Here is a 56,866-nt window from a genome sequence, read left to right on the forward strand (position 1 = left end):
GTTGCGCGCGAAGTCGACGCTGACGGGAATGGTTGGGGAGAACGCCGACGTGACGGCCGGCATCTCGATCGTGCTCAGGGCGCTAGAAGCCCCGATCCGGCAGATCGCCGAGAATGCCGGGTTCGAGGGCTCGATCATCGTTGGAAGACTCGCCGGCAGCAATGATCACAATCAGGGCTTCGACGCACAGACCGAGACCTATGTCGATATGGTCGAAGCCGGCATCGTCGATCCTGCCAAGGTCGTGCGCACTGCTCTGCAGGACGCCGGTTCGATCGCGGCGCTGTTGATCACTGCCGAGGTGATGATCGCCGACATTCCAGCAAGAAATTCTGCCCCTGCAGTCGGAAATAGCGGCATGGGCGATATGGGATACTGAAAGCAGCCTGAACCGATCCGGCGTCGCCGGATGGCAAACCCGAAGTAAACAAGGAGAATTCCAATGTCCGTGCAGAGCAGCAGCAAGACATCAATCAGCCAGCGTTTCGACAGTTACCAGCCATCCAAGACGCTTCTCGTCTGGGCCTGCGTCGTCACGGCAATCGCCACGATCGTCATCGGGTTCAGCTGGGGAGGTTGGGTAACAGGTGGCACATCGAGCAAAGCGGCAGCAGCCGCCGGTGACATTGCACGCGGAGAACTGGCGTCCGCCATTTGCGTCGAGCGGTTTAATGCGGCGCCGGATGCCAGCGCTAAACTGATCGAGTTCAAGGCGATGACCGAAGGCTACAAGCAGCGTCAGTTCATTGAAGCCGGCGGTTGGGCGACCATGCCCGGGCAGACGTCTGCCGACAGCCGAAGTGTTCAAGGCTGCACCACGGCGCTTGCCGTCGGGACCTGACCAATGATTCGTTTCGTGAAGAAGAGCGACCCGCAGCCGCCGGCAGAAGAAGCTGGCGGCGACGGCTTCAAGGAAATTCACGCGGCGGCCGACGGCAAAGCAACCAACGACCGCCCGCGTCGCCGGAAAGCGGCGCCGGAAGATGACCGCCGGCTGATCTGAGGTCGCCTTTGCGAGCAAGGATCTCTGGCGCGCGCATTGCTACTGCAGCTGCGGCTTTTTCAGAAAGCTGTTGCGGTCGGCGGATTTGATCCGCAGCCAGGCTTCCCGGCCGTTGCGCAGAATTCGCATCGGAATCTCGGCGCCGGCCGGGCCGCTGCTCCAGAGCTTGCGGTAGAAATCAGCCAAGCCATCGACCTCTTCGTCGCGGATTTCCGAAATGATATCGCCCTGACGCAGGCCGGCCTCGGCGGCCGGGCCGCCTTCAGCGACGCTCATCACCACCACGCCGCCACTGCTCTCGGCGGAGAATGCGCCGAGCCAGGGCCGCGGCGGCTTGTTGACCTGGCCGCGGTTCAGGAGATCGTCGAGGATCGGCGGCAAAAGATCGATCGGAACGACCATATTGATATCGGCGACCTCGCCGTCCTGGCTCATTTGCAGACGAAGCGAACCGATGCCGAGAAGCTTGCCGTCCGCGCCGATCAGGGCCGCGCCGCCCCATGCGGGATGAGCCGGCGCGGTAAAAATCGCCTCGTCCAGCAGATATTCCCAATAACCGGCGAATTCCTGCCGGGCAACGATATTTGCCCGGACATATTCGCCGTCGCCGTCGGCAAGCACGACTGGATCACCGGGCTTGGCCGCAGCCGCATCGCCGAAATCCACCGCCGGAGCGTTCAGAACGCCGAGCGCCTGCAGCAGCCCGAAACCGCTCTCCTGATCATAGGCAAGCGGATGGGCGGGAACCACCCGGCCGTCAAGGGTCGTCAGCCAGACTTCCTCGGCCTCGGTGATGAGATAACCGATGGTCAGCACCAGCCCATTGTCGCGAATGACCACGCCGCTGCCCTCGCGGACGGTACCCAGCGTCTCCGCCGTGAAGGCATCTTCCGGAATGGTGGAACGGACGGCCACGACTGACCGCAAGATCGGATCGATATTCATGCTTTCATCCTGATGAGTGCCGCCGCGCAACGCCGAAAGCCGGCACTTCTCCTTCCATAGGTAAGGAGATGAAGGGGCGGCGGCAAGGTTGGAGCGGCGGGAATTTCCGCAACCGCATCTGCTGGCGTGAAGGAATACCGGAATATGCGGGGGTGGTGGGGCGCTGCGCAACAATATACAGTCAATCCAGGAATCAGACGTGCACGGATCACGACATGAAGGACTGGCATCCCGATCTCAGCCGCAGCAGCAGCCCGCGTTACATGGCGATCGCCGATCTGATCGAAATGGATCTGCGCAGCGGTCACCTGGCGGCAGGTGACCGGCTGCCGCCGCAGCGCGAACTCGCCAAACGGCTGAACGTCGATTTCACCACTGTGGCGAGGGGTTATGTCGAGGCGCAGAAGCGCGGCCTGGTGGATTCCCATGTTGGCCGAGGCACCTTCGTCACCGGCGCTGCGGTCAGGCAGCGCCAGGATTTGAGCGCCGATGCCGCGCCCGATCCCCGCCGTGGGTCGGTTGTCGACTTCTCGATGAACCTGCCGCCGGAACCGGACGATCCGGAATTGATCGCCCGCATGCGTGAGGGCATGTCGGCGGTGGCGGCGAGCCTGATCCCGCTTCTGCGTTATCAAGGCTTCGGCGGCGCCGGCATGGACAAGGAGGCCGCCGCCGCCTGGCTCGGCCGCCGCGGTCTCACCCCTTCGCAGGAGCGGATCTTCGTCACGCCGGGCGCCCATCCGGCCCTGCTGGCGATCTTCGGCCTGCTGGCAAAGCCCGGCGACACCGTGCTTTCGGAAATCGTCACCTATCCCGGCATGCGCTCGATCGCCGCCCAGTTGCGGCTTAATCTTGCCGGCCTGCCGATGGATGGGGACGGAATCCGGCCGGATGCTTTGGCCAGTGCCTGCGAGCGGTTGAAGCCGAAGGCGCTCTACCTTAATCCGACGCTGCAGAACCCGACGACGCTGACGATTTCGTCTGGTCGCCGCGAGGAAATCGCAGCCGTCGCTCGCAAATATCATCTGCCGATCGTCGAGGACGATGCCTACGGCTTCATCCCGCAGGAAGGGCCCGCGCCGCTTGCGGCAACGGCGCCCGATCTGACTTGGCATATTGGCGGCCTGGCGAAATGCCTCGGCGCCGGCCTGCGCCTTGCTTATGTGGTGGCTCCCGACACCCGGGCAGTGTGGCCCTTCGTCAGCGCCATGCGCGCCAACACCGTCATGGCCTCTCCGTTGAATATGGCGCTCGCCACCCGCTGGATCGAGGACGGCACGGCCGATGCGATCCTGCGCTTCATCCGCGCCGAGGCCGGCGCCCGCCAGCAGATGGTCGCCGCCATCCTGCCCGCCGGCAGCTACCGCGCCGATCCGATCAGCTTCAATATCTGGCTGCCGCTGAGCAACGGCTGGACCCGTTCCACCTTCGGCAGCCATATGCATGCCTCCGGCATCGGCGTGGTGGCAAGCGATGCCTTCACGGTCGAGGGCGCCGCACCCGAGGCAGTCCGGGTCTGCCTCGGCGGCCCGATCGCACGGGCGAAGTTGCAGGGCGCATTGGAGTTCATGGCCCATGCGCTCGAGGGTCCGCCGGAAATGGCGAGTTCGTTCTTCTGATCCGCCGCCGTCGCGGCTGGGCCTGCCAGGCGGGACCGTCCTCGAATGGATTTGCGACATCTGCGACCGGTCCTTGACCAGCGGACCTCTGCGGCAATCTGACAGATTGATTGGCGCCTCCCATGCAATGTATCTATATTGCATGCATACATTGTGCGGCATTGAATGAGCCGCAAGATAGGACGACATCGTCATGGACACCGAATATCCCCCGCTTCCTCCGATGCATACCGGCATCAGGGGACGCTGCCCGCGCTGCGGCCAAGGCCATATGTTCAAAGGCTTCCTGACGCTGCAGCCGCAATGCGAGGCCTGCGGCCTCGATTATTCCTTCGCTGACCCGGCTGACGGCCCGGCCTTCTTCGTCATCTGCTTCGCCTGCATCCCGAGCGTGTTGCTCGGCGTCTGGCTGGAGGTGGCATTCTCGGCGCCGATTTGGGTGCAGCTTCTCGTCACCGGCCCCTTCATGCTCGCGACCTGCATTCCGCCGCTCAGGCCGCTGAAAGGATGGCTGGTCGCCAGCCAGTATTTCTACAAGGCGGAAGAGGGCAGGCTTGCCTGACGCTATTTCAGCGTTGCGCGCAGGCGCGGGGTTGCGAAATCGATGAGGGCGCGCAGTTTCAGCGGCACCAGCCCCTGCGAGGGATAGACGAGATGCACCGGCGCCGGTTGCGGTTCGAAATCAGCAAGCAGCGGCGCCAGCAGGCCTGCCTTCTCGGCGCGGGCGGCCTGATAGGAGAGCACGCGGGTGATGCCGAGGCCAGCGACGGCGGCATCTACGGCCGCCTCGGCGGTGTTGACGGCAAGCCGTGAGCGGATCGGCACGACGAGGTCGCGTTTGCCCTCGACGAATGTCCAGCTTCGCGTCGAGGCCATGCCCTCGAAGGTGATGCAGTCATGTTCGGAAAGATCGCTGGGGTGACGGATTGCGCTTTGGGCGATATAATCCGGGCTTGCATAGACCGTGCGGCGGATGGCGCCGAGCCTTGTGGCGATCAGGTTGCTGTCGGCCAGATTGCCGATCCTGAGCGCCAGGTCGATATGATCCTCGACGAGGTTTGCCAGCCGGTCGCCGAGCATCAGCCGCAGATTGATATCGGGATAGGCCTTCAGGAAGTCCACCACGACGGGCAGGACATGTAGCCTCCCGAAGACGATCGGCGCCGTCATCGTCAGCTCGCCCTTCGGCGCGCTGTATTCGCCGGCCGCCGCCCGTTCCGCCTCTTCCACGCGGTCGAGAATCTCCCGCGCCGCTTCGACATAGGAGCGGCCGGCCTCTGTCAGCGCGATCTTCCGGTTGCTGCGTTGCAAAAGCCGGGCGCCGAGATGTGCTTCGAGTTCCGAAACCTTGCGGCTGATGGTGGCAAGCGGCGAGTGCAGATGCCGTGAGGCGGCCGACAGGCTGCCTTGTTCGACGACGGTGAGAAGCACGGTCATGGCTTCGAGGCGGTCCATCTTATCCTTCCATAAACTGGAACTCTGTCTTTCAGATTAGCATTCTACTGCGTCTCAGTGGAAGGCTGTAGATTCACTCCGATGGTTCCAAGCAGCCATCGCCAATCGCCTTCGTTCGCAGAGGAGCCATCATGAAACTCTACCATCACCCGCTGTCCGGCCATTCACATCGCGCCCATCTTTTCCTGTCGCTGCTTGGTGTGCCCTATGAACTGGTCGAGGTCGACTTGGCGGCGGGCGCCCACAAGGCGCCGGATTTCCTCAAGCTCAATCCCTTCGGCCAGGTGCCGGTTCTCGACGATGACGGCACGGTCATTGCCGATTCCTCCGCCATCCTCGTCTATCTCTCGCGCAAATACGGCCGCACCGATTGGCTGCCGGAGGACGCGGTTGCGGCGGCGCGGATACAGAAATGGCTGTCGGTCGCCGCGGGCGAGATCGCCTATGGGCCGTGTGCGGCCCGCCTGATCACCGTCTTCGGCGCCGATTTCCGCACGGAGGAGGTGATCGCCCGGGCACACCGCATCCTTGCACTGGTCGAGGCGGAGCTCGGCGCCCGCAGCTTCCTGCTCGGCGACAGGCCGACGATCGCCGATATCGCGCTCTACAGCTACATCGCCAATGCGCCGGAGGGCAATGTCGATACCTCGGCCTATCCGAGTGTCCGCGTATGGCTTGCGCGTGTCGAGGCGCTGCCGGGTTTCGTCGGCTTTCGCAAGACGAAGATCGGCCTTGCCGCATGATGAGCCGCCGGGGCGGAGCACCGTCCCGGCCTCCCGATGATCATAAGGAGGCCATGATGCTGAACGAGACAGGACAGGATACCGCATCGCCTTGGCATGAGGGCGAACTTGCCATGCAGCGCAGTATCGGCGTCGTCGAACGCATGGACGGGCCGGGACGCAATTTCATCCGCAAGGCCATGCCCGAACAGCACCGCGCCTTCTTCCCGATGCTGCCTTTCGTCGTGCTCGGCGCGGTCGACGCCAAGGGCGATGTCTGGGCGACGATGCGGGCGGGACGGCCGGGATTCATGTCCTCGCCGGTGCCGGAGGCTCTCGACGTCGATCTGCGGCGCGATCCGGACGATCCTGCCGATGCCGGCATGGAAGATGGAGACGCGATTGCGCTGCTCGGCATCCAGCTCGAGACCCGCAGGCGCAATCGGCTGAACGGCGTCATCCGCAGGACGGATGCCGAGGCTTTCCGCCTGCGGGTCGGCCAGAGCTTCGGCAACTGCCCGCAATATATCCAGCCGCGCGCGGCCGCCTTTGTCCGCGATCCCGATAAACCGACCGCGATGCGGCCGGTTCACTCCGTCATCCTCGACGACCAGGCGAGGCGCGTGGCCGAGGGCGCCGATACGTTTTTCGTTGCCTCCTATGTCGATCGTGATAATGGCGAGCGGCAGGTCGATGTCTCTCATCGCGGCGGCAATGCCGGCTTCGTGCGGCTCGGCGCCGATGGCGTGCTGACCATCCCCGATTTTCCCGGCAACCGGTTCTTCAACACGCTCGGCAATCTTCTCGTCAATCCGAAGGCCGGGCTGGTCTTCGTCGATTTCGAAACCGGCGACATGCTGCAGATGACCGGAAGAGCTGAAATATTGCTGTCTTCGCCTGAGATCGCCAGCTTTGAAAGGGCCGAAAGACTCTGGCGTTTTACCCCTGAAAACACAGTGTTTCGCCCTGATGCCCTGCCGTTGCGCTGGAGCCGCAATCTCGACCGCTGAGAAAACGCCTCATCAGACCGCTTGCAAACTAATATACCGATCGGTACAGTGGAGACGGATCAGTACAGGAGAAGACCATGTCCAGCCTCGTCCCGCCGTTCACTCTCGAGACTGCCACCCGGAAGGTTCGGCTTGCCGAGGACGGCTGGAACAGCCGTGACCCTGAGCGCGTCTCGCTCGTCTATACGCCGGACAGCCGCTGGCGCAACCGCGCCGAATTCATCACCGGCCGCAGCGAGATCGTCGCTTTCCTCACCCGCAAATGGGCCAAGGAACTGGATTACCGGCTGATCAAGGAGATCTGGGCCTTTACCGATAATCGCATCGCCGTGCGCTTTGCCTATGAATGGCACGATGACAGCGGCAACTGGTTCCGCTCCTACGGCAATGAGAATTGGGAATTCGACGCCACCGGCTTGATGCAGCGTCGCTTCGCCTGCATCAACGATCTGCCGATCCGGGAAACGGAACGCAAATACCACTGGCCGCTCGGCCGGCGGCCGGATGACCATCCCGGCCTGACCGAGCTCGGCCTCTAGAATAGGATGAACTTGGACCGGTGAAGACCGTCTACGAACGCGCCGACATCGTACCGCTGCTCGCGGAAACCTTCCGCGAACTCGGCTATGAGGGCGCCACGCTCAGCCGCATCACCGAACGCACCGGCATCGGCAAGGGCAGCCTTTATCACTTCTTCCCCGGCGGCAAGGAGGAGATGGCCGGCGCCGTGCTCGCCGATATCGATGCCTGGTTCGAACAGGCGATCTATCGGCCGCTGAGAAATGACGACGCCCGTCAGGCGATTGCGGCGATGTGGGTCAATGTCAATGACTACTTCCGTGCCGGCGGCCGCATCTGCCTTGTCGGCGCCTTCGCGCTCGACGACACCCGCGCGCGGTTTTCGTCGGAGATCGCCGATTATTTCATCCGCTGGATCGAGGCGTTGAGTTCGGCGCTGATGCGGGCTGGCTGTGCTGAGACGGAGGCGCAGACGCTCGCTGAGGAAGGCGTCTGCGGCATTCAAGGCGCGTTGGTACTGTCGCGCGCACTCAGAGATGGAAAGGTCTTCACCCGGTCGCTCGAAGCGCTGGGGAACCGGCTTGAGGCTGCAACACGATGAGGTCAGGCCTTACATCCGCGCCGCCTTGCCTGTATCTATCAGCGCTGCTGTTGAGGCTGCCGGTGCCGGGCGGGTATTCTCGCGCTCAAGGCGAATCTGGCGCCACTCATTTTCCATCTGGTCGACGACATGCTGGGGAATGGTGGTCTGCGTGTTGGCGGGCGTCTGCATCGGAAGTCTCCTCTTGTGGTGGTAAGGCTTCAGGGCGTGAAAAATGCATTGCACAAGACAAAAGGCGTGTAAATCAGGGGCTTAGACACTTCAAACGATTAAGTTTATTTTAATCGATTAAGACCGTTTTAACCACAAGGCTTACGGGAAGCGCGGAATGGTTGTTCACATGAACCGGTTATTCTTTTTTGACGCTGTACGGCGCGAGCTCTTCAGGGGAGAGCTGACTCATCCCCAGGTAGTGGGGATGACGGCGATTCTCGACGCCTGGGAAAAGCGGTCTGCGCCGACCGACCGCCGATGGCTGGCCTATATCCTCGCAACCGCCTATCATGAGACCGCCTATACGATGCAGCCGGTGCGCGAGACACTGGCTGAGAGCGATGCGCGCGCGGTCGAGATCCTGGAGGCAGCCTTTGCCGCAGGCCGGCTCTCCTGGGTGAAGACGCCCTACTGGCGGCCGGACGAGGATGGCCGCTGCTGGCTTGGGCGCGGACTGGTACAGCTCACACATAAGCGGAATTACGATGCAATGAGCGCGCTGACGGGCATCGATCTGGTTGCCGATCCGGATCGGGCGATGGAGATGGAGGCGGCGGTGACGATCCTGATCGAAGGCATGCTGCAGGGCAGCTTTACCGGCCACAAACTCGCCGATCACCTGAATGCGATGACCGAGGACTGGGTCAATGCGCGGCGCATCGTCAACGGCACCGACCGGGCCGAGAAGCTTGCGGGTTACGCCAAGGCCTTCCATGCGGCACTGCGTCCGGATGCCGCGCAGGGCAGGCCGCGCGGTTGAAGGCCCACGGCGCGCGTGTTATCGCGCGGGCCAACCCTCTGGAATCTGACAGGAGCTTCCGCGTGATCCGCCATATCGTCTTCTTCACCGTGCAGGAGGAACATCTGGAGGAGGTGAGGGCGGGACTTTCGATCCTGACCGCCATTCCATACGCGCGCCTGCTGGAAATCGGCTCCAATGTGAAGACCGATCAGCTGGGCACCGAGATCGATCTCGTGGTCTATGGCGAATTCGACGATGAGGCGGCTCTCGCTGCTTATAAGGCGCACCCCGATTACCAGCGTTCGATCGAGCGCGTGCGCCCGCTTCGGGAAAAGCGCATCGCCGCCGATTACGACAGCCGCACGGCCGTGACGCGGCCGCTCTGACGCCGGCCTTCCTCCGGTAGCCGCGCTTGGGGCAATGGTGGAAAATCGCCATTTTTTCGGAGAGACGAGCGATTTTTCGGATTTAGGTCGTTGCGACACGGGCCGACCTTCTGAGACACCGGAATCACTTTTCGAGAAACCCGCCGCAAGGGACTCAAAAGACTCGCCGATCACGACGGATCATGGCTCGTCGGAACAGCTGCAGCGGCCTGAAGATGCTGATCGAGAGATATTCGGAACCGCTGACGTCCAGGCCCGAGCCTCACGAAACGACCGGGCTCGGCTCCGGTGCCCCGGCGTCCCGCACCAGCGCCATCAGCATCAGCACGAGAGTGAGCGCCAATGCTGAGAGAACAGCGCAGGCGAGCAGCGCCGGACCGGTGCCGGCGCGATCTAGAATGGCGGTGAAGACGACGGGAGCGATGGCATTGGCGAGGTTCTGCGGCAGTGACAGCCGGGCCGAATGCAGGCCGAATTCGCTCGGCGAGAACAGCGCCAGCGGTAGCAGGGCCCGGGCGACGGCCATCACGCCCGAGCCGAAGCCGTAGAGCAGGATGAAGGTGACGAGGACCGGCGTCGATGGGCCGGCTGTCAGCATGATCAGAAAGCTGATTAGCGTCAGGCTGATGCCCATGACGGCGCTGAGGATGGGGTTGCCGCGGCGGCCGACCAGCATGTCGAGGAAACGGGCCGAGATGCCGAGGACGCCGCGCGCCGAGCCGAGCTGGAGCGCGAGCGCCGGTGAAGCCCCGGACTGGCGGAAGATTTCGAGCAGCGATGGGGCGATGCCGAAGGTGACGAAGGTCGAGATCGTTGTCACCGCGGCAATCAGCAGGAAAGCCTTGCGCCGAGCCGGCTTCGACAATGGCACCGGCGGAATCTCCGCCGCGCTGCTCTCGGCATGCGTCACGATCGGCTTCGGCAGAGCGAAAAGATGCAGCGGCAGGCAGACGAAGAATTGCAGCGCCGCGCAGAAAACAAAGGTGAGCCGCCAGCCGACCGCCTCGTTGAGCAGGCTGAGGATCGGCCAGAAGATGGTGCTCGATAGCCCGGTGAACAGCATGAGGATGGCGATGACGCGTTTGCCGTTTATCCCTTCGCGTTCGACGACGGCGGTATAGGCCGGTGCCGAGAGACCCAATGCGCCGCCGATGCCGATGACGAGCCAGGCGGCGGCGTAGAGCAGAATGCCGTTTGCCACCGCCAGCAGAGAGAGGCCGAGCGCCAAGATCAGCGAGGCGGCCGAAAGCACCCGGGCGGCGCCATAGCGGCCGAGCCAACGGCCGGTCGTCGGGCCGGCAATGGCGCTGACCACCATCATGATCGTCAGGCCGGCAAAGATAACCTCGTTCGCCACGCCGAGAGCCGGTGCCACGGCGCGGCCCATGACGCCGAGCATGTCGAACGTCGTGCCCCAGCCGATCAGCTGGGTAGCGGCAAGCACGGTGACCGTCTGCGCCGAACGGAAGCGGAAGGAATTTGGCATTGGGACTGAAAGGGCTCTGAAATGCGAGGCCAGCAAGGGATAGCAGTTTCAACCAGCCGGCGAAAGCCGCGATCGGCAATTCCGCTATGCCTGACGCCTGCGTTTTTTCTCGAACGGATGAAAAGATGAGCGAACGACATGAGAGAGCGGTACAATTTGAGGACGACCCCCTGCGCCCTGATGTGTGCCGCTGTCGGCCGGCCTGGCGTAATTGCTGTTCGGCGCGAATCAGAACGACGCGGCCGGTTCGGAAACGATGACCGCGGTGGGATCACCCCGGATTTGCATGCTTGCCGGAGGAGCTGGCCAGCATCCGGATTCCAGCGACGGGGCGCCTTGTTTCCAGGCGCCAGGCGGACCGCCGGCACTTGTGACAGCCGCCGATTCCAAGGGCTGAAATCGATTGCCCCAAACAGTCGAGAACGGTTCTAAATGCCCTGTATTACAGCGCATTCATTTGCCATTCAGGTGGCTTGAGTACATATTCGCAGCAAGTTGAATTACCTTGAAAGCGTAAGACATGGCCTTTCCTCTGAGCGTCGCAGTAGTGGCCGCCGGACTGGTGGCATCGGCGCCCTCACCGGATGGCGCAGGCACCCTCGTCCTGCGCGTGGCTGGCGATTGCAGCGCCGCCGCAGCCCAGGTCGTCGAACAGACGGGCGGCCAGCTCCTGTCCGTGCAACCGGTGGGCGATAGCTGCATCATTACCGTTCTCGTGTCGGGCAATGGCCAGCGTCCACGCAAGGTAACAGTAAAGGTTCCGATGTAAGCGGAATCGGTCTATTCAAACACGATCGATTTAAAGCGGACGAAGGCGGACCGATGCGCATCCTGGTAATCGAAGATGACGTCAACCTGAACCGGCAGCTGACCGACACGCTGAAGGAGGCGGGTTATGTCGTCGACCAGGCGTTCGACGGCGAAGAAGGCCATTTCCTCGGCGATACCGAGCCCTATGACGCCATCATCCTCGATATCGGCCTGCCGGAGATGGACGGTGTCACCGTGTTGGAAAAATGGCGCGGCGCCGGCCGCGCTATGCCGGTTTTGATCCTGACGGCGCGCGACCGCTGGAGCGACAAGGTTGCCGGCATCGACGCCGGAGCCGACGATTACGTCACCAAGCCTTTTCATGTCGAGGAAGTGCTGGCGCGCATCCGGGCGCTGATCCGGCGCGCCGCCGGGCATGCATCTTCGGAGATCGTCTGCGGGCCTGTCCGGCTCGATACCAAATCCTCGAAGGCGACGGTCAACGGCACGGCGCTGAAGCTGACCTCGCACGAATATCGGCTGCTTTCCTACCTCATGCATCACATGGGCGAGGTCGTCTCGCGCACCGAACTGGTCGAGCACATGTACGATCAGGATTTCGACCGCGACTCCAACACGATCGAGGTCTTCGTCGGCCGCCTGCGCAAGAAGATGGGCGTCGACCTGATCGAAACGGTGCGCGGTCTCGGCTACCGCATCCAAGCGCCGAAACATGCGAATTAAGTCGCTCACCGCACGCGTGTTGCTGCTGACCACGGTCTGGTCGACGGTGGCGCTGGTGGTGATCGGCTTGCTGATCTCCACGCTCTACCGCAAGAGCGCCGAACGTGGTTTCCAGGATCTGCTGCGGGCCCAGCTCTATAATGTCATCAATTCCGTGACGATCGGCGATCAGGGGGCATTGAGCGGGAGTCCGCAGCTCGGCGATCTGCGCTTTGCTCAGCCGAAGACCGGCTGGTATTGGGTGGTGGAGCCGCTCGGCACCTATACGACTGCGCCGCTGGTCTCCCCCTCGCTCGGCTCGGCGCTCATTCCGGTACCCTCCGTCGTCGAGGCGCCTTTCGACAAGAATTACGAGCGTTATTATCAGGTGACGGACGCCTCCGGGAACCGCGTGCAGGTGGCTGAAACCGAAGTGGTGCTCGACACCGACGGGCGTGCGGCGCGCTTCCGCGTCACCGGCAATGTCGATGTCGTCGAGGACGATGTCCGCACCTTTTCCCACAGCCTCTATCTGGCGCTCGCCGGTTTCGGCGTCGGCAGCCTGATCGTCAATGCGCTGGCGATCCTCTATGGCCTGAAGCCGCTCGACAAGGCGCGCGCCGCCCTGGAGCGCATCCGCGCCGGCGAGAGCGAGCAACTGAAGGGCGACTTCCCGCGCGAAATCCTGCCGCTCGCCAACGAGGTGAACGCGCTGATCGACAGCAACCGCCGCATCGTCGAGCGGGCGCGCATGCAGGTCGGCAACCTGGCGCATTCGCTGAAAACGCCGATCGCCGTTCTGCTCAACGAGGCGCGGGTGCTGGAAAAATCCCATGGCGAACTGGTGCGCAGCCAGGCGGAATCGATGCAAGGGCAGGTGCAATCCTATCTCAACCGGGCCCGCATCGCCGCCCAGCGCGAATCCGTGCTGGCCCGCACCGATGCCGAACCGGCGCTGGAGCGGCTGGTGCGCGTCATGCGCCGGCTGAACGTTGATACCGAATTCGATCTTATCGTCTCGCCGCCGCATCTTGCCGTCGCCATGGAACAGCAGGATCTCGAGGAAACCGTCGGCAATCTCCTGGAAAATGCGGCGCGCTTCGCTAAGAGCAGGGTGCGGCTTTCGGCCATCGAGGCTGGCGAGGACGTGAAAGGGGCGGAGGCGAGCGCCCGCCGGCGCTGGGTGGAGCTTGCCGTCGAGGATGACGGGCCCGGCCTTGAGCCCGACCAGATCCGCGAGGCGCTGAAGCGTGGCCGCAGGCTCGATGAAAGCAAGCCGGGAACCGGGCTCGGCCTTTCGATCGTCACCGAGATTTCCAACGAATATCAGGGAAGGCTTGAGCTCTCCCGCGGCGAATGGGGCGGCCTGAAGGCGAAGCTTATCCTGCCAGGCGTCACAAAGGATGTTGCATGACCAACTGCTTGATGTCACAAGGATAGTGGCAAACGTATAGCATGCTTTGCCATAATGCTGACACGGGGACGCTGCACTTCGATCGGCTTGAATTTGACCTCTGATCGCGGTTCGACGCAATGATTCTACGCTCGCAAGGCATGATGGTTTCCATCCTTCTTATCGCCGTCGCGCTCACCGGCTGCACGACGACGAAGGGTGCCGCTTCGCGCGGCATTTTTTCGAGCAAACCCTCCGCGTCGGCGGCGTTCATCACCGCGCTCCAGGGCGGCATCGTCGGCCGCAGCGGCGTGAGCTTGAGCGACAGCAACAAGCAGCGGGCCCTTGAGGCGGAATATCGGGCGCTGGAAGGAGCGGCGGTCGGCCAGCCGGTAGTCTGGAGCGGCAAGGACGTCACAGGCAAGGTCGTGGCGGCCGCGCCCTATCAGGTCGGATCGCAGAATTGCCGGCAATATACCCATACGCTGACCGTCGATGGCAAGGAAACCGTGGCGCGGGGTGCAGCCTGCCGCAACGAAGACGGCAGTTGGTCGCCGCTCGGCTGAGAAATCCGGCTCTAGATTGCGGCGAATAGCCTCAAATCTTCGTCATTCCGGCTTTGGCAGTTGGAATAGGCGTATGCTTCACGTATTTGGGCCGATATGCTGTTCTGGATTCTCGTTGCCGTTTTGACGGCAGCCGTCGCCGTCATCCTGCTCTACCCCCTTCTGCGTGGTGCGAAGGCGGCGCAGAACAGCCGCGCCGGCGAGGCGGCAGTCTATCGCGACCAGTTGCGCGAACTCGACCGCGATCTTGCTGGCGGGCTGATCACGCCTGAGGAGGCTGATTACGCCAGAGCCGAAATCGGCCGACGACTGATCGCCGTCTCTGCCGGAGAGGCGGAGATGACGCAGAAACCCGCACGGCATCATCGCCTTGCCGAAGTCTTCGTCCTCTTGATCCTGCCGACGCTCGGGCTCTGTCTTTATCTGACGACAGGCAGGCCGGATCTGCCGTCGCAGCCGCTGGAAGCGCGGCTGGAAAATCCCGGTGACGACGTGGCGGTGCTGATCGCCAAGGCGGAACGGCATCTGGCTCAAAATCCCGACGACGGCAAGGGCTGGGACGTGCTGGCGCCGATCTATTTCCGCACGATGCGGGTGGCCGATGCTGAGGTGGCCTACCGCAACGCGATCCGGCTTCTTGGCCCGAGCCCGATCCGGCTCGACGGTCTTGCCGAGACGTTGATGGCGGTCTCCGACGGCGTCGTGACGGAGGAGGCCCGCCAGGCGCTGGAACAGTCGCTGACGCTGGAGCCCGATAATCCTCGTGCCCGCTTCTACATTGCGCTCAGCATGGAACAGGCGGGACGGGCCGACGAGGCCCGCCGGGCCTTCGAGGCGCTGGCGCAGCAATCGCCGGCCGATGCGCCCTGGCTGCCGCTGGTCAATGAACATATCGCCAAGAACGGCGGCGCGGTCGCCCCGCCGGCGACGCCCGGTGGACCGACGTCGGAAGATGTGGCGGCGGCTGAAAACATGAATGCCGGCGATCGTCAGCAGATGATCCGCGGCATGGTCGAAAGGCTCGATGCCAAGCTCAGCGAGGATCCCAACAATTTCGAGGGATGGATGCGGCTCGTCCGCTCTTACGCCGTATTGAACGATAAGAATCGCGCAGCCGACGCCCTGAAGCGCGGGCTTGCCGCCTTTCCGCCGTCCGGCGAGCAGGGTCGGCAATTGCTGGCGCTTGCCAGGGAACTTGGCATTGCCACGGAGGGAATGACGCAATGACGCGCAAGCAGAAGCGCCTTGCGGTGATTGCTGGCGGGATGAGTTTCATCCTTGCGGCGGTGTTGTTGGTGATGTTCGCCTTCAGCCAGTCGGTGGCCTATTTCTACATGCCGGCCGATCTGGCCAAGACGCCGGTGGCGCCGGAGACCCGCATCCGGCTCGGCGGCCTGGTCGGGGCCGGCAGCGTCGTGCGCGGCGCCGGTTCGACGGTGGAATTTACCGTTACCGACGGCAGCGCCAATGCGGTGAAGGTCAGATATACCGGCATCCTTCCCGATCTGTTCCGCGAAGGGCAGGGCGTCGTCACCGAAGGCATGTTTGCCGCCGGAACGAACGTCTTTACAGCCGACACGGTGCTCGCCAAGCATGACGAGACCTATATGCCGAAGGAGGTGGCCGACAAGCTGAAGCAGCAGGGGCTGTGGCAGGAAGGCCAAGGGCAGGGGCAGGGCCAGAGCCAACAAAATCCGGGGCAGGGGCAGGAGGCGAAAGCGACGCCATGATCATCGAGATCGGCCATTACGCTCTGGTGCTGGCGCTGGCGACGGCGCTGATCGTCTCGATCGTGCCTGTCATCGGCGCCCGCCGCCATGATCGGGCGATGATGGATGTGGCGAGCGTCGGTTCGCTTGTCATGTTTGCGCTCGTCGCCTTCTCCTTCGCCGTTTTGACCTATGCCCATGTCGTCTCCGACTTCTCGGTCGAGAACGTCTGGGAGAATTCGCATTCGCTGGTGCCGCTGATCTACAAATATTCCGGCGTCTGGGGCAATCACGAGGGCTCGATGATGCTCTGGCTGTTGATCTTGGCGCTGTTCAGCGCCCTGGTCGCGATCTTCGGCGCCAATCTGCCGGAGACGCTGAAGGCCAATGTGCTTGCCGTCCAGGCCTGGATCTCGCTCGCCTTCACCCTGTTCATTCTCTTGACCTCCAATCCCTTCCTGCGGCTCGATCCGGCCCCGGCCGAGGGACGCGACCTCAATCCGGTGCTGCAGGATATCGGGCTCGCCATCCACCCGCCGCTGCTCTATCTCGGTTATGTCGGCTTTTCCGTCTGCTTCTCCTTTGCCGTGGCGGCTCTCCTGGAAGGGCGCATCGACGCCGCCTGGGCCCGCTGGGTCAGGCCCTGGACGCTGGCCGCCTGGACCTGCCTGACGCTCGGCATCGCCATGGGCTCCTACTGGGCCTATTACGAGCTCGGCTGGGGCGGCTGGTGGTTCTGGGATCCGGTGGAGAACGCCTCCTTCATGCCGTGGCTGGCCGGCACCGCGCTGCTGCATTCGGCCCTCGTCATGGAAAAGCGCGAGGCGCTGAAGATCTGGACGGTGCTGCTCGCCATCCTGACCTTCTCGCTGTCGCTGATGGGCACCTTCCTGGTGCGCTCCGGCGTGCTGACCTCGGTGCATGCCTTTGCCAGCGATCCCACCCGCGGCGTCTTCATCCTGTCGATCCTCTTGATCTTCATCGGCGGGGCGCTGTCGCTGTTTGCCCTGCGGGCGCCGAAGCTTGCGGCCGGCGGGCTGTTTGCGCCGATCTCGCGCGAGGGGGCGCTGGTTCTCAACAATCTGATCCTGACGGTCGCCTGCGGCACGGTGCTGACCGGCACGCTCTATCCGCTGCTCTTGGAGACGCTGACCGGCGACAAGATCTCCGTCGGGCCGCCCTTCTTCAACCTGACCTTCGGCCTGCTGATGGCGCCGCTGCTCGTCATCGTGCCGTTCGGGCCGCTGCTGGCGTGGAAGCGCGGCGATCTGCTCGGCGCCCTGCAGCGGCTCTACCTTGTCGCGGCCCTCGCCTTCGCCGCCGCTCTGGTCTTCTTCTATCTCCAACATGGCGGGCCGGTGCTCTCCGTGCTCGGGCTGGCGGCCGGGCTGTTCCTGATCCTCGGCGCCGCAGCAGATCTCTGGTACCGCGCCGGCATCGGCAAGGTGGCGGGCTCTGTCGCCTGGCGCCGCCTGTCGGGCCTGCCGCGCTCGGCTTTCGGCACGGCGCTTGCCCATGCCGGGCTGGGCGTCAGTGTGCTCGGCATCGTCGCCGTCACCACCTTCCAGAGCGAACATGTCGTCGAGATGAAGCCGGGACAGACGGCCGAAGCCGGCGGCTACAGCCTTCAGTTCGACGGCATGCGGGCGGGCAGGGGGCCGAACTACACCGAGGAGCGCGGCCACTTCACCATCCGCCGCGCCGGTGTCGCGGTTGCCGACACCTGGTCGGCCAAGCGGCTCTATACCGCCCGGCAGATGCCGACGACGGAGGCTGGCATCCTGACCTTCGGCCTCAGCCAGCTCTATGTCTCGCTCGGCGACGCCACCAAGGACGGCGGCATCGTCGTGCGCATCTGGTGGAAGCCGTTCATTCTCTGCATCTGGGGCGGCGCGCTGATCATGGCCGCCGGCGGCTGTGTCTCGCTCTCCGACCGGCGCCTGCGCGTCGGCGCCCCGCGGAGAAAGGCTAAGGCAAAACCGACGACGCCTGCGATGGAGCCTGCGGAATGATGCGGCGTCTGCTCCTGGTTCTGGCTCTGATGCTTTCGGCCGTCCCGGCCTTCGCCGTCAATCCCGACGAGGTGCTGGCCGATCCGGCGCTGGAGGCCCGCGCGCGCGCGCTTTCGGCCGAACTGCGCTGCATGGTTTGTCAGAACCAATCGATTGATGATTCCAATGCCGAACTCGCGAAGGACCTGCGCCTGCTGGTGCGCGAGCGCATCAGCAATGGCGACAGCGATGAGGCGGTGCTCAACTATATCGTCTCACGCTACGGCGAGTTCGTGCTTCTGAAGCCGCGATTCAGCATGAGAACGGTGTTACTCTGGGGCGCGCCCGTGCTGCTGGTCCTTGCCGGCGGCGTGTCGCTGCTCGTCTTTGCGCGCAAGAGGACCGGCAGGCCGACCGGAAGCAAGCTCACTCCGGAAGAGCAGGCGAAGCTCAGCGAGCTTCTGGAAAAGTAGCCGCATGCCGCGACCTAAACATTCGAAACATTACAAACTTTTCATAGACCGGACAGTTCGCAGTAAGGTGCGCCATCCTATATCTTAAGTCATCGACTGATCCGGCGCTGCCGGTCTGAAGATCCAAGAACAAGAGAAGGTGCTCCAATGCTGAACAATTTCAACGGACGTCCGTCCCTCGCCACTGTGCTCAAGGCTTCTACCGTCGCCGGTATCGCAGCCGCTGTGCTCGCGACCGGCGTTCCGCTCGAAATTACCCGGTCTTATGCCGAAGCCGTCAAGGTTCAGGCCCCCGCCGTCCCGAGCTTCGCGAATGTCGTCGATGCCGTTTCGCCCGCCGTTGTTTCCGTTCGCGTCGAAAACCGCGTCAATCCCGTTGCCGACAACAATGACGGCTTCTCCTTCGATTTCAATGGCCGCGGCTTCGACGATCTGCCCGACGATCACCCGCTGAAGCGCTTCTTCAAGCAGTTCGGTCAGGATCCGAACGACCAGCAGGGCCACCAGCGGCGCTTCGGCCAGAATGGCCCCGGTGGCCCGGGCGGCCCGAATGGTCCCGGCAAGGGCCGTCTGCGTCCGGTCGCTCAGGGTTCCGGCTTCTTCATCTCCGAGGACGGCTACATCGTCACCAACAACCACGTGGTTTCGGATGGCCAGGCCTTCGTCGCCGTGATGAATGACGGCACCGAACTCGATGCCAAGTTGATCGGCAAGGATCCGCGCACCGATCTCGCCGTCCTCAAAGTCGACGGCAAGGGCAAGAAGTTCACCTATGTCAACTGGGCCGACGACAACAATGTCCGTGTCGGCGACTGGGTCGTCGCCGTCGGCAATCCCTTCGGTCTCGGCGGCACCGTCACCGCCGGCATCATCTCGGCCCGCGGCCGCGATATCGGTTCCGGTCCCTATGATGATTACCTCCAGGTGGACGCGGCCGTGAACCGCGGCAACTCCGGCGGTCCGACCTTCAACCTCAACGGCGAAGTCGTCGGTATTAATACCGCGATCTTCTCGCCCTCGGGCGGCAGCGTCGGTATCGCCTTCGCCATTCCGGCCTCAACCGCCAAGGATGTCGTCGCCGACCTGATGAAGGACGGCCAGGTATCCCGTGGCTGGCTGGGCGTCCAGATCCAGCCGGTGACCAAGGATATCGCCGAATCGATCGGCCTTTCCGAGCCGAGCGGTGCCCTCGTTGTCGCCCCGCAGCCCGGATCGCCGGGTGACAAGGCCGGCATGAAGGCCGGTGACGTCGTCACCGCGCTGAATGGCGAGACCATTAAGGATGCGCGTGACCTCAGCCGCCGCATCGGTGCGATGCAGCCGGGCAGCAAGGCCGAGCTTTCGGTCTGGCGCGCCGGCAAGGCCCAGTCGCTCACGGTCGAACTCGGCACGCTGCCGGCCGATCAGAAGGATGCCAATGCCGATGACAACAGCAATCAGCCGCAGCAGCCTGAAGCGCCGGCTTCCGAAAAGGCGCTCGCCGATCTCGGCCTGACGGTCGGCCCTTCCGATGACGGCAAGGGCCTGGCGATCACCGGTATCGACCCTGACTCCGACGCCGCCGACAAGGGCATCAAGGAAGGCGAGAAGATCACCTCGGTCAACAACCAGGAGGTCTCCACCGCTGCCGATGTCGTCAAGGTGCTGAATCAGGCCAAGAAGGACGGCCGCACCCGCGCGCTGTTCCAGATCCAGTCCAGCGAAGGAAGCCGTTTCGTCGCGCTTCCGATCAACGGCCAGGGCTGATCCGCAAAGAAAATCGGAGCCGTGCGGACCAAGGTCCGCGCGGCTCGTTTCTTCTGACCTTTCAAGGATGATCGCGATGAGCGCCGCCCCGCAGCAAGATGCTTTAAGCCTTGCCGAAACGCAGCCGGTGGGTAATGTCGGCCGCATGAAGATTCTCATCATCGAAGATGATCTCGAAGCCGCGGCCTATCTCACGAAAGCCTTTCGCGAGGCGGGCATCGTCGCCGATCACGCCAGCGACGGCGAGGCCGGCCTGTTCATGGGGTCGGAGAACGCCTATGACGTCATCGTCATCGACCGCATGCTGCCGCGCCGGGACGGACTTTCCGTCATCAGCGAGTTGCGCCGTAAGGGCATCCACACGCCGGTCCTCATCCTCTCCGCCCTCGGCCAGGTCGATGACCGCGTGACCGGCCTTCGTGCCGGCGGCGACGATTACCTGCCGAAGCCTTATGCCTTCAGCGAATTGCTGGCGCGTGTCGAGGTGCTCGGCCGCCGCAAGGGCACGCCGGAGCAGGATGTCGTCTATCGTGTCGGTGATCTCGAACTTGACCGACTCTCCCACGAGGTCCGCCGCGGCGGCAAGGAAATCCCGCTGCAGCCGCGTGAATTCCGCCTGCTCGAATATCTCATGAAGAACGCCGGGCAGGTGGTCACCCGCACCATGCTGCTCGAAAACGTCTGGGACTATCATTTCGACCCGCAGACCAACGTCATCGACGTCCATGTCTCGCGCCTGCGCTCGAAGATCGAGAAGGACTTCAGCCAGCCGCTCCTGAAAACCATCCGGGGCGCGGGGTACATGATCAAGGACGAGGGATGAGCCGCTTCAGGGTTCTCTTCAAGTCCACCGCAGTCCGCCTTTCGGCACTCTACATTCTGCTATTCGCCATCTGCGCCGCGACGCTCGTCTTCTATGTGACGGCGATGTCGGAACGGCTGCTGACAGGCCAGATCCGCGACGCCGTCCGGCAGGAAGTGGAGCAGGTGCAGCGCGCCTATGACACCGGCGGCATGAACCTTCTGCTGCGCACGATGGAGCGGCGTGCCCGCCAGCCGGGCGCCAATCTCTACATCATCGCCGGTCCCTCGGGGGATATTCTCGCCGGCAATGTCGCTTCGGTGCAGCCTGGTGTCTTCGAGGAGGTCGGCTGGACCTCGGCTCCCTTCGCCTATCAGCGTTATACAGACGGTGGTGGCGTCGAGCGCCGGCACAAGGCGATCGCCAACATTTTCGTGCTCGACAACGGCTTGAGAATTCTGGTCGGCCGAGACCTCGGCGACCCCGAGCGTTTCCGCCTTCTGGTGCGCCAGGCGCTGATGGTGGCTTTGGCGATCATGGGGCTCGGCGCGATCATCATCTGGTTCGGCATCGGCCGCAACGCGCTGAAACGCATCGACCGCATGTCGGATGCGAGCAAGAAGATCATGGCGGGCGATCTGTCGCAGCGCCTGCCGGTCGGCGGGTCCGGCGATGAATTCGATCGGCTATCTATGTCGCTGAACACCATGCTGGAACGCATAGAGAAGCTCAATGAAGGCCTGCGGCAGGTCTCCGATAACATCGCCCACGATCTCAAGACTCCGCTGACGCGGCTGCGCAATAAGGCCGCCGACGCTCTCGATATGGCCGATGGCGAAACGCGACGAACGGCGCTCGAGGGCATCATTTCCGAATCGGATCAGCTGATCCGCACCTTCAACGCCCTGTTGATGATCTCCCGCGTCGAGGCCGGATCGGTCGCGGCGGAGATGTCGCCGGTCGAGCTTTCGGCCATCGTTTCCGACAGCGCCGAGCTTTACGAACCGGCGGCTGAAGAAGCGGGTCTCGGTCTCAGTGCCAGCGTCGAGCCGGGCATCGAGGTGCAGGGCAATCGCGAGCTGATCGGCCAGGCTATCTTCAACCTGCTCGACAATGCGATCAAATATTCCTCCGATACGGAAGGGGCGGGCGAAGTGTCGCTCAAGCTTGCCCGCCATCCGGACGGCATCTGCCTGTCGGTGGCGGACCATGGCCGCGGCATTCCGGCCGACAGGCGCGACGATGTGGTGAAGCGCTTCGTTCGCCTCGATGAAAGCCGTTCGAAGCCGGGCACCGGGCTTGGACTCTCGCTGGTCGAAGCAGTGATGGAGCTGCATAACGGCCGACTGGAGCTCTCCGACACCAATCCCGACAAAGCCGAACAGCGCGGACTGACCGTCAGCATGATCTTCCCGGCCAAGGCTGCCTGAAGGTCTTGTCCGAGTTGCGATAGGCTGAATCGCGTATTGGCGGTTTTCCGCCTAGACCCTAAGTTAATTCGGAACGGAGGCGGCGAGCGCGATTCCAGGTAATCGTCACTTCTTTTGCAGAGCCAGGGAGAGCGCATGCTGACGAAATCGACGCATGGCCTGAAGGATGTCGCAGAAGGGCTGCTGCGTCCGCTGAGCCAGACGGAGTTGAAGCTGGCGCTGGCCGATCTTCAAGAGGCCGGCAAAAGCGAGCCGTCGGTCGCGGCGATGCTGAAGACGGGAGGGCGGCTGCGCGATTTCATCGCCGCCGTGCTGTCGCTGTCGCCCTACCTGCGCGAAATCGTCAGTCTTGATCCCGCCATCCTCGCTGGCGCCATCAATGAACCGCTGGAGCCGCAGATCGAGGCGCTGATCGCCGAGGCGCGCGGCTGCTGGCGGCCGGACGGCGAGGGAGCCGCACCAGCGGAATCTGTGGTGATGAGCAGGCTGCGCATCATCAAGCGCAAGGCTGCTTTCCTCGTTGCCGTTGCCGATCTCTCGCGCATCTTCGACGGACGTGCGACGACGGCCTGGCTCAGCCGGCTTGCCGAAGCGTCGGTTGCGGCCGCGATCGACCATCTGCTGCTTTCGGCGCATGAGGGTGGGAAGCTCAGGCTGCGCGATCCGGCGCAGCCAAGCGAGGGCTCGGGCCTGATCGTGCTCGGCATGGGCAAGCTCGGCGCGTCCGAACTCAACTATTCCTCCGATATCGATCTCGTTGTCTTCTTCGACGAGGAGGCCGGCATCGTGCCCGACCCGGATGACGCGATCGAGATTTTCCCCAGGCTGATGCGCCGGCTGGTGCGCATCCTGCAGGAGCGCACGGCGGACGGTTACGTCTTCCGCACCGATCTCAGATTGCGTCCCGATCCCGGCTCGACGCCGCTGGCGATCCCGGTTGACGCGGCGATGATCTATTATGAGGGCAGGGGCCAGAACTGGGAGCGGGCGGCTTTCATCAAGGCGCGCGCCGTGGCCGGAGACCTTGCGGCCGGTGGCGAGTTCCTGCGCGGGCTCGGCCCTTTCGTCTTCCGCAAATATCTCGATTACGCGGCAATCGCCGATATCCACTCGATCAAGCGGCAGATCCACGCGCACAAGGGCCATGGTGCGATCGCCGTCAAAGGCCATAATGTCAAGCTCGGCCGCGGCGGCATCCGCGAGATCGAATTCTTCGTCCAGACGCAGCAGCTGATCGCCGGCGGCCGCATGCCGGCGCTGCGCGGCCGGGCGACGGAGGAGACGCTCGGCGAACTCACCAAGGCGAAATGGATCGATACGCAGACGCGGGACGAACTGACGGAGGCCTATTGGTTCCTGCGTGATGTCGAACATCGCATCCAGATGGTGCGCGACGAGCAGACTCACCTTCTGCCGGAGACCGATGCCGACCTGAAGCGCATTGCCTTCATGATGGGCTTTTCCGACACGCCGAGCTTTTCCGAAAGGCTGGTCGGCGTACTGAAGACGGTGGAGCGGCGGTATGCCCGCCTTTTCGAACAGGAGACCAGGCTTTCCACTGAAACCGGCAACCTCGTCTTCACCGGCCAGGGCGACGACCCGGACACGCTGGAGACGCTGAAGAAGCTTGGCTTCACCAGGCCATCCGACATTTCCCGCATCATCCGCACCTGGCACTATGGCCGCTATCGCGCCACGCAATCGGTAGAGGCGCGCGAAAGGCTGACGGAGCTGACGCCCGAGTTGCTGCGTGTCTTCGGCGAAAGCAAGCGCGCCGATGAGGCGCTGCTGCGCTTCGACAGCTTCATCTCCGGCCTTCCCGCCGGCATCCAGCTCTTCTCGCTGCTCGGCAGCAATCCGGCGCTCCTGTCGCTGATCGTCAACATCATGTCCTCCGCACCCCGGCTTGCCGAGGTGATCGCCGCCAGGCCGCATGTCTTCGACGGCATGCTCGACCCCGGCCTGATGGCCGAGCTGCCGACGCGCGACTATCTCGGCGAGCGCCTGAAGGGCTCGCTTGCTCAGGCGCGCCATTATGAGGAAGTGCTCGACCGGCTGCGCATCTTTGCCGCCGAGCAGCGCTTCCTGATCGGCATCCGCCTGCTCACCGGCGCAATCAATGGCGCAATGGCCGCCCGCGCCTTCACCCATCTCGCCGATCTCATCATCGCAGCCGCACTCGGTGCCGTGACGAGCGAGATGCGGGCCGCACACGGCGATTATCCCGGTGGTCGCATCGCCATCTCAGGCATGGGCAAGCTCGGCAGCTTCGAGCTGACGGCAGGTTCCGACATCGATCTGATCCTGCTCTATGATTATGACGACGCAGCTTCCGAATCCGACGGGCCGAAGCCGCTCGATGCGACGCGTTATTTCACCCGTATCACCCAGCGACTGATCGCCGCCTTATCTGCGCCGACCGCCGAGGGCGTGCTTTATGAGGTCGACATGCGGCTGCGCCCTTCAGGCAATAAGGGCCCCGTCGCCACACGCATCAATGCCTTCGGCAAGTACCAGCGCGAGGAGGCCTGGACCTGGGAGCACATGGCGCTCAGCCGCGCCCGGTTGATTTCGGGCGATGAAAGCCTGATCGCCGAGGCGGAGCATATTATCCGCGAGGTTCTGACTTCAGATCGCGACATCGCCAAGGTAGCGCATGACGTTGCCGAGATGCGCGAACTGATCGACAAGGAAAAGCCGCCATCCAGTCTATGGGACTTGAAGCAGATCCCCGGCGGCGTCATCGATCTCGAATTCATTGCCCAATATCTGGCGTTGATCGCGCCAACGAGGGACGTCGGCATTGCCGTGAACGGCAAGAGCACCGGCGAGGCTCTCAAGCTGCTCGGCGACCGACTGATGCCGGCGGCCGACCTCGACACCTGCCTCGAAGCCTTTGCGCTCTACACCAGTCTTTCGCAGCTGATCCGGCTCTGCATCGAGAGCGAGTTCGACCCGAACGATGCGCCGGCCGGCCTCATCGAGCTCGTCTGCCGTGCCGGCGACTGCCCTGACATCAGGACCCTGGAAGGAGAGGTGAAGCGGCTATCGAAGGCGGTGAGGAAAATATTCGTCAATACCGTGAAAGCTTAGACATCATCCGGAATGCGCAGCGAGATTACCGTGCCCACCGCCTCGCGGGAGCGGATCTTCATGCGGCCGCCATGCAGCGAGGTCAGCGAGCGCGAGATGGCAAGTCCGAGGCCGGAGCCGCCCTTGCTTTTGGCGTACTGGCTCTGCACCTGTTCGAACGGCTGGCCGATTTTCGAGAGCGCCGAGCGGGGAATGCCGATGCCGGTGTCGGCGATGGTGACGAAGACGGCGCCGTCGACGCGGCGCGTGCGCACCGCGATGCGGCCGCCATTGTCGGTGAATTTCACCGCATTGGAGAGCAGGTTGAGCAGCACCTGTTTCATCGCCCGGCGGTCGGCCGTCAGCGTCAGGCCCGACGAGATGCGCTGTTCGATGACGATGTTCTTTTCGGCGGCCGGAATGGCGGTGAAACGCAGGCTTTCCTCGATCAGCGGCACGAGGTCGATGCGCTCGCGGTGCAACTTCAGGTGGCCGGCCTCGATCTTCGACATGTCTAGAATGTCACTGATGACGTTGAGCAGATGTTTGCCGCTGTCATGGATATCGCGGGCATATTCGTCGTATTTCAGCGAGCCGAGCGGCCCGAACATCTGGTTCTGCAGGATCTCGGAGAAACCGAGGATGGCATTGAGCGGGGTGCGCAGCTCATGCGACATGTTGGCGAGGAATTCCGACTTCGCCTTGTTGGCGGCCTCGGCGCGCTCCTTCTCTGCCTGATAGTTGGCGTTCGCCGTCGAAAGCTCGGCCTTCTGCAGCTCCAGCGTCTGGCGCGAGGCGGAGAGGTCGCCGATCGTCGCCATCAGCCGGCGTTCGGATTCGCGCAGCCGCTCCTGATGACGTTTCATCAGCGTGATATCGGTGCCGACCGAAACGCGGCCGCCGTCGCGTGTGCGCCGCTCGTTGATCTGCAGCCAGCGCTCGTCGGCAAGCTGCACCTCCGTCGTGCGCCCCGAGCCGTCGGCATCGGCGACCCGCCGCTCGATGACCGGGCGGGCGGCAGCGGCATTGACGATCGAGCGTTCGGTGCCGGGCACCAGCACGCTATCCGGCAGGCCGTAGGCTTCCTGGAAATGCGTGTTGCACATGACGAGCCGGTCGTTCTTGTCCCAGAGTACAAAGGCTTCGGAGGTGCATTCGATGGCGTCGGCGAGCCGCTGGTCGGCTTCGGCATAGCGCTGAGCGAGCCGGTGCTGTTCGGTGACGTCCATGGCGATGCCGATCAGGTGCATGCGGCCGGAATTGCTGCGGATCACCTGGGCGCGGGCGCGCATCCACACATAGTGGCCGCCGGCATGGCGCATGCGGAAGATCTGGTCGACCTGGCCGGAATGGCCGTTGGCGATGGCGCGCGCGATTTCGTAGAGACCGCCGTCATCCGGATGCATCAGCCGCGCGGCCTCGCCGAACCCCAGTGTCTTGTCCGAACCCGGCAGGCCGAGCATGTCGTACATCGAGCGCGACCAGAAGAATTCGCGGTTCTCGAAATCGAAATCCCAAAGGCCGCAACGGCCGCGCGACAGCGCCGTCTCGACGCGCAGGTTCGATTCCAGGAAGATATCGTCGGCGTCGCGGGCGCGTTTCACCTGGGTGTAATAGGCGTAGAGGATGACGAGCAGGATCGAGGATATGCCTGCAAACAGAGTGACGTTGAGCGCCAGCTCCTCGCGCCAGACCTGACTGATCTCCTCAAGCGAGGTGGCGGCGACGATATAGCCGCCGGCATTGCCCATCAAGGTGATCTCGGCATAGTGCGGCACGCCGCCGATCGTGGTTTCGATCACCCCGGCACGATCGCCGAAACGCCGGATCGCCGAGACCTCCGGGAAGAAATCGCCGACATTGCTGCCGACATGCGAAAGCCCGGCGGTCGTTGCGGCGAAAACCTTGCCGCTGGCCTGCACCAGCAGCACGAAAGCGCCACTGTCCAGCCGGTCCTGCGGCAGGTATTTGGCGAGGCGGGTCTGCGCCTGGCCGATATCGCCGTTGTCGAAGATCTGGGACGCATCGGCAAACACCGCCGAGGCAGTCGCCGCCGAGAGCGCTGTGGCATGGCGGGCGGAAGCCTCCAGCCGGGCATATTCATTCATCATGCCGAAGAAATGCGAGGCGGCGACGACGGAGAGGAAGGCAACGATCAGCGCCGGAATGGTGCGCTTCAAGATGAGTTCCGCCTTCGGCAGATGACGAAGGAGCGGTTCCGATGCCGGATGACCGGAAAGGCTGTTTCGCCAAGCTTTCAGCCCGCCAAAATCGACACGCAGCCGTCCTCCGGCCACGGTTGCCCGTCGCACGTCCATCATCTCTTCGCCTTGTCCCTCGTGTGATTCGCGCGCCGCTCGCTCGAACCTGACCTAGAGAATCACGGGTGATTCGCCTTGTCCAGAGGCAAAGGTAAAAATCCGTTAACTATTTAAATTTCTGTATTTTTTGCGCTATTCGAATCAGCGGTCCGGCCGGCCGTCACGTCCTGCGCGGCGGCCGGTTCGGCAAATCACCCTTTAAGCGTGCGCTCGACGATATCGAGGACGTCGGTGGAAAGGTTGGGCGCCTGTTCGATCCTGCTCAATGCGGCGCGGGCGTGATCGGCGCGCGTCGGCTCCAGCGAGCGCCAGGAGCGCATCGAGGTCAGAATGCGGGCGGCAAGCTGCGGGTTGCGCTCGTCGATTTCGAGAATTTCGCCCGCGAGGAAACGATAGCCTTCGCCGTCGGCACGGCCGAAACCGGTCGGATTGGCAAAGGCGAAGGTGCCAACCAACGCCCGCATTCTGTTCGGATTGGTCCGCTTGAAAAGCGAATTCTCCATGAGGGCGCGCACCCGCTCCAGGGTCTTGGCGCCTGGAATGCCGGCCTGGATCGAGAACCATTTGTCGATGACGAGCGCGTTTTCTGCGAAGCGGTCGCGGAAAGCGGCCAGCGCCTCACCCGTCTCTGCACTCTCGGGGAAATGGTGGACGAGAAGCGTCAGCGCATGGCTGAGATCGGTCATATTGTTGGCCGCGTCGAAGGCGGCCTTGGCGCGAACCGGTGTCTGCTCGGCATAGGAGAGGTAGGTGAGGGCGCTATTGCGCAACGCGCGCAAGCCGGCGCTTTTGGCATCCGGGCTGAAATCGCCTGAGGTCGTCATCGATGCGTAGAGGCCGGCAAAGATACTCTTTCCGGCATCGGCGATTTGTTTCAGAATCGCCTGCCGGCCAGCATGGATGGCGTCGGGATCGTTATTGCCGCCGAGTTCGCGGGCAATATCGGATTCGCTCGGCAGAGCCAGCGCCTGGGCGCGAAAGGCAGGCTCGAGGCTCTCGTCGGCGGCAGCCGCCACCAGGGTCTCGACGAAGGTCGCCTCGCAGGCAACCGGCTTGCCCTCACGCGCGTCACGGGCGGCTTTGAGAAGGTTCGGCAGCGCCAGATCGGTCAGCGCCTGCCAGCGGGCGAAATGATCCGTCTCATGACGGGCGAGATGGGCGAGATCGGCCGGGCTCTGATCGAAATGCAGGTTGATCGGCGCCGAGAAGCTGCGGTTGATCGAGACAACCGGCCTCGAGCCGATGCCGTGGAATACCGCCGTCTGTGCGCGGCTGGTCAGGTGCAGCACCTCGCCGGAATATTCCGCGCCGCTGACCGCGCTCGGCTCGATCTTGCCGCCGTTTTCGCCGAAGAGCGCGAGGCTGAGCGGAATATGCATCGGTTCCTTGCTCGATTGGCCTGGAGTAGCAGGGATCATCTGTTCGAGCGACAGGGTGAAGGTGCCGGCTGCCGCATCATAGGCGCCTGATGCGGTGACGAGCGGCGTGCCGGCCTGATGGTACCAGAGCGAGAATTGCGTGAGGTCGCGCCCGCTCGCATCCTCAAAGCATTTGACGAAATCCTCGATCGTCACCGCCTGGCCGTCATGGCGGTCGAAATAGAGATCCATGCCCTTCTTGAAGCCATCTCTGCCGAGCAGCGTCGCGATCATCCGCGTGACTTCGCTGCCCTTCTCGTAGACGGTCCGCGTGTAGAAATTGTTGATCTCGCGGTATGTCGTCGGCCGCACCGGGTGGGCGAGCGGGCCGCCATCCTCCGGAAACTGCTCGGATTTCAGGTGGCGCACATCGGCGATGCGCTTGACCGGGCGCGAGCGCTGGTCGGAGGAAAATTCCTGGTCGCGATAGACCGTCAGGCCTTCCTTGAGGCACAGCTGGAACCAGTCGCGGCAGGTGATGCGGTTGCCGGTCCAATTGTGGAAATATTCATGGGCGATGACCGCTTCGATATTGGCGTAGTCGGCATCGGTCGCGGTCTCGGGATCGGCAAGGACATATCTGTCGTTGAAGACGTTGAGGCCCTTGTTTTCCATCGCCCCCATGTTGAAGTCGGAGACGGCGACGATCATGAAGATGTCGAGATCATATTCGCGCCCGAACCGCTCTTCGTCCCACTTCATTGAGCGCTTCAGCGCATCCATCGCATAGGCTGCGCGGGGCTCCTTGCCGTGTTCGACATAGATCTTCAGCACCACTTCCCGGCCGGACATGGTGGTGAAGGTGTCTTCGACGACGCCGAGATCGCCGGCGACGAGGGCGAAGAGATAGCTTGGCTTCGGATGCGGGTCGAACCAGGCGGCGAAATGCTTGCCGGGGCCATAGCCGGCGCCGCCGAGGAAGTTGCCGTTCGACAGCAGCAGCGGGTTGGCGTCCTTGTCGGCGATGATATTGACCGTGAACGGCGCAAGCACGTCGGGCCGGTCGGGGAAATAGGTGATGCGGCGGAAGCCTTCCGCCTCGCACTGGGTGCAGTAGATGCCGCCGGTGCGGTAAAGGCCCATCAGTTGGGTATTGGCTTCAGGATTGATGATCGTGGTGATCGTCAGCTCGAAGGGAGCGCTCTCCGGCAGGTCGCGCACCGTCAGGCTTTCCGGCGTTGCGTCATAACGTGAAGGGTCAAGCTCAACCTGGTCGAACAGCAGCCCCGCCAGCGTCAGCTCGTCGCCGTCGAGCACGATCGGCGCCGCAATGTCGGCGCCCGGACGGCGATGAAAGATGAGCCGCGCTTCGACCTTCGTCTCCGTCGGATCAAGTTCGAATGTCAGGTCCACGCGTTCCAGCACGAAGTCGGTGGGACGGTAATCTGCCAGATGAATGACCTGGCCGGTATCTGTTCGCATGGTGTTTCCTGAAGACCGTTATGTGACAACCGCGGAATACAGAGGCGGGCGCGCTCTGCCTAGTTGCCGGGCATGATTACATTAAAATCTGAACTAAAGTTAAAGCAAATCGTCGGGGAACGCGATTGAGCGCTGCCTTGCTCGCCCTCGGTTACGCGACGCTGTACAGGCGAGGCGTCGTAAGCAGCGGCACGCCGCCTGTGCGGCTGCGGAGGAAAGCGGTTTCGCGATTATCCCGCCTTGTGGCGGTTTTTTCGCCCATCTCGATTTTCTTTCGCTACGATGACAGACGTCACTCGCCGCGTCCCCGAGTCGGGCGCGTCTCCCCGTTCCTGTTAAGTCAGCATCAGAGCCAGGATCATGCACTCGGTTCTCAGAAACCCGATGAGAGGCATTGCGCTGAAAGTCTCGTCGGTCGTGGTCTTCCTGGCCATGCAGACCTTCATCAAGCTGGCCGGCCCGGATATCCCGCCGGGCCAGGTCACCTTCTGCAGGTCCTTCTTCGCGCTATTCCCGATCATGGCCTACCTCGCTTATATCGGCCAGCTCAGCGCAGCCTTCCGCACCGCCAACCCGGTCGGGCACCTGAAGCGCGGCACGATCGGCATCCTGTCGATGGCCTTCGGCTTTTACGGACTGCTGCATCTGCCGCTGCCGGAGGCGATCGCGCTCGGCTACGCCTTGCCGCTCGTCGCCGTTATCTTCGCCGCGGTTTTTCTTGGCGAGACCGTGCGCATCTATCGCTGGAGCGCCGTTCTGGTCGGCATCGTCGGCGTCGCTATCGTCTCCTGGCCGAAACTGACGCTGTTGCGTGACGGCGGCATGGAAGCAGAACAGGCCCTCGGCGCGCTTTGCGTGCTGCTCTCGGCCGTTCTCGGCGGCATGGCGATGATCCAGGTGCGGCGTCTTGTCGAGGAGGAGAAGACGGCGACGATCGTGCTGTATTTCTCGCTCACCGCATCGGTCTTCTCGCTGGCTTCCATTCCTTTCGGCTGGCTCGTCCTGCCATGGCCGTCGGCGCTTTATCTGGTCGCTGCCGGCTTTTGCGGTGGCGTCGCCCAGATTCTGCTGACGGAAAGCTACCGCCATGCCGATGTCTCCACCATCGCGCCGTTCGAATATACCTCGATCCTGCTCGGCGGTATCGTCGGCTACTTCGTGTTCGGCGACGTGCCGACCGTCACCATGCTGATCGGTACCGCCATCATCGTTGCCGCCGGTATCTTCATCATCTATCGCGAGCATCAGCTGGGCATCGAACAGCGCGAAGCGCGCAAGGCGACGACGCCGCAAGCCTGACGCTCTGACCGGCATTAACGCGAAGATTGCCTCCGTGCGAGGCTTGCTTTCGATGAGCGAAAAGAATGGCGAATTCTTGGGATGGCGTCGACCCGCGGAATATGATTGTTGAACATGAGAAACTATCATTTATTCAACGCTATGCATGTCTGATAGGCCGCTTTGCGGCTTCGATATTACTGCTCCGAACGCTGGCCTGCGAGCGGAGGTGGAGAAAAGCATAATGGCATTCACGGCGGAGCAATTGGCGGGGAACTACTCCTTTCTGATGAGCATCCGCTTTCTGGCTGGGCAGACGCGCGGCATGTTCGACGCCGGTCCGCGTTTGGCGCGACTGCTCGCCTCACATCAGCGCTGGCTCCTGACTCAGACCGCCTATGCCCTCCACCTGGAATTTGATCCGCGCGACCCGACGTCGGGATTCACCGCCGTTCGGCTGACCGGTCGCATCACCGCACACAAGGTGGCGAGCCGTAACACCGTGCTCGCCTTCATCGAAGAACTCTATACCTACCGTTTCATCACCCACACGCCTGGCGACGAGCGGCGCCGGCCGCGACATTTCGAACCGGCCAATGTCAGCCACCAGGCGATGTTCGGCTGGATCTACGCCAATCTGGCCGCCCTCGACCTGCTCGACGGCGGCGAAAGGGCGACCTTTTTCCAGGCAAATCCAGCATTGATGAAGCTCGTTCAGCCGCGCATTGCCCGCCATTGCCTGGAAGATGCCGCCTGGCGGGAGCCGCCGGAGCAGGTGGCACAGTTTCTCTGGACGGAAGCCGGCGGCCTCGTCGTCGACAACTTCATCAGCCGGATGGATATCGAGAACACCGAGTCCGACAGGTTTGTCGTCGGCCGCGTCGAAACTCGCGCGCTCGCCGCCGATTTCATGATGTCGCGCACGCACCTGCAGCGGCTCTTGGCAAAGGCGGCGCAGCGCGGCTGCGTCGGCTGGCATGACGAGCCGCGCAAGACGCGGCTCTGGATATCGCGGGATTTTGTCGAAGAATATTGCGCCTGGCAGGCCGTCAAGTTCGCCTATGTCGACGAAGCCTTCGAATGGGCGAAAACCCGGATCGAAGGATTGGCGGTCTGATCAGAGAACGATCGCCGCTGCACTCGCGCCGAAATCGGAGACGCCATCGACAGGCCTTACCCGCTCGCGCTCGTACTCTCGTGCGGCGCAGACCGCGGCGCGGATATGCTCGAAGGTTTCAATGTGGCGAAGAATGGATAGCAGGATTGTCGACATGTTGGCTTACTCTGATACGGAGTGCACGCTTCGTTAGATCGAAGCCGTCGCGCGCCCCCCGAAAAGACGCACGGGGCTGTGGTGCCCGCCACTCAATATTGCTGGAAGTCGGAAAAAATAGCGTTCGGACGCGCTGTGCGGCCGTTGATACCGGTGCCGCGGGCAACCATCTGTTCGTTTGCGGCAAAGCCGAAACAGCTATAGCCGTGGGTGGAACGAATCTGGTCGCCAGCGAGGCGAAGGGTTTCAAACCCGCAATGGATAGGACGAAATCGCTTGTTCATGGCCTTGGTTCCTGTAATTCCTCCCAAGACACGCCCTTATATTGCAGTGCAACATCGATTCTGCAATGCATCGTGACGCGATGCAGCTATGCGGAAAACGCATGGACCGCTTCATGAATTATTTATTTTCGACTAATTTCTAAGCAAAGAGAGCGAGTCGAGCTTGGCTTGGAAGACCAGCAGGTCGTTCCAGGCCAACCGTTTGTTGACAGGTGCGGTCAACAGATCCTGAGGATGCAGGCTGGCAATGGCGGGGATGACGCGCTCGGCGACGGCAATTTCTCTCCAGCGGCCGCGCAGGCCATGGATCGTATCGTTTTCTCCGAAGAAGAACCGCGCCGCGAAATTGCCGAGCAGCAGGATTGCCTGCGGCTCCGCGAGCGCAATCTGCCGCTCGATAAAGGGTCGGCAGATATCCATTTCGGCCGCCGACGCCGCGCGGTTGCCGGGCGGCCGCCAGGGAATGACTTGCGTCAGCAGGACGCTGGAACGGCTAAGCCCGATCGCCGCCAGCATCTTGTCGAACAGCTGGCCGGATTTCCCCGAGAACGGCGTGCCCTCACGATCGTCTTCGGCGCTCGGCGCCGAGCCGATCACCATGATGCCGCTGTCGGCATCGCCGCTGGCAAAAATGGTCGAGCGGGCGCTGTGCTTGAGATTGCAGCCGTTGAAGGCTTCGATCGCGGTCTTGAGCTCACTGAGCGACCGCGCGGCTTCGGCGACGAAACGCGCCTGCTGCACGGCCTCGCCGTCCGGGATCGCCGGTTGCGGCCCGGTGGCCGGCGCCGGACGCGCCGCTGCACTCGGACGAGGCGTTGTCTGGCGCTGCCCTGGGAGAGGCCGTTCCTCAGCAACGGGCCGTTCCTGCTGCGCTTGGGCCGCCGGACGGCGCGCGGCCTTCATCGACTCGAATTCGGCGAAGCGGTCGACCGCCTCTTCTTCCAGCAGCCATTCCACGCCGGCATCCGCATGGAAATGCAGAAGCGCTGCAAGCTCGGCGGGGGAAAGGTCGTTGACGGAGATCATGCGGCAAATCTAGCGAAGAGATCGTGGCATTGAAAGGGCGGGGGGCACATGGGCCGCGCTTGTCGGCTTTATTGCACAGTCCATTGCGCGATGTCGTCGCGTTCGCCGATCAGCGCCAGACCATGGGCGATCGACAGCAGCTCTCCGCCGCTTTCGATCCGATCAAGCTCGAAGCGCTCGGTGAAGATGCGCCGCACCGCCGGCACGAAGGAGGTGCCGCCGGTCAGGAACACCTTGTCGATGTCAGCAGGCTTCGTCTCGGTCTTGTCGAGCACCTCGTCGAGCGCGCCTTCGATGCGGGCGAGATCCTCGGCGATCCAGCCTTCGAAGTCGCGGCGCTTGATGCTGCGCTGTCCGCCGCGGCCAAGCGGCGCGAAGTCGAAAGGCGCCTCGTCGGCAGCCGAGAGCGCCATCTTCGTCGCCGACACCGCCTGGTAGAGCGGATAGCCTTCGTCATGGTCGATGAGGTCGATGAAGATTTCGAGCTTTTCCGGCTCCAGGCTGGTGCGCACCAGTTTCTTCAAATCCTCGAATTCCCGCGTGGTCTTGAAGATCGACAGCTGGTTCCAGCGACCGAAGCTGGAATAGTAGTTGGACGGCACTTCGAGAATCTTGTCGAAGCTCTTGAAATGGCTTCCCTTGCCGATTAGCGGAGCGACGATGTTGTCGATCATCCGATAGTCGAAATGATCGCCGGCGACGCCGACGCCGGAATGGCCGATCGGCGTTGCCGTCAGCCTGCCGGCGACGGTTTCGAAGCGGATCAGCGAATAGTCGGTCGTGCCGCCACCGAAATCGGCGACCAGCACCGTCGCATCCTGCTTCAGATTCTGCGCGAAATAGAAGGCGGCGGCGACGGGCTCGTAAACATAGTGGATTTCGGGAAAGCCGAAGCGCGACAGCGCCTCGTTGTAACGTTCGGTCGCCAGATCAGGATCGGGGCTGGCGCCGGCGAAATGCACCGGACGGCCGGTGACGATGCGGCTGACATCCGAGGGCCAGCTGTCGCCGGCATAGTTGCGCAGGCGCCGCACGAAGATCTCCATCAGGTCCTCGAAATTGTGCCGCTTGGCGAAGATCAGCGTGCCCTGGAACAGCGCACTTGCCGCAAAGGTCTTGATCGACTGCAGGAACCGGCATTCGCCGGGATTGTCGATGAACTGCCGGATCGCCGCATGGCCCGCCTCCACCTTCAGCGCCGAGGCGCCGAGCTGGGAGTCCTTCATGAAGGACAGTGCCGTCCGCATGCTGTCGGCCGTGCCGGCCGCGCTTGTGAACGTCATCGAGCCCGTTGCCCCGCCATCCGCCATGGCGAGAACCGTATTCGTCGTGCCGAAGTCGAAACCCAGCGCCTGAGCCATGCCCGCACCTCTTCATGCCGATTGTTGCTGGAGACGGAGCAGCGCTCCGCAAGGGCGTCAGGACGCCCGGATCGAGGAGGGCGGTTGATGCCATAGCGGCGTGACACATTCAAGTGGATTGAAGATCGAGGCGCGCTGCCATGTCCGCTTCGTCGCCGCTCGGGCAAGAAGCGGACCGGCAAGGCCCGGTATCGTCAGAACGCCTTACTCGGCGGCCAGCGCCCTTGTCTCCTGCAACACCGGCTCCTCGACCTTCTTCTGGCCCATCAGCCGGCCGAGGAAGCCTCCGAACCGGTCCATCTCGACGAAGATGACCGGAGTGATGAACAGCGTCAGCAGCTGCGACACGACGAGGCCGCCGACGACGGCGATACCGAGCGGCTGACGCAACTCGGAGCTGGCGCCGGTGCCGAGCGCGATCGGCAGGGCGCCGAGCAGGGCGCAGAACGTCGTCATCATGATCGGCCGGAAGCGCCGCACGCATGCCTCGTGGATCGCTGCCGTCGCCTTTTCGCCGGTCGTGCGCATCGTCTCCACCGCCACGTCGATCATCATGATCGCGTTCTTCTTGACGATGCCGATCAGCATCAGCAGGCTGATAAGGGCGATGATCGACAGATCGAAGCCCATGATCTTCAACGCCAGCAGCGCGCCGAAGGCCGCCGCGGGCAGGCCGGACAGAATGGTGAGCGGATGGATGAAGCTCTCATAGAGGACGCCGAGCACGACATAGATGGTCAGAATGGCCGCCAGGATCAGATAGGGCGTATTGCCTTGCGACTGCTGGAAGATCTCGGCCGTGCCGCCATAGGAGGTGAAGACATCGGCCGGCAGGCCGATCTCCTTCTTGATCTGGTCGATCGCTGCCGTCGCGTCGCTGAGCGAAACGCCTTCGGGCAGGTTGAAGGAAACGGTGGTCGAGACGAGCTGGCCCGTCTGATTGATCGTCACGGGGCCGGTGGTGCGCTGGACGTGCGCGAAGTTCGAAAGCGGCACCAGACTGCCATTGGACGAGGCGACGCGAATCTCCGACAGCTTCTGGTCGTCCCAGGGCTTGCTCGTGTCGTATTCGACGATGACGTCGTAGCTGTCGCCGGTAGACTGGATCTCCGCCGCTGCATATCCGCTGAAGGATTCCTGCAGTGTCGTGCGCAGCGTATCGTTGTCGATCCCATAGGCGGCAGCCCGCTCGGTATCGATGACGATATTGGCTTGCAGGGCGTTGTTCTGGGCATCCGATGTCACATCGGTGAACAGCCCGCGGTCACCACGCATCGCCGCCTGGATCTTGCCGGCCCAGAGGTTGGTCTGGTCGGCGCTCAGCGCCTGGATGACCAGCTGATACTGGCTGGCGGTCTGGCGGCCGCCGAAGCGCAGGCTCTGGTTCGGCGTCACGAAGGCCTGCAATCCGGGAATCTTGTTGATTGCAGTGCGCAGCTCACGCAATGTCTGATCAAGCGGCGGGCGCTCCTTCTTGTCCTTGAGTTCGACGAACATCGAGCCATTGTTCTGCGGTTTGTTCGGGTTGCCGCCGATCGTCGACATCACGTGGTTGACCGCCGGGTTCGCCTTGACGGCGGCTGCCGCCTGCTGCTGGAGCGCCTCCATGGCGGAATAGGAAATGTCCTGCCGGGCCTGCGTGCTGATCGACAGGCGGCCGATATCCTCCTGCGGGAAGAAGCTCGTCGGCAGCGTCATGAAGAAATAGAAGGTCAGTGCGACGGAGCCGAGGAAGATGCCGAGGATCGTCAGACGATGGCGAAGGCACCAGCCAACTGCCCTGTCGTAGCCGTTGAGCGTCCGCTCGAAGCCTGCATCGAAGAGGCGAATGAGGAGCGGCGGCCGGCTGTGATTGTTGGAAAGACGCGAGCCGAGCATCGGCGTAACCGTCAGCGAGACGATCGCTGACGATATGATGGCGATGGCAACGACCATGCCGAATTCGTTGAACACGCGGCCGACGACGCCGCCCATCAAGAGGATCGGGATGAAGACCGCGATCAGCGAAACCGACATGGAAATGATGGTGTAGCTGACTTCGCCCGCTCCCTTGATCGCCGCTTCACGCACCGGCATGCCTTCTTCGACGTGACGGAGGATGTTTTCGAGCATGACGATCGCATCGTCCACCACCAGGCCCACCGCGAGCGTCAGCCCCAACAGCGAGATATTGTCGATGCTGTAGCCGAGCACATACATCATCCCGAACGTCGAGATCAGCGACAGCGGAACGGCAAGCCCCGGAATGATCGTCGCGGTCGCATGGCCGGTGAAGAGATAGATGACGAGAACAACGAGGCCGATCGTCAGGAACAGTGTGAACTTCACATCGGCGATGGCGGCGCGAATGGGTTTTGCGGCATCGTTCATGACCACGGTCGTCACCGAAGACGGAATTTCGGCGTGCAGCTGCGGCAGCTTGGCGTTGATCGCATCGACGACATCGACCGTGTTGGCGTCCGGCTGACGCTGGATGGCGAGGATGATGCCGCGCTGGCCGTCATACCAGCTGCCGGTATACTGGTTCTCGACCCCATCCTGCACATCGGCGACATCACCCAGATGGATCGGCGCTCCATTCGGATTGGCGATGACGAGCGAGCGGAATTGGTCGGCATTGGTGCGCTGCGTGTTGGCGGTGATCGTCATGCTCTGCGAATTGTTCTGCAGCGTCCCCACGGGCTGCTGACTGTTGGCGGCAGCAAGCGCCTTGTTGACGGTATCGATGCCGATGCCGCGGGTGAGCAGTTTGTTGGGGTCGACTTCGACGCGCACGGCGTAGGTCTGCGCACCATAGACGCTGACCTGGGCAACGCCGGGCAGCGTCGAAAGCGATGGCGAGATAATGTCCTCGGCGATCTCGTCGAGCTTGCTGCGCGGCATGGTATTGCTCTGCACGGAGAGCAGCATGACCGGCGCATCGGCCGGGTTGGTCTTGCGATAGCTCGGTGGTGTCGTCAGGTTGTCGGGCAGCTGCCGGGTCGCGTGCGAGATCGCCGCCTGCACGTCGGCTGCGGCCGCGTCGATATCGCGGTTGAGATCGAACTGCAGCACGATGCTGGTGCTGCCGAGCGAGCTCGAGGCGCTGATTTCGCTGATCCCGGGGATGGTCTCGAACTGCTTGATCAGCGGCGTGGCAACCGAGGTCGCCATGGTCTGCGGCGAGGCGCCGCTCAGCTGCGCTGAAACGTTGATCGTCGGAAAATCGACCTGCGGCAGGGCTGCAACCGGCACGAGCCGGTAGCCGGCAAGACCGGCCAGAATGACGCCGATGGCAAGCAGCGTCGTCGCGACGGGGCGCTGGATACAGAAATTCGGGATCATTGCTGAGCTCCCACCGCGATCGTCTCGGACTGCTGCGGTTGCCGAGGCTCTTCGGCAGAGGCGACATCAAGGGTCTTGTCGTCGAACTGCTCGTTGATCGCCTGCTGGTCGCTGAGCTGGCCCTGGCCTTCGATGACGACATGGTCGCCCGGCTGAAGACCCGATTCGATGGCGGTGAAGCCGCCATTGGCGCGGGCGACGGTGACCGGCGTCAGATGCGATTTGCCGTCCTTTGCGACGAACGCGAAGAACCCGTCGGGGCCGGGGCTGACGGCGACTGTCGGCACCACCACCTGCTGTTCGTTGTTGTTGAAGTGCACGACGATGTTGACCGATTGGCCGGGCCAGAGCGCACCGGAGGCATTCTCGAACTTTGCCTTGGCCAGGATCGTGCCTGAGGCGGTATCGACCGTGTTGTCGTAGAAGCTGATTTCGCCCTTGCGGACCTGCCCCTTGGTGGAAGCGGGAACTGTGCTGACCTCGACCGGACCGACTGCCAGCGCCTTCTTCAGGACGCGCAGATAACGTTCCTGCAGGTGAAATTTCACATAGATCGGATCGTATTTCGCGATGGTGACGATTGCCGAGCCGGCATTGAGGAAGGCGCCCTTGCTGACGGCAATATCGCCGAGCCGGCCGTCGAAGGGCGCCCGGATGTCTGTATTCTCGAGGATGACTTGATCCGAGGCGAGGGTGGCCTTGTCAGCCTCGACCGTGGCCGCGGCGGTGTCGCGGGCAGCTCTTGCCTGGTCGAGGCTCTGCTGGGTGCCGGCCTTCTGGTCGAACAGGTCCTGCGCGCGAACCAGGGCCGTCTCCGCTTCCGAAAGCGTTGCCGTATCCCGGACGATCATCGCATTGTCCTTGTCGACCGCCGCCTTTGCCGTCCGGTCGTCCAGCTTGGCGATAAGGTCGCCGGCTTTGACGGTGGCTCCATCCTGCGCATTGATGCTGACGATCAGGCCCTGTTCCTGTGCGGCCATGGTCGTATTGTCGTCGGCATCGGCCCAGCCGGACGCGGTGACATCAGTCGGCAGCGTCGTTTTCACCGCAGCGACGGTTTTGACGACGGTCGGACCGCCGCCGTGTCTGCGCCCGCCGCCCTGGCGTTGCCCGCCATTCTCGGCCGGGTCGGTGGTCGGCGCCTGATCGGCCTGCGTCTGATCGCCCTGTGGCTGCCTGCCGCCGCCATTGCCGCCGGCCGGCTGCTTGATGAGCTGCGAGAGGTAGGGAATGTGCGCGGCATAAGGGACCAGATTCCCGAATTGCCAAACGCCGACCGCGGCGATTGCGACAAAGCTGACGGTGATCCAAAATTTCTTCATGGGCTAGACCGGGGTTTGAGCAAGGGTGCAAATTTATGCTTTGATTGAGCCGCTTATATTGCGGCGCAAAAAAGACATAATTCCGGTGTCGCGATCACTAAGTGGTTATAACGGCTTAAATTTTTGTAATGAATATTCCGTAATATTCAAATTATACTAATATAGTGCGGGTGCCACTTGGTGGAGGTTTCGGCGGCTGCACGCCGACGGTTTCCGACGGGCCGATGCCGCTCGCCTGCACCCAAACAACAGAGAAAACAGAAAAGGCAGGTCGTCATGACAGAGTTGAACGTCAGCGAATTTCGCTCTCTCATCACAAGTGTATTTCCGGAACTGACGGCCTCCGTTTTCAAGCTCGCGGCAAAGGGCTGGGATTCGACAGCAATTGACGTCGACGATACGCTGATCTTCAAGTTTCCCCGCCATATCGGCGCCGAAAGAGCGCTCGTGAAGGAAGCCGCGGTCCTCGATATCGTTCGACCGTCGCTGTCGATGGCGGTTCCCGACATGCGCATTCACGACGGGCCGCCGATATTCTCCAGCCACGGCAAGCTCGAGGGGGAACATCTCATTGCCGAAGATTATGATGCGCTCGGGCAGGGCGACCGCCAGCGCCTGGCGGATGATCTCGCGCGTTTTTACGCCGAACTGCACGCGCTCGATGCCGATCGCCTGCGGGCGGCCGGCGCCGGAGCGATCCAGCCATGGCAATCGCCGGAGGCGGTTCGGACGAAGGCTTTGCCGCTGCTGCCGGCTGATATCAAGGGCTTTGCCGAGACCGTTGTTTCGGATTTCGAAGCCTTGCCGCCGGATCCCTACGGCAACGTCTACGGTTTCTTCGACGGTCACGGCTGGAATATGGCCTTCGACTATCGGCAGGGTAGGCTCAACGGCATTTACGATTTCGCCGATTCAGGTTTCGGTCCTTTGCACCAGGAGTTCATCTATTCGAATTTCATCTCGCCCGATCTGACCGCTCGCATCATTTCCGCCTATGAAATCCTGACCGGACGCAGGCTCGACCGGCGGCGCATTGCGATCCTGACCGGCTTCCATCGGCTTTCCGAACTTTCCGAACTTGCCGACGATCCGGCCAATGCCGAACAGATGATCCGCAGCGTGGCGAAATGGGCCGCCGCAGCGGCCCGCCTTGCGTGAAAGAGGTGCCTCAGACGGACCGTGCCGCGCCGCCGTCGCAGCGGATGAGCGAGCCGGTGATGTAGCTTGCCGGCTGGCTGCAGAGGAAGGCGGCCGTTGCGGCAAATTCCTCTACCCTGCCGTAGCGGCCGACCGGAATGCGGGTCTCCTTATCGGCGCGGATCTCCTCGACGCTTTTGCTCGTCCGCTTTGCTGCGGCGCCGTCGAGATCGTCGAGCCGTCCCGTCAGGATGCTGCCCGGCAGGAGCAGGTTAGTGGTGATGCCGAAACTCCCGACTTCCGAGGCAAGCGTCTTGCTCCAGCCGGCAAGGGCCGGGCGCAGCGTATTGGACAGCGCCAGATTGGCAATCGGTTCGATCACGCCTGATGAGGCGACCGTGAGGATGCGGCCCCAGCCCTGCGCTTTCATGTCAGGCAGCAGCGCGTTGGTGAGCGTGATGACCCGGGCGACCATGGAGAGGAAATAGGTTTCGAGCTTTTCGGCGGTCATGTCCTCCGTCGTACCGGGCGTCGGTCCGCCGGTATTGTTGACGAGGATGTCGAGGCCGCCGAACTTGTCCTTCACCGCCGCTGTCACCGTCTCGACGAAACGTTCGTCGGTGAGGTCCGCCCAGATCCAGTCGGCCCGGCCTTTGCCTTCACTGTTGATCGCCTTGCAATTGGCCTCCAGCTGTTCACCGCTGCGGCCACACAGCAGCACGTCTGCGCCTTCCCGCGCCAGCGCTACGCCGATGCCGAGGCCAAGCCCGCGCGAGGAGGCGAGAACGAGCGCCCTTTTTCCTTTGATACCGAGATCCATGATATCCTCCGATGTCTTCGAGCGATGTATAAGGCGCGGGCGACGGAAAAGGAAAGGGAGGGCCGTGGTCTCGCAAGTTTCGCATTTGACGTTAACGTAAGCGGTACTGTAAGTCTCGCATCGGCTGAAATGTCTTTGTGCGAATTGAGGATTGGCTGTCGCATCCCGGCTCGACAATGCTTCGCGGTTTTGACAAGACAATGGCCATGGGATGATGGCCACTGGCCAAGCGGAGACGAATGAATGACCGAGACGACTGAGCTGCCCGAACGCGAGAGCATGGAATTCGACGTTGTGATCGTCGGCGCCGGTCCTGCCGGCCTGGCGGCGGCGATCCGGCTGAAGCAGGTCAATCCGGAACTGTCGGTGGTGGTGCTGGAGAAGGGGGCCGAGGTCGGCGCCCATATCCTCTCCGGCGCCGTCGTCGATCCTATTGGCATCGACAGGCTGCTGCCCGGCTGGCGTGAGGAAGCCGATCATCCGTTCAAGACGGAGGTGACGGCAGATCACTTCCTGGTACTCGGCCCGGCTGGCTCGATCCGTCTGCCAAATGTGCTGATGCCGCCCTTGATGAACAATCACGGCAACTACATCGTCTCTCTCGGCAATGTCTGTCGCTGGCTGGCGGCGAAAGCAGAAGAACTCGGTGTCGAGATTTATCCGGGTTTCGCCGCCGCCGAAGTGCTATACGATAACAAGGGTGCGGTAATCGGCGTTGCCACCGGCGACATGGGTATCGAGAAGAATGGCGAGCCCGGCCCGAACTATACCCGCGGCATGGAGCTGCGCGGCAAATACACGCTGATTGGTGAAGGCGTGCGCGGTTCGCTCGCCAAGCAGCTGATCGCCAAGTTCGACCTGCAAAAGAATCGTGAGCCGCAGAAATTCGGCATCGGCATCAAGGAGCTCTGGCAGGTCAAGCCTGAGAACCACAGACCGGGCCTTGTGCAGCATTCCTTCGGTTGGCCGCTCGGCATGAAGACCGGCGGCGGCTCCTTCCTCTATCACCTCGAAGACAATCTGGTGGCCGTCGGCTTCGTCGTTCACCTGAACTACAAGAACCCCTATCTCTACCCCTTCGAGGAGTTCCAGCGTTTCAAGACCCATCCGGCGATCCGCGGAACCTTCGAGGGCGGCAAGCGGCTCTCCTATGGTGCGCGCGCCATTACCGAGGGCGGCTATCAGTCGGTGCCGAAGCTGTCCTTCCCGGGCGGGGCGCTGATCGGCTGTTCGGCCGGTCTGGTCAACGTGCCGCGCATCAAGGGCAGCCACAATGCGGTGCTGTCGGGCATGCTGGCCGCCGAGAAGATTGCTGCGGCGATTGTATCAGGCCGCAGCCATGACGAGGTGGTCGAGATCGAGAATGAATGGCGTGGCACCGACATCGGCCGCGACCTGAAACGGGTGCGCAACGTCAAGCCGCTGTGGTCGAAGTTCGGCACGGCGCTCGGCGTCGCGCTCGGCGGTCTCGACATGTGGGTGAACACGCTGTTCGGCTTCTCCTTCTTCGGCACGCTTGGTCACGGCAAGACCGATGCGCAGTCGCTGGAGCCTGCCGCAAATCACAAGCCGATCGCCTATCCGAAACCCGACGGCGTCTTGACCTTCGACCGTCTGTCGTCGGTGTTCCTGTCGAACACCAATCATGAGGAAGACCAGCCGGTGCATCTGCAGGTCAAGGACATGGGGCTGCAGAAGAGCTCCGAGCTCGGCATCTATGCCGGGCCGTCGACCCGCTACTGTCCGGCCGGCGTCTACGAATGGGTGGAGAAGGATGGCGACAAGACCTTTGTCATCAACGCCCAGAACTGCGTGCACTGCAAGACCTGCGACATCAAGGACCCGAACCAGAACATCAACTGGGTGCCGCCGCAGGGCGGCGAGGGGCCGGTCTATCCGAATATGTGAGGCGGATCGCGGACATCGGCGGTTATTTCCACCGCTGACGTCTTCGTGATCGCCTTTCGACGGCTGCCGTTAGCCATTCGTTAACCATAAATTCCTTAGCTTGCGACATCTTGTTGACGCACTAAGGACACATTCATGACGATCTCCCGTCGGGGTTTTTTGATCGCTCTGCCGCTTTTTGTCGCCGGCTGCTCCTCGACCGGCCTCAACAGCCAGACGAATTATGCAGCACTTCCGGATGAAAAGTTTCCGTTGAGGCAGGTGCCGATCGACAAGATCAAGCCGGAACTTCGCCGCCAGGAAGTGGCCTATGAAAGCCCGCATGCGCCGGGCACGATCGTCATCGACACGCCGGCGCGTCGCGCCTACTACGTCCTCGATGACAACAGGGCGATGCGATATGGTGTCGGTGTCGGTCGCGAGGGACTGGCATTTGCCGGCAACGCCTATATCGGACGCAAGGCCGAGTGGCCGAGCTGGACGCCGACGGAAAACATGCAGCGCCGCGAAGAACGTTATCGCAGGCTTGCCGGCGGCATGCCGGGCGGCCCGAATAACCCGCTCGGCGCGCGGGCGATGTATCTCTATCGCGGCGGCAACGACACGCATTTCCGCATTCATGGCACCAATCAGCCGGAATCGATCGGCCTCGCCATGTCGAGCGGCTGTATCCGCATGATGAACCACGATGTGATTGATCTCTATAGCCGCGTCGAGGTCGGAGCCAGGGTTGTCGTCATTCAGGCCTGAGCGACAAAGAACACGCTGAAAAACCGCCGCAGCGATGGCTGCCGGCGGCTTCAATAATGTCGGTCGCGGCTGACGGTCAGCGTCGCGCGGCAATTCCCGTCGAAAGTGCGACGCCGATGCCGGTGACCACCGCGGCACTGATTTCGGCAAGGCCGATCGTTTCGCCGAGCAGGAGACCGCCGCCGAGGGTTGCAAGAACAGGAGTCAAAGCCGTAAAGGCGGCGGCCTGCGTTCCGCCGAGGATGCGGACCGCCGTGCCATAGGCAACCATGGCGACGAGGCCTGACAGAATGCCCTGGCTCAACACCTGCAGGCCGATTTCGGCAAGCGGGGCCTGCGGCAGCGAGATGCCGAAGACGAGTGCGAGCACGGCCATGATCAGGAAGGACCAGGCGGCAATCAGCGCGCTGGCCTGAATGGCCGTCAGACCCGAGCGGCGGAAGGCATGCGTGTAGCTTGCCCAGAGGATGGCGCCGGCCGGCAGCAGGACAAAGCTTGTCCAGGGCAGGGACGCATCGGCAAGACTGCGGGCAAGCAGGATCAGGACGCCGCCGACGATCGCCACCAGCCCGGCAATGCGTGTGGCATCCGGCCGTTCCCGAAACAAGAGAATGCCGATCAGTGCGGTGGCAAGCGGCATGGAGCCGCCGAGCAGGATGCCGGAGGAAGCTGCCGGTGTGGAGTGAATGGCAAGCGTCGTGACCAGAAAAAAGATCGCGCCGCAGCCGGCGACCATGATCGCCAGCAGATAGAGCGGCACGCCCTTCGGCAGCAGGCCGATGCGAAGCCAGACGGGCGAAAGCGCCAGTGCTGGAATGCCGAAGCGGATGAGGCCGATATCTATGGAGCCAAGCGACGTCGCCGCGCTGTGGCGGGTCGCCAGAAACCAGGTCGCCCAGATCAGCACGGTGATACTGCCGGCGGCATAACCGAACGTCTGCGAAGGTGATTTGTCGTTTGAAAATACAATCGTGCTCATCGTCCCTAATCCTTTCCTCCATCCGGATCTTGTCCGGTTGAGGAAGAGATTAGCGCCGGGAGCCAGGGCATGTCCTTGCTATCTGTGGCTGGAAAATCATGCTATACGCAATCTTCTGCCGAATTGTGCCGACGGATATCCCGAAAATGCCAAATCTCGATAAATTCGATATTGCCATCCTGCAATGCCTGCAGGAGGATGCGCGCGCCACCAACGTCGAGATCGCCGAGAAGGTGAACCTCTCGCCGTCGCCCTGCCTGCGTCGCATCCGCAATCTCGAACGCTCCGGTATCATCCGCGGCTACACCGCCGATATCGATCGCAAGGAGGTCGGTCTCGGCCTGACGGTCTTCGTCGAATTCAAGGTGGTGCATCACAGCCGCGAAAATTCCGAGGCACAGCAGAAGGCATTGCTCGCCATCCCCGAAATCGTCTCCTGTTTCCTGATTTCGGGAACAGCCGATTTCCTGGCTGAAGTGGTAGTGGAAGATCTCGCCGCCTATGAACGGCTTCTGACGGACACGCTGCTGACTTTGCCGAACGTCAGCGACATCCGCTCGAACTTCGCCATCCGCAGCATCAAGACGCATGGGCCGTTGAAACTGCCCGAGGGAAGATAATTTTCCCAATAGTTTTTCTCGCTAATAAAAGCCCCTCCCCACAAGGGGGAGGGACTAATCTGGCGCACCGTCTCGCTCCCCATCAAAGGTCAATAGTTGGGATGCGGGTGCGGCAGTTTAAGCTCCTCCCCTTGTGGGGAGGGCTTGGGGAGGGGTCTTGGGTGCTACAGCAGCGTCCCGCTGAGGATGAGCAGCGCCACCGAGAAGTAGATGACGAGGCCGGTGACGTCGACCAGCGTGGCGACGAAGGGGGCCGAGGCGCTGGCCGGGTCGAGCCGGAGCTTCTGCAGCACGAACGGCAGCATCGAGCCGCAGATCGAGCCGAAGGTGACGATCCCGATCAGCGCGGCAAACACTGTGACGGCGACCATCGGCCAGTGCGGGCCGTAATTGTAGAGTCCGGCCGATTGCCAGAAGACGATGCGGATGAAGCCGACGAGGCCGAGGATCGCGCCGAGCACGATGCCGGTCGGCAGTTCGCGGAAGAGCACTTTCCACCAGTCCGAAAGCTTCAGCTCGCCGAGCGCCAGCGCCCTTATGATCAGTGACGTCGCCTGCGAACCGGAATTGCCGCCCGAGCTCATGATCAGCGGGATGAACAGCGTCAGCACCACGGCCTTTTCCAGCTCGCCTTCGAAATGCTGCATGGCGCTCGCCGTCAGCATCTCGCCGAGGAACAGGGCGGCGAGCCAGCCGGCCCGCTTGCGGATCATGCCGGCAAAGCCGATCTTCATATAGGGCTGGCCGAGCGCCTCCATGCCGCCGAACTTCTGGGCTGCTTCCGTCGTGTCCGAAATCATCGTATCGATCACGTCGTCGACCGTGACGATGCCGAGCACCTGCCCATGTTCGTCGGTCACCGGCAAGGCGAGCAGGTCGTGTTTGCGGATCAACCGGGCAACATCCTCCTGCTTCATCAGCGGATCGGCCGAAACCGGAACGCCTTTCTGGGCGACCGTGAGTATGGAGGCGTCAGGCTCGCCGGTGATGAGGCGGCGCAGCGTCACGACATGCATCAGCGCATGGCTGCGCTCGTCGAGCACATAGATGGCGTAGACGGTCTCGCGCGAGCGTTCGACCTGGCGCACATGATCGAGCGTCTGGGCAACGGTCCAGCTGTCGGGCACGCTGACGAACTCCGTCGTCATGATGCCGCCGGCCGTGCGTGGCGGATAGCCCATCAGATGCTGGATGGCGACGCGCACCGGCTCGTCGAGGCTGGAGAACAGCCGGGCGCGGGTCTCGCCGTCGAGTTCGAGCAGCACGTCGGCGACGCGGTCGTTGGACATGCCGTGCAGCAGCCGTGCGGCGTCCTCGGCGCTGATCAGCGCGAGGATCTGTGCGGCGTTGCGAAGCTCCGGCCGGTCGAGAATGTTGACGGCATAGTCGAGCGGCATGGCCGACAGCACCCGCCCGGCGTCTTGGATGCTGAGCGCGTTCAACGCGTCGACGCGTTCGGCGATCGTGGCGCCGCGGCTGTTGTTGATGAAGGCACGGGCGGCATGGCCTGCCCGAAGAGGGAAGCGATTGATATTCATGAGGCTCGCCTTTCCGTCGATCCGCCGTAGCGTCCGATCGGGCGAGCCGACAGGAGTCGGTCAGCGCACGAGGGCGGCCGCGTACGGCAAAGGCAATCGACTGCTACTGTCGCTTGGCATCGCTAAGATGACTCCGTTGAAATCCGTGGCCGACAGGTGCCGTCCACATGTATGCTAGGTGGTCCCGAACGCGGAAAAAGTCAAGCCGGCTAAATGCTTAACGCCAGAATGTCGCACCTGTGCGCGTTGCAGGCGGAGATGCGCTACGCCACCTGCGTGCTGCGACGCTCCAAGCGGGCGGAGGCGGCGAAGACGAACAAGCCGAGGAAGGAGAGTGCCGCGCCGACATAGCCGGTTGCCGCAAACCCATAGCCCCAGGCGATGACGAGACCACCAAGCCAGGCGCCGATCGCGTTGGCGATGTTGAAGGCCGAATGGTTGGAAGCCGCCGCCAGCGTCTGAGCATCGGCAGCGACATCCATCAGCCGCGTCTGCAGCGCCGGCCCGGCGGCAAAGCCGCAGCCGACGAGGAAGACCGAGAGGCCGAGCATAAAGGGGTTGGCAGCAGTCAGCGAGAACGTGGTCAGCACGACGATATTATAGATGAGCGAGCCGCCGATCGTGCCGAGCAGCGACTTGTCGGCGAGCCACGAGCCGATGAAATTGCCGGCATTCATGCCGACGCCGAAGAGCACCAGCATGATCGGAACGGCGGTTTCCGGCAACATCGCCACCTTGGTCGTCGTCGAGGCGATATAGCTGAACATGGCAAACATGCCGCCATAACCGACGGCGGCGATGCCGAGTGTCAGCCAGACCTGAGGTCGGCGGAAGGCGCCGAGTTCGCGTGAGAAACTCGCTTCTTCGGAAACCCTGTCCTTCGGAACGTGGAACCAGATCAGCGCCACCGTCAGCAGGCCGACGACGCCGACCGTCAGAAATGCCACCTGCCAGTCGAGCGATTGGCCGAAGAGCGTTGTTGCCGGCGTGCCGAGAAGGGTGGCCACTGTCAATCCGAGCATGACGCGCCCGACCGCGCGTGCCCGCCGATGTACCGGCACCATCGCGGCGGCGACCAGGGCCGCAACGCCAAAATAGGCGCCATGCGGCAGGCCGCTGACGAAGCGCAGCAGAGTGAAGGTCTCGAAGGTCGGGGCGACGGCGCTGAGAATGTTGCCGGCAGCAAAGACCAGCATCAGCGTCAACAGCAGCGTGCGGCGCGCAATCTTGGCGGCGAGCACGGCGATGACCGGTGCGCCGATGACGACCCCGAGCGCATAGGCGCTGATGACATAGCCGGCCTGCGGCGTCGTCACCGAGAAGGTTTCGGCGACATTGGGCAGCAGTCCCATGATGGCGAATTCGCCGGTGCCGATGCCGAAGCCGCCGCAGGCAAGCGCCAGTTGAACCAAGGCTACAGTCGCCGCCGACGGCAGCTCGGCATCCGCCTGGATTTCGGCGGGTTCATTGATCGCGATCTGGCTCACGAGAGCTCCTTGAGACGGTTCTCTGCTTGGCAATGGCCCTGGCGCGGAGGCGGGCGATCGTTTGGAAGGATGTGGAGAGGTATTGGGAACCTCTATCTATCCGTGAGGTCCCCGCCGGGGTCGAGTGCATTTTTTGCAGTGCAGCGTCCTGTTATGTGCATATGTCTATTGCAATTTTTGCGTTTCTGGCTCTTCTGAGGAAAAGCAGCGGCGCTTGAAATCGCCGATGCCGCAACCATCTCAGGAGCAAGGCAGGAGCAGTTCCGCGCCGGAGAAGGGAGGCCTCATGAAGCTTGTAGGCTTTTTCAATCGCGACGGCGGCACCTTCAGGACCACCGATATGCTGGCCTACGAGAAGAGGGCGGAGGCAGCTTTCCGCGAAGCGGGGCACGATTTCGACGCCATCGTCTTCTCCGGAAAGGAGATCATTCCCGCCATGGAGCGGGCGGCCAAGCGCGACGATATCGATGGCATCGTCGCGGGCGGCGGCGACGGCACGATTTCGGCGGCGGCATCGATCGCCTGGAAAAACGGCATTGCCCTCGGCGTCGTGCCTGCTGGCACCATGAACCTTTTTGCGCGCTCGCTGCGGGTGCCGCTCGATATCTGGCAGGCGCTCGACGTGCTTGCATCAGGCGAGATCGACAATGTCGATATCGCCAGCGCCAACGGCCGCCCGTTCATTCACCAGTTTTCCGCCGGCCTGCATGCCCGCATGGTGCGCTACCGCAACGCCTACAGCTATCGCTCACGGCTGGGCAAGATCAGGGCGAGCACGAAGGCGGCTCTCGGCGTGATCTTCAACCCGCCCGAGTTCGAGGTCGAGTTCGAAGCGGCCGGCAGGCGCGAGCGCCGCAGGGTCTCGGCGGTCTCGGTTTCCAACAATCCCTTCGGCGAAAATGCGCTGCTTTATGCCGATAATCTCAGAAGCGGCGAGCTCGGCTTCTATACGGCAAATCCGCTGAAACCACTCGGTGTCGCCCGCCTCGCCATCGATATGCTACGCGGCAAGGTGCGCGAGAATGCCGATGTCATGGTGATGCATCCGGCCGAAGTGCGCCTGCATTTCCCGAAGCTGCGCTCCAAGGCCAATTGTGTCATGGACGGCGAGCTGCTGCCGCTCGAACGCAATGTCTTGATCCGGCTGCACCCGGGTGAACTGAAGGTTCTCGTAAAGCAGGGCCTTGCCGCCCAGGTCAACGCGGACGAACGCCGCGAACCCGCGGCGTAAAAGCCGAAGGTTTTAGAGCCGTGGCAGATAGGTGCGATAGTCGAAATCGGAGACCGTGCGCAGATGCGCCAGCGCTTCCTTGCGTTTGGTGTCGCCGTAGAGCGCCTGATAGCGGCTGCCGAAGATATCGGCGACGAATGGCGAGGTGCGGAAGACCTCGACCGCGCTCAGGAAATCATGTGTCAGCCGCGTCGTATTGGCGGGCGTATGCGCGGGCGTCGTCTCCTCGCCGGGATCGAGGTCGCGGTCGAGCCCGGTGAGCATGCCGCCGAGGATCGCCGCCAGCAGCAAATAGGGATTGGCGTCGGCGCCGGCGACGCGGTGCTCGATGCGTGCGGCCGGTCCATCCTTGTCGGGGATCCGGATCGCCGTGCCGCGATGGCCGCTGCCCCAGGTCAGATCGACGGGCGCGAAGGAACCCGGCTGAAAGCGCCGGTAGGAATTGGCGAAAGGGGCGAAGATCAACTGCGCCTCGCGCATGCTGTCGAGCATGCCTGCGGTGACCGATTTCAGCAGCTTCGGCTCGCCGCCTTTGGCGTCGAGAATGTTACGGCCTTGTTCGTCGATGACGCTTACATGCACATGCAGGCCGGAACCGGCATGGTCGGTATAGGGCTTGGCCATGCAGGTCGATTTCAGCCCGTGGCGGCGCGCCGCCTGTTCGGCGATGCGCTTCAAATAGAGGCAGTCGTCGGCCGCCGCCAGCGCATTGGCGCGGTGCATGAGGTTGACCTCGAACTGACCGGGCCCGAATTCTGCTGTCGTCGCATCCGCCGGTAGCCCCTGCGCCTTCGCATAGGCCCTCAGCGTCTGCAGACAGGCGTCGAGCGCATCGACGGCGCTCATTTCGTAGAGCTGGAAACCGTTCGGTTTGCCGCGATAAGTGAGGCTTTCGGGCGGAGAAGGGTGTCCGGTCTCGCGCCAGTCTCCTGACATCACGTAGAATTCCAGCTCGGTCGCGACGACAGGCGTCAGTCCGCGCAGTCTGTAGCGCTCGACCACCGAGGCAAGGATGGCGCGCGGATCCATGAAGCTCGGGCTGCCGTCGAATTCGCACATGGTGGCCAGCACCTGCATCGAGCCCTCCGGGGCCCAGGGCATCGGGGCGAGGCTGCGTCGGTCGGCAACGACCATGCCGTCGGGATCGCCGATCGTCAGCGACAGACCGGTGATATCGTCATTGTCGTCGCCCCAAATGTCGAGCGATTGCGTCGAGGTCGGCAGGCGGATGTCTCCGGCCCAGACCTTGTCCTCTGCGCCCGGCGGCAGCTGCTTGCCGCGCAACTCGCCGTTCATCCCGACGATCAGGATCTCGAAACGCGGGTCGCCACCGGCCTTGCCGTCCATCCTGTCGCTCGCCATGGCCTTGAAAATCCTCCGGGACAAGGCCAAGCTCCTATCCCATCGACAGCAGCCTTTCAATCCGTGAGGGTCTTTTACCAGTCATGCCCGATACTTACCCGCCCTCCAATCTTGCTGCGATCGACGCCGCGCACCATCTGCACCCCTTCGCCGACATGAAGAAGCTGAATGCCGAGGGAACGCGCATCATTCAGCGCGGCGAGGGCGTCTACATCTTCGATTGCCACGGCAGGAAATATCTTGATGGCTTCGCCGGTCTCTGGTGCGTCAATATCGGTTACGGCCGCAGGGAAATCGCTGAGGCCGTCGCAAGGCAGATGAATGAGCTGCCCTATTACAACACCTTCTTCGGCACGACCTCGACGCCGGCGACGCTGCTGGCGCAAAAGGTTACTTCCCATGCCGGCGAACGGTTCAACCATATCTTCTTCACCGGCTCCGGTTCGGAAGCGAACGACACCTGGTTCCGCATGGCCCGCGTCTATTGGAGCGCCGTCGGCAAGCCGTCGAAGAAGATCGTGATCGCCAGGAAGAACGGCTATCACGGCTCGACGGTTGCCGGCGCCAGCCTCGGCGGCATGAAATACATGCACGAGCAGGGCGACCTGCCGATCCCGGGGATCGTCCATATCGGCCAGCCCTATTGGTATGGCGAGGGCGGCGATCTCTCACCCGCCGAATTCGGTCTCAAGGTGGCCCGAGAGCTGGAAGCGAAGATCGACGAGCTCGGCGAGGAGAATGTCGCCGCCTTCGTTGCCGAGCCCGTGCAGGGCGCTGCCGGCGTCATCATCCCGCCGGAGACCTATTGGCCGGAGATCGACCGCATCTGCAAGGCGCGCAATATTCTGCTGGTGACCGACGAGGTGATCTGCGGTTTCGGCCGTCTCGGCGCCTGGTTCGGCCATCTGCATTTCGGCGTTGAGCCGGATCTCGCGCCGATCGCCAAGGGGCTTTCCTCCGGCTATTTGCCGATCGGCGGCGTGCTCGTCAGCGGCCGCATTGCCGACGTGCTGATCAACGAGGTCGGTGACTTCAATCACGGCTTCACCTATTCCGGCCACCCGGTCTGCGCCGCCGCCGCCCTCGAAAACCTGCGCATCATCGAGGAGGAAAGACTGGTCGAGCGCGTGCGCGACGATATCGGTCCCTATTTCGGCAGGGCCTGGGCCGCGCTCGCCGAACACGATCTTGTCGGCGAGGCAGTCACTATCGGCCTCATGGGCGGCCTTCAGCTTGCTGCCGACAAGAGCACGCGCACTCGCTTCGACAAGCCCGATCAGATCGGCGCGCTGGTGCGCAACCACGCACTGGCGAACGGCCTGGTGCTGCGCGCCACCGGCGACCGTATGCTCGCCTCGCCCCCGCTTGTCATCAGCCACGCTGAGGTGGACGAGATGGCGAGGATTACCAGGTTAGCGCTGGACCTGGCCTGGAGGGAGCTGAAATCCTGATCGTTCAGCCGGCTGGTTGATCCAGGCATAGCCGAAGCGATAGCTGTCCTTGCCGCGGCCGTAGAAATAGGGAACGTCGATCACCGACGTTTCAGGCGCGGAGGCGCCGAGATTGGCCTGGAGCCATTGAACCATATCAGGCGGGAGCGCTTCGCTGCCTCCCTTCGGCGGTATCAGCCAGACGAGGAGAAGCGGTCGCCGGCCGGTCAGATCCGGGTGGAAGCCGGGATAATCCGCAGAGAGGACCGGTACCCCGGGAATATCCTGCCTGAGATTGCCAGCAAGAAGGCTGTCGCCGGCAAGGATTGCCGCCGGTTCCGCCTGTTGACGCAGGTTTTTCAGCATCGTGGCATAGGGCCTGTTCAATCGTTCGTAGTGCCCTGAGAATCTCGCGCTCGCCACGCTGCCGTAAAGGGCGGCCGGCACGCCGATCATGATGACGGCAACGATGGGCAGGAAACGCCGGAAAGCCCTGTCGGTCTCCACGCCCGCCGCCTCAATCTTCAAGCAGAGATAGAGCGGCACGATGAAGAGCATCGGCACCAGCCAGCGATCCTTGATGCCGGCCGCGCCGCCGAAGACGATCAAAAACAAAATGCCGATGACGAAGACGAGCATCATCCGCTCGAGAAGACCAGTCCATTCCGATCTGGCGGCGCGCGCCGAGCGAAGCTTCTTGCCGAAGACGGCCGCAAACACGGCCACGGTCAATCCGGCGAAGCTGATGACGGCGAGAGCGAGCGAGCCGATGCCCATAGCGACCTGCATGGGATAACTCGCACGGCCGCTCGCGGTCATCTTCTCCAGCGTGCGCGCGGTTGCGAAATCGAGATTGTCCTTCAGCCAGAAGAGATGCGGCAGGATGATGACGAGCGCCACGACCGCGGTCAGCGCCAGCCGCCGGTCGAAGATCCGCTGCCGCAGGCGTGCATCCGCCGACGCGGCAATCAGGGCCGCCGCCGGCAGGATGGCGAAATTATACTTGGCAAGCAGGCCGAAACCGATGCCGATTCCCGCGATCAGATAGGAGGCGAGGCTCGGCTGTTTCAGACTGCGAACGAAGCCGTAGAAGAACAGGCTGGCAGAAAAGAAGACCGCGACTGTGTGTGTCAGATCCCGTTGCATCTCGAAAACCGTCTGCGGGATCGTCAGCAGCCCGAGCGTTGCGATCGCCACAAGCGCCTTGTCGCGCAGGACGAGGCGCGCCGTCAGGCCGTACAGCAGATAAGAGCTGAACAACAGAAGGTTCTTGACGACGGACAGGGCAGCCAGCGAAACGCCTGTAAACTGGAAGACAGTATATTGCAGCCAGTTGTAAAATGGCGGCTGCGGGCCGTAACCGGCGGCGAGCCATTGCGAGCGGAAAACCTGTTCGGCCTCATCGAGATCGAGCGAATGTGAGGTCGCAAGCCGGACGCCAACCTGAAGCAGAAAATAGGCGGCCAGCAGGACGAAAATCCACCTGACGTCGCGAAGGCGGGTCTCGCTCATCTATCTCGCTCCTGGCCGAACCCAAGCATAGCCGAGTGCGAAATTATCGCCCTGGCGGCCGAAATGATAGGGAAGCGACAAGGCGCCGATCTCCTGCGGCATGATATCGGCTGCCGCCAGCGCTGATGAAAATCGCTCCGGCATGACCGCATCGGCAGCTGTTGCCGTCTTCTTGCCGCGCCAGACGATGAGCACTGGTCCGCCTGTTGTCGCATAGGCCGGAATGCCGGGTGCGGGGAAATCCGGGATCACCACGGGCACGTCGGGAAGCTGCAGGCGCATGTTGCCGCCGACATAGGTATCCGAGGCAATCACCAGCGCGGGCTCGGCCTGTCGCGTCATATCGCGCACGAGATCCGCCATCGGCACATTCGGCCTGCTGTAGGTGCCGATCAGCCCGGCGCCGACGACGCGGAAGCCGAGCGCGACCAGGACGCAGGCCATCAGCACCGGCACGACGGGCCGGAAGCGGCGCAATCCGGCGGAAAGGTCGAGTCCGGCCGCCTGCATCTTTGCCAGGAAGTAGATCGGCAGCACCAGCAGGAACGGGTCGAGCCAGCGTTCACGCACCGTCGTGGAGCCGGTGAACAGCACGATCAGAAGGATGCCGGCGAGGCTCGCGAGCATCATTCGCTCCAGCATCCCCGTCCAGCGGTTTCCGGACAAGAGCGCCCGGAGGAAATCCCGGCGGAAGGCGGCGGCGAAAATGGCGACGGGCAGCGCTGCAAAGGCGATGATGGCGATGAGAAAGGCAAGAATGCCCTTGCCGATTCGCAAGGCGCCGGCCGGTTCATTGCCGGCGGCCATCTTGACCAGAGTATCGGAGGAGGCGAATTCGAGGTTGCTCCGCAGCCAGATCGCGTGCGGCAGCACGATAATGAGCGCGATGACGATCGCTGCCAGGATACGCCAGTCCAGTGCCCGGCGCCGCCACTCGGCATCGGGCAGGATGGCGAGCAGCGCCACGACGGGCATCAGCGCGAAATTATATTTCGAGATCAGCCCGATGCCTGTGGCGAGCCCGAGCAGGAGGTAGCTGCCGATGCCGGGCCGCTCGAGCGTGCGGAAGAAGCCATAGAGGAAGAGCGAACTTGCAAAGAGCAGCGCCGTCGTGTGGGTCAGATCCTGCTGCGCCATATAGGAGACCTGGGGCAGGGTGATCAGCGCCATCATCCCGACGGCGGCAAGCTTCTGGTCCTTCAGTGCCTCGCGCCCGGCAAGGCCGTAAAAGAGGTAACACAGGAAGAGCAGGATGTTCTTCGGGATGATAAGCGCGCCCATCGACAAGCCGGTCACCGAAACGACGGCATATTGCATCCAGTTGTAGAAGGGCGGCTGCGGACCGTAGCCCGCCAGCAGATATTGCGAGAAGAAGGACTGCTCGGCCTCGTCGAGTTCCAGCGCGTGCGGAAGCGCGAGCCTGAGCGCGATGTTCAGCACGAAATAGGCTGCAAGCAGCAGCGCCGCGGTTCTGATCGTCCTCGTCGCGCGGTCCAGCATCATGCTGCCGGCTTACGGTTGGCTTTGATCGTCGAAGATCTGCCGCACGATATAGTTCGGGGAGGCGTCGTCACGATAATAGGTACGCGCGATCATTTCCGCCAGAATGCCGGTGGTGATCATCTGCACCGACGAAAGGAGGAGAACGACCCCGACCATCAGCATGGGTCTGGTGCCGATATCGTTGCCCAGAATGAACTTGTCGAA

General features: G+C 62.8%; 50 protein-coding genes and 1 pseudogene (2 of these 51 cut by a window edge). 31 read left to right on the forward strand and 20 right to left on the reverse strand.

The genetic code is table 11. The features are described 5' to 3' along the window. From groL to B5E41_RS31760, 3 genes are all read left to right on the forward strand, one after another. On the forward strand, positions 1 to 379 hold the end of the coding sequence (groL, locus tag B5E41_RS17640) for a chaperonin GroEL (RefSeq protein WP_088395422.1). 1,256 nt of this gene lie to the left of the window's left edge; only the last 379 of its 1,635 coding nucleotides appear in the window; its start codon lies off the left edge, out of view; it ends in the stop codon at positions 377 to 379. Positions 380 to 442: 63 nt separating this feature from the next. Then, entirely contained in the window at positions 443 to 841 is a 399-nt protein-coding gene (locus B5E41_RS17645) for a hypothetical protein (RefSeq protein WP_088395423.1), read from the forward strand. A gap of 3 nt (positions 842 to 844) precedes the next feature. Beyond that, positions 845 to 1,003 (forward strand): hypothetical protein, encoded by a 159-nt coding sequence (locus tag B5E41_RS31760; RefSeq protein WP_176439427.1) that lies wholly within the window; start codon positions 845 to 847, stop codon positions 1,001 to 1,003. A 39-nt stretch (positions 1,004 to 1,042) separates the two neighbouring features. On the opposite strand, the gene B5E41_RS17650 is transcribed toward B5E41_RS31760, so the two are convergent. After that, positions 1,043 to 1,948: a S1C family serine protease gene (locus tag B5E41_RS17650; protein WP_088395511.1), complete on the reverse strand. Its 906-nt coding sequence runs from the start codon at positions 1,946 to 1,948 to the stop codon at positions 1,043 to 1,045. Between the two features lie 215 nt (positions 1,949 to 2,163). On the opposite strand from B5E41_RS17650, the gene B5E41_RS17655 reads away from it, so the two are divergent. Continuing rightward, a complete protein-coding gene (locus tag B5E41_RS17655) occupies positions 2,164 to 3,567 on the forward strand; it encodes an aminotransferase-like domain-containing protein (protein WP_088395424.1) in 1,404 nt (467 codons plus the stop codon). A gap of 193 nt (positions 3,568 to 3,760) precedes the next feature. Next, the gene (locus B5E41_RS17660; RefSeq protein ID WP_088395425.1) at positions 3,761 to 4,129 is read left to right on the forward strand and encodes a DUF983 domain-containing protein; all 369 of its coding nucleotides are present in this window, start codon (positions 3,761 to 3,763) and stop codon (positions 4,127 to 4,129) included. 2 nt (positions 4,130 to 4,131) lie between these two features. Here B5E41_RS17660 and B5E41_RS17665 read toward each other — a convergent pair whose 3' ends face one another. Then, positions 4,132 to 5,022, reverse strand: coding sequence for a LysR family transcriptional regulator (locus B5E41_RS17665; protein ID WP_088395426.1), 891 nt, complete (start codon positions 5,020 to 5,022; stop codon positions 4,132 to 4,134). A 131-nt stretch (positions 5,023 to 5,153) separates the two neighbouring features. On the opposite strand from B5E41_RS17665, the gene B5E41_RS17670 reads away from it, so the two are divergent. From B5E41_RS17670 to B5E41_RS17685, 4 genes are all read left to right on the forward strand, one after another. Continuing rightward, positions 5,154 to 5,765, forward strand: a complete 612-nt coding sequence (locus B5E41_RS17670) for a glutathione S-transferase family protein (RefSeq protein ID WP_088395427.1) — start codon at positions 5,154 to 5,156, stop codon at positions 5,763 to 5,765. A 56-nt stretch (positions 5,766 to 5,821) separates the two neighbouring features. Further along, positions 5,822 to 6,754: a pyridoxamine 5'-phosphate oxidase family protein gene (locus B5E41_RS17675; RefSeq protein WP_088395512.1), complete on the forward strand. Its 933-nt coding sequence runs from the start codon at positions 5,822 to 5,824 to the stop codon at positions 6,752 to 6,754. Between the two features lie 77 nt (positions 6,755 to 6,831). After that, positions 6,832 to 7,293, forward strand: coding sequence for a nuclear transport factor 2 family protein (locus B5E41_RS17680; RefSeq protein ID WP_088395428.1), 462 nt, complete (start codon positions 6,832 to 6,834; stop codon positions 7,291 to 7,293). 20 nt (positions 7,294 to 7,313) lie between these two features. Beyond that, entirely contained in the window at positions 7,314 to 7,874 is a 561-nt protein-coding gene (locus B5E41_RS17685; RefSeq protein WP_088395429.1) for a TetR/AcrR family transcriptional regulator, read from the forward strand. A 9-nt stretch (positions 7,875 to 7,883) separates the two neighbouring features. Here the strand turns inward: B5E41_RS17685 and B5E41_RS31765 are convergent, their stop codons facing one another. Then, entirely contained in the window at positions 7,884 to 8,045 is a 162-nt protein-coding gene (locus B5E41_RS31765) for a hypothetical protein (RefSeq protein WP_164517771.1), read from the reverse strand. Positions 8,046 to 8,202: 157 nt separating this feature from the next. Between B5E41_RS31765 and B5E41_RS17690 the strand changes: the two are divergent. Together B5E41_RS17690 and B5E41_RS17695 are read left to right on the forward strand one after the other, a co-directional pair. After that, positions 8,203 to 8,876: pseudogene (locus tag B5E41_RS17690) on the forward strand (hypothetical protein); the annotation flags it as partial. Positions 8,877 to 8,909: 33 nt separating this feature from the next. Beyond that, a complete protein-coding gene (locus tag B5E41_RS17695) occupies positions 8,910 to 9,215 on the forward strand; it encodes a Dabb family protein (protein WP_064801342.1) in 306 nt (101 codons plus the stop codon). A gap of 262 nt (positions 9,216 to 9,477) precedes the next feature. On the opposite strand, the gene B5E41_RS17700 is transcribed toward B5E41_RS17695, so the two are convergent. Continuing rightward, a complete protein-coding gene (locus tag B5E41_RS17700) occupies positions 9,478 to 10,701 on the reverse strand; it encodes an MFS transporter (RefSeq protein WP_088395430.1) in 1,224 nt (407 codons plus the stop codon). A gap of 520 nt (positions 10,702 to 11,221) precedes the next feature. Here B5E41_RS17700 and B5E41_RS17705 point away from each other — a divergent pair. The 12 genes from B5E41_RS17705 (at position 11,222) to B5E41_RS17760 (ending at position 25,377) form a co-directional block, all read left to right on the forward strand. Then, on the forward strand, positions 11,222 to 11,470 hold the full coding sequence (locus B5E41_RS17705; RefSeq protein WP_085777498.1) for a hypothetical protein: 249 nt from the start codon (positions 11,222 to 11,224) through the stop codon (positions 11,468 to 11,470). A gap of 53 nt (positions 11,471 to 11,523) precedes the next feature. Continuing rightward, on the forward strand, positions 11,524 to 12,195 hold the full coding sequence (locus tag B5E41_RS17710) for a response regulator transcription factor (protein WP_088395431.1): 672 nt from the start codon (positions 11,524 to 11,526) through the stop codon (positions 12,193 to 12,195). Then, positions 12,185 to 13,588, forward strand: coding sequence for a sensor histidine kinase (locus tag B5E41_RS17715; protein WP_088395432.1), 1,404 nt, complete (start codon positions 12,185 to 12,187; stop codon positions 13,586 to 13,588). The genes B5E41_RS17710 and B5E41_RS17715 overlap by 11 nt, the downstream gene beginning before the upstream one ends. 119 nt (positions 13,589 to 13,707) lie before the next feature. After that, positions 13,708 to 14,133 carry a hypothetical protein gene (locus tag B5E41_RS17720; RefSeq protein WP_064801350.1) on the forward strand — a complete coding sequence of 142 codons (426 nt, stop codon included), beginning with the start codon at positions 13,708 to 13,710 and terminating at the stop codon, positions 14,131 to 14,133. A gap of 96 nt (positions 14,134 to 14,229) precedes the next feature. Further along, on the forward strand, positions 14,230 to 15,360 hold the full coding sequence (ccmI, locus tag B5E41_RS17725; protein ID WP_088395433.1) for a c-type cytochrome biogenesis protein CcmI: 1,131 nt from the start codon (positions 14,230 to 14,232) through the stop codon (positions 15,358 to 15,360). Beyond that, positions 15,357 to 15,863: a cytochrome c maturation protein CcmE gene (gene ccmE / locus B5E41_RS17730; protein ID WP_088395434.1), complete on the forward strand. Its 507-nt coding sequence runs from the start codon at positions 15,357 to 15,359 to the stop codon at positions 15,861 to 15,863. The genes ccmI and ccmE overlap by 4 nt, the downstream gene beginning before the upstream one ends. Then, the gene (locus tag B5E41_RS17735; RefSeq protein ID WP_088395435.1) at positions 15,860 to 17,854 is read left to right on the forward strand and encodes a heme lyase CcmF/NrfE family subunit; all 1,995 of its coding nucleotides are present in this window, start codon (positions 15,860 to 15,862) and stop codon (positions 17,852 to 17,854) included. The genes ccmE and B5E41_RS17735 overlap by 4 nt, the downstream gene beginning before the upstream one ends. Continuing rightward, positions 17,851 to 18,306: a cytochrome c-type biogenesis protein gene (locus B5E41_RS17740; RefSeq protein WP_088395436.1), complete on the forward strand. Its 456-nt coding sequence runs from the start codon at positions 17,851 to 17,853 to the stop codon at positions 18,304 to 18,306. The genes B5E41_RS17735 and B5E41_RS17740 overlap by 4 nt, the downstream gene beginning before the upstream one ends. A 147-nt stretch (positions 18,307 to 18,453) precedes the next feature. Beyond that, positions 18,454 to 20,052: a Do family serine endopeptidase gene (locus tag B5E41_RS17745; RefSeq protein ID WP_088395437.1), complete on the forward strand. Its 1,599-nt coding sequence runs from the start codon at positions 18,454 to 18,456 to the stop codon at positions 20,050 to 20,052. A 76-nt stretch (positions 20,053 to 20,128) separates the two neighbouring features. Beyond that, entirely contained in the window at positions 20,129 to 20,875 is a 747-nt protein-coding gene (locus B5E41_RS17750; RefSeq protein WP_088395438.1) for a response regulator transcription factor, read from the forward strand. After that, on the forward strand, positions 20,872 to 22,284 hold the full coding sequence (locus tag B5E41_RS17755; RefSeq protein ID WP_088395439.1) for a sensor histidine kinase: 1,413 nt from the start codon (positions 20,872 to 20,874) through the stop codon (positions 22,282 to 22,284). The genes B5E41_RS17750 and B5E41_RS17755 overlap by 4 nt, the downstream gene beginning before the upstream one ends. Positions 22,285 to 22,419: 135 nt before the next feature. Then, positions 22,420 to 25,377: a bifunctional [glutamine synthetase] adenylyltransferase/[glutamine synthetase]-adenylyl-L-tyrosine phosphorylase gene (locus tag B5E41_RS17760; protein ID WP_088395440.1), complete on the forward strand. Its 2,958-nt coding sequence runs from the start codon at positions 22,420 to 22,422 to the stop codon at positions 25,375 to 25,377. Here B5E41_RS17760 and B5E41_RS17765 read toward each other — a convergent pair. Next, the gene (locus B5E41_RS17765; protein WP_088395441.1) at positions 25,374 to 27,677 is read right to left on the reverse strand and encodes a PAS domain-containing sensor histidine kinase; all 2,304 of its coding nucleotides are present in this window, start codon (positions 27,675 to 27,677) and stop codon (positions 25,374 to 25,376) included. The genes B5E41_RS17760 and B5E41_RS17765 overlap by 4 nt on opposite strands. A 191-nt stretch (positions 27,678 to 27,868) precedes the next feature. Then, complete coding sequence (pepN, locus tag B5E41_RS17770; RefSeq protein ID WP_088395442.1) at positions 27,869 to 30,517, reverse strand: aminopeptidase N; 2,649 nt, start codon at positions 30,515 to 30,517, stop codon at positions 27,869 to 27,871. 360 nt (positions 30,518 to 30,877) lie between these two features. Here pepN and B5E41_RS17775 point away from each other — a divergent pair, with 360 nt between their 5' ends. Continuing rightward, on the forward strand, positions 30,878 to 31,816 hold the full coding sequence (locus B5E41_RS17775; protein ID WP_088395443.1) for a DMT family transporter: 939 nt from the start codon (positions 30,878 to 30,880) through the stop codon (positions 31,814 to 31,816). A 223-nt stretch (positions 31,817 to 32,039) separates the two neighbouring features. Next, positions 32,040 to 32,912: a hypothetical protein gene (locus B5E41_RS17780; RefSeq protein WP_245303106.1), complete on the forward strand. Its 873-nt coding sequence runs from the start codon at positions 32,040 to 32,042 to the stop codon at positions 32,910 to 32,912. Here B5E41_RS17780 and B5E41_RS31770 read toward each other — a convergent pair whose 3' ends face one another. The 6 genes from B5E41_RS31770 to B5E41_RS17805 form a co-directional block, all read right to left on the reverse strand. Next, on the reverse strand, positions 32,913 to 33,068 hold the full coding sequence (locus tag B5E41_RS31770; RefSeq protein WP_176439430.1) for a hypothetical protein: 156 nt from the start codon (positions 33,066 to 33,068) through the stop codon (positions 32,913 to 32,915). Positions 33,069 to 33,160: 92 nt separating this feature from the next. Continuing rightward, entirely contained in the window at positions 33,161 to 33,352 is a 192-nt protein-coding gene (locus tag B5E41_RS17785) for a hypothetical protein (protein WP_088395444.1), read from the reverse strand. A gap of 132 nt (positions 33,353 to 33,484) precedes the next feature. Further along, positions 33,485 to 34,378, reverse strand: a complete 894-nt coding sequence (locus tag B5E41_RS17790) for a uracil-DNA glycosylase (protein WP_088395445.1) — start codon at positions 34,376 to 34,378, stop codon at positions 33,485 to 33,487. A gap of 68 nt (positions 34,379 to 34,446) precedes the next feature. Beyond that, positions 34,447 to 35,739, reverse strand: a complete 1,293-nt coding sequence (locus tag B5E41_RS17795) for an Hsp70 family protein (protein ID WP_088395446.1) — start codon at positions 35,737 to 35,739, stop codon at positions 34,447 to 34,449. Between the two features lie 204 nt (positions 35,740 to 35,943). Beyond that, positions 35,944 to 39,063: an efflux RND transporter permease subunit gene (locus B5E41_RS17800; protein WP_088395447.1), complete on the reverse strand. Its 3,120-nt coding sequence runs from the start codon at positions 39,061 to 39,063 to the stop codon at positions 35,944 to 35,946. Then, positions 39,060 to 40,385 carry an efflux RND transporter periplasmic adaptor subunit gene (locus tag B5E41_RS17805; protein ID WP_088395448.1) on the reverse strand — a complete coding sequence of 442 codons (1,326 nt, stop codon included), beginning with the start codon at positions 40,383 to 40,385 and terminating at the stop codon, positions 39,060 to 39,062. Before B5E41_RS17805 ends, B5E41_RS17800 begins: the two co-directional genes overlap by 4 nt. 276 nt (positions 40,386 to 40,661) lie before the next feature. Here B5E41_RS17805 and B5E41_RS17810 point away from each other — a divergent pair, with 276 nt between their 5' ends. After that, complete coding sequence (locus B5E41_RS17810; RefSeq protein WP_088395449.1) at positions 40,662 to 41,543, forward strand: aminoglycoside phosphotransferase family protein; 882 nt, start codon at positions 40,662 to 40,664, stop codon at positions 41,541 to 41,543. A gap of 10 nt (positions 41,544 to 41,553) precedes the next feature. Here B5E41_RS17810 and B5E41_RS17815 read toward each other — a convergent pair whose 3' ends face one another. Then, positions 41,554 to 42,342, reverse strand: coding sequence for an SDR family oxidoreductase (locus tag B5E41_RS17815; RefSeq protein ID WP_088395450.1), 789 nt, complete (start codon positions 42,340 to 42,342; stop codon positions 41,554 to 41,556). A 243-nt stretch (positions 42,343 to 42,585) separates the two neighbouring features. On the opposite strand from B5E41_RS17815, the gene B5E41_RS17820 reads away from it, so the two are divergent. Together B5E41_RS17820 and B5E41_RS17825 are read left to right on the forward strand one after the other, a co-directional pair. Continuing rightward, positions 42,586 to 44,250: an electron transfer flavoprotein-ubiquinone oxidoreductase gene (locus B5E41_RS17820; protein WP_088395451.1), complete on the forward strand. Its 1,665-nt coding sequence runs from the start codon at positions 42,586 to 42,588 to the stop codon at positions 44,248 to 44,250. Between the two features lie 135 nt (positions 44,251 to 44,385). After that, complete coding sequence (locus tag B5E41_RS17825) at positions 44,386 to 45,000, forward strand: L,D-transpeptidase (RefSeq protein WP_088395452.1); 615 nt, start codon at positions 44,386 to 44,388, stop codon at positions 44,998 to 45,000. Between the two features lie 76 nt (positions 45,001 to 45,076). On the opposite strand, the gene B5E41_RS17830 is transcribed toward B5E41_RS17825, so the two are convergent. Continuing rightward, positions 45,077 to 45,979 carry a DMT family transporter gene (locus B5E41_RS17830; RefSeq protein ID WP_088395453.1) on the reverse strand — a complete coding sequence of 301 codons (903 nt, stop codon included), beginning with the start codon at positions 45,977 to 45,979 and terminating at the stop codon, positions 45,077 to 45,079. A gap of 98 nt (positions 45,980 to 46,077) precedes the next feature. Here B5E41_RS17830 and B5E41_RS17835 point away from each other — a divergent pair, with 98 nt between their 5' ends. Beyond that, on the forward strand, positions 46,078 to 46,599 hold the full coding sequence (locus B5E41_RS17835; RefSeq protein ID WP_176439431.1) for an Lrp/AsnC family transcriptional regulator: 522 nt from the start codon (positions 46,078 to 46,080) through the stop codon (positions 46,597 to 46,599). A gap of 164 nt (positions 46,600 to 46,763) precedes the next feature. On the opposite strand, the gene mgtE is transcribed toward B5E41_RS17835, so the two are convergent. After that, positions 46,764 to 48,137: a magnesium transporter gene (gene mgtE / locus B5E41_RS17840; protein ID WP_064801395.1), complete on the reverse strand. Its 1,374-nt coding sequence runs from the start codon at positions 48,135 to 48,137 to the stop codon at positions 46,764 to 46,766. A gap of 263 nt (positions 48,138 to 48,400) precedes the next feature. Next, positions 48,401 to 49,624 carry an MFS transporter gene (locus tag B5E41_RS17845; RefSeq protein ID WP_088395454.1) on the reverse strand — a complete coding sequence of 408 codons (1,224 nt, stop codon included), beginning with the start codon at positions 49,622 to 49,624 and terminating at the stop codon, positions 48,401 to 48,403. A gap of 286 nt (positions 49,625 to 49,910) precedes the next feature. Between B5E41_RS17845 and B5E41_RS17850 the strand changes: the two genes are divergently transcribed. Continuing rightward, positions 49,911 to 50,855: a diacylglycerol/lipid kinase family protein gene (locus B5E41_RS17850; RefSeq protein ID WP_088395455.1), complete on the forward strand. Its 945-nt coding sequence runs from the start codon at positions 49,911 to 49,913 to the stop codon at positions 50,853 to 50,855. Between the two features lie 12 nt (positions 50,856 to 50,867). On the opposite strand, the gene B5E41_RS17855 is transcribed toward B5E41_RS17850, so the two are convergent. Then, positions 50,868 to 52,217: a glutamine synthetase family protein gene (locus B5E41_RS17855; protein WP_088395456.1), complete on the reverse strand. Its 1,350-nt coding sequence runs from the start codon at positions 52,215 to 52,217 to the stop codon at positions 50,868 to 50,870. A gap of 83 nt (positions 52,218 to 52,300) precedes the next feature. Between B5E41_RS17855 and B5E41_RS17860 the strand changes: the two genes are divergently transcribed. Continuing rightward, entirely contained in the window at positions 52,301 to 53,668 is a 1,368-nt protein-coding gene (locus B5E41_RS17860; protein WP_088395457.1) for an aspartate aminotransferase family protein, read from the forward strand. Here B5E41_RS17860 and B5E41_RS17865 read toward each other — a convergent pair. The 3 genes in view from B5E41_RS17865 to B5E41_RS17875 are tightly spaced (at most 12 nt apart) and all read right to left on the reverse strand, a layout consistent with a single transcriptional unit that may run on beyond the window. Further along, positions 53,630 to 55,159: an ArnT family glycosyltransferase gene (locus B5E41_RS17865; RefSeq protein WP_088395458.1), complete on the reverse strand. Its 1,530-nt coding sequence runs from the start codon at positions 55,157 to 55,159 to the stop codon at positions 53,630 to 53,632. The genes B5E41_RS17860 and B5E41_RS17865 overlap by 39 nt on opposite strands. Further along, positions 55,160 to 56,659, reverse strand: coding sequence for a glycosyltransferase family 39 protein (locus tag B5E41_RS17870; RefSeq protein ID WP_088395515.1), 1,500 nt, complete (start codon positions 56,657 to 56,659; stop codon positions 55,160 to 55,162). 12 nt (positions 56,660 to 56,671) lie between these two features. Further along, positions 56,672 to 56,866: the final stretch of a glycosyltransferase family 2 protein gene (locus tag B5E41_RS17875; protein WP_088395459.1), read on the reverse strand. The gene runs 822 nt beyond the window's last position; 195 of the gene's 1,017 nt are visible here — the last part of the coding sequence; the start codon falls outside the window, past its right edge; its stop codon occupies positions 56,672 to 56,674.

Source organism: Rhizobium esperanzae, from assembly GCF_002204185.1.
Classification (GTDB): domain Bacteria; phylum Pseudomonadota; class Alphaproteobacteria; order Rhizobiales; family Rhizobiaceae; genus Rhizobium; species Rhizobium esperanzae.

Bases quoted from the DNA above. Each gene is read 5' to 3' on its own strand.
- B5E41_RS17740 (WP_088395436.1), top strand. From the start codon at position 17,851: ATGATGCGGCGTCTGCTCCTGGTTCTGGCTCTGATGCTTTCGGCCGTC.
- B5E41_RS17855 (WP_088395456.1), bottom strand. From the start codon at position 52,217: ATGGCGAGCGACAGGATGGACGGCAAGGCCGGTGGCGACCCGCGTTTC.
- B5E41_RS17815 (WP_088395450.1), bottom strand. From the start codon at position 42,342: ATGGATCTCGGTATCAAAGGAAAAAGGGCGCTCGTTCTCGCCTCCTCG.
- B5E41_RS17700 (WP_088395430.1), bottom strand. From the start codon at position 10,701: ATGCCAAATTCCTTCCGCTTCCGTTCGGCGCAGACGGTCACCGTGCTT.
- B5E41_RS17745 (WP_088395437.1), top strand. From the start codon at position 18,454: ATGCTGAACAATTTCAACGGACGTCCGTCCCTCGCCACTGTGCTCAAG.
- B5E41_RS17805 (WP_088395448.1), bottom strand. From the start codon at position 40,385: ATGAAGAAATTTTGGATCACCGTCAGCTTTGTCGCAATCGCCGCGGTC.
- B5E41_RS17655 (WP_088395424.1), top strand. From the start codon at position 2,164: ATGAAGGACTGGCATCCCGATCTCAGCCGCAGCAGCAGCCCGCGTTAC.
- B5E41_RS17705 (WP_085777498.1), top strand. From the start codon at position 11,222: ATGGCCTTTCCTCTGAGCGTCGCAGTAGTGGCCGCCGGACTGGTGGCA.
- B5E41_RS17645 (WP_088395423.1), top strand. From the start codon at position 443: ATGTCCGTGCAGAGCAGCAGCAAGACATCAATCAGCCAGCGTTTCGAC.
- B5E41_RS17670 (WP_088395427.1), top strand. From the start codon at position 5,154: ATGAAACTCTACCATCACCCGCTGTCCGGCCATTCACATCGCGCCCAT.
- B5E41_RS17710 (WP_088395431.1), top strand. From the start codon at position 11,524: ATGCGCATCCTGGTAATCGAAGATGACGTCAACCTGAACCGGCAGCTG.
- pepN (WP_088395442.1), bottom strand. From the start codon at position 30,517: ATGCGAACAGATACCGGCCAGGTCATTCATCTGGCAGATTACCGTCCC.
- B5E41_RS17795 (WP_088395446.1), bottom strand. From the start codon at position 35,739: ATGGCTCAGGCGCTGGGTTTCGACTTCGGCACGACGAATACGGTTCTC.
- B5E41_RS17720 (WP_064801350.1), top strand. From the start codon at position 13,708: ATGATTCTACGCTCGCAAGGCATGATGGTTTCCATCCTTCTTATCGCC.
- B5E41_RS17660 (WP_088395425.1), top strand. From the start codon at position 3,761: ATGGACACCGAATATCCCCCGCTTCCTCCGATGCATACCGGCATCAGG.
- B5E41_RS17665 (WP_088395426.1), bottom strand. From the start codon at position 5,022: ATGGACCGCCTCGAAGCCATGACCGTGCTTCTCACCGTCGTCGAACAA.
- B5E41_RS31765 (WP_164517771.1), bottom strand. From the start codon at position 8,045: ATGCAGACGCCCGCCAACACGCAGACCACCATTCCCCAGCATGTCGTC.
- B5E41_RS17715 (WP_088395432.1), top strand. From the start codon at position 12,185: ATGCGAATTAAGTCGCTCACCGCACGCGTGTTGCTGCTGACCACGGTC.
- ccmI (WP_088395433.1), top strand. From the start codon at position 14,230: ATGCTGTTCTGGATTCTCGTTGCCGTTTTGACGGCAGCCGTCGCCGTC.
- B5E41_RS17735 (WP_088395435.1), top strand. From the start codon at position 15,860: ATGATCATCGAGATCGGCCATTACGCTCTGGTGCTGGCGCTGGCGACG.
- B5E41_RS17765 (WP_088395441.1), bottom strand. From the start codon at position 27,677: ATGATGGACGTGCGACGGGCAACCGTGGCCGGAGGACGGCTGCGTGTC.
- B5E41_RS17680 (WP_088395428.1), top strand. From the start codon at position 6,832: ATGTCCAGCCTCGTCCCGCCGTTCACTCTCGAGACTGCCACCCGGAAG.
- B5E41_RS31770 (WP_176439430.1), bottom strand. From the start codon at position 33,068: ATGTCGACAATCCTGCTATCCATTCTTCGCCACATTGAAACCTTCGAG.
- B5E41_RS17865 (WP_088395458.1), bottom strand. From the start codon at position 55,159: ATGAGCGAGACCCGCCTTCGCGACGTCAGGTGGATTTTCGTCCTGCTG.
- B5E41_RS17790 (WP_088395445.1), bottom strand. From the start codon at position 34,378: ATGATCTCCGTCAACGACCTTTCCCCCGCCGAGCTTGCAGCGCTTCTG.
- ccmE (WP_088395434.1), top strand. From the start codon at position 15,357: ATGACGCGCAAGCAGAAGCGCCTTGCGGTGATTGCTGGCGGGATGAGT.
- B5E41_RS17860 (WP_088395457.1), top strand. From the start codon at position 52,301: ATGCCCGATACTTACCCGCCCTCCAATCTTGCTGCGATCGACGCCGCG.
- B5E41_RS17820 (WP_088395451.1), top strand. From the start codon at position 42,586: ATGACCGAGACGACTGAGCTGCCCGAACGCGAGAGCATGGAATTCGAC.
- B5E41_RS17825 (WP_088395452.1), top strand. From the start codon at position 44,386: ATGACGATCTCCCGTCGGGGTTTTTTGATCGCTCTGCCGCTTTTTGTC.
- B5E41_RS17750 (WP_088395438.1), top strand. From the start codon at position 20,129: ATGAGCGCCGCCCCGCAGCAAGATGCTTTAAGCCTTGCCGAAACGCAG.
- B5E41_RS17810 (WP_088395449.1), top strand. From the start codon at position 40,662: ATGACAGAGTTGAACGTCAGCGAATTTCGCTCTCTCATCACAAGTGTA.
- B5E41_RS17835 (WP_176439431.1), top strand. From the start codon at position 46,078: ATGCTATACGCAATCTTCTGCCGAATTGTGCCGACGGATATCCCGAAA.
- B5E41_RS31760 (WP_176439427.1), top strand. From the start codon at position 845: ATGATTCGTTTCGTGAAGAAGAGCGACCCGCAGCCGCCGGCAGAAGAA.
- B5E41_RS17760 (WP_088395440.1), top strand. From the start codon at position 22,420: ATGCTGACGAAATCGACGCATGGCCTGAAGGATGTCGCAGAAGGGCTG.
- B5E41_RS17785 (WP_088395444.1), bottom strand. From the start codon at position 33,352: ATGAACAAGCGATTTCGTCCTATCCATTGCGGGTTTGAAACCCTTCGC.
- mgtE (WP_064801395.1), bottom strand. From the start codon at position 48,137: ATGAATATCAATCGCTTCCCTCTTCGGGCAGGCCATGCCGCCCGTGCC.
- B5E41_RS17675 (WP_088395512.1), top strand. From the start codon at position 5,822: ATGCTGAACGAGACAGGACAGGATACCGCATCGCCTTGGCATGAGGGC.
- B5E41_RS17870 (WP_088395515.1), bottom strand. From the start codon at position 56,659: ATGCTGGACCGCGCGACGAGGACGATCAGAACCGCGGCGCTGCTGCTT.
- B5E41_RS17850 (WP_088395455.1), top strand. From the start codon at position 49,911: ATGAAGCTTGTAGGCTTTTTCAATCGCGACGGCGGCACCTTCAGGACC.
- B5E41_RS17830 (WP_088395453.1), bottom strand. From the start codon at position 45,979: ATGAGCACGATTGTATTTTCAAACGACAAATCACCTTCGCAGACGTTC.
- B5E41_RS17755 (WP_088395439.1), top strand. From the start codon at position 20,872: ATGAGCCGCTTCAGGGTTCTCTTCAAGTCCACCGCAGTCCGCCTTTCG.
- B5E41_RS17650 (WP_088395511.1), bottom strand. From the start codon at position 1,948: ATGAATATCGATCCGATCTTGCGGTCAGTCGTGGCCGTCCGTTCCACC.
- B5E41_RS17775 (WP_088395443.1), top strand. From the start codon at position 30,878: ATGCACTCGGTTCTCAGAAACCCGATGAGAGGCATTGCGCTGAAAGTC.
- B5E41_RS17780 (WP_245303106.1), top strand. From the start codon at position 32,040: ATGGCATTCACGGCGGAGCAATTGGCGGGGAACTACTCCTTTCTGATG.
- B5E41_RS17800 (WP_088395447.1), bottom strand. From the start codon at position 39,063: ATGATCCCGAATTTCTGTATCCAGCGCCCCGTCGCGACGACGCTGCTT.